Source organism: Levilactobacillus angrenensis, assembly GCF_003946085.1.
In the GTDB taxonomy this organism is placed as follows: Bacteria; Bacillota; Bacilli; order Lactobacillales; family Lactobacillaceae; genus Levilactobacillus; species Levilactobacillus angrenensis.
This window is the reverse complement of record NZ_RHOB01000018.1, coordinates 1-52,052: the sequence shown is the minus strand read 5'-3', so window position 1 is coordinate 52,052 and position 52,052 is coordinate 1. Positions and strand designations below refer to the sequence as shown.

At 51.4% G+C, this 52,052-nt stretch carries 40 protein-coding genes and 6 pseudogenes; 21 read left to right on the top strand and 25 right to left on the bottom strand.

What is annotated here, in order from left to right:
- Nucleotides 1–232 precede the first annotated feature (232 nt).
- Nucleotides 233–1,408 (top strand): PucR family transcriptional regulator, encoded by a 1,176-nt coding sequence (locus EKM83_RS10390; RefSeq protein ID WP_225418659.1) that lies wholly within the window; start codon nucleotides 233–235, stop codon nucleotides 1,406–1,408.
- Between the two features lie 92 nt (nucleotides 1,409–1,500).
- Here EKM83_RS10390 and EKM83_RS10385 read toward each other — a convergent pair whose 3' ends face one another.
- Nucleotides 1,501–3,771, bottom strand: a complete 2,271-nt coding sequence (locus tag EKM83_RS10385; protein WP_125577166.1) for an ATP-binding cassette domain-containing protein — start codon at nucleotides 3,769–3,771, stop codon at nucleotides 1,501–1,503.
- A gap of 226 nt (nucleotides 3,772–3,997) precedes the next feature.
- Here EKM83_RS10385 and EKM83_RS10380 point away from each other — a divergent pair, with 226 nt between their 5' ends.
- The gene (locus EKM83_RS10380; protein ID WP_125577163.1) at nucleotides 3,998–4,519 is read left to right on the top strand and encodes a DUF1440 domain-containing protein; all 522 of its coding nucleotides are present in this window, start codon (nucleotides 3,998–4,000) and stop codon (nucleotides 4,517–4,519) included.
- Nucleotides 4,520–5,117: 598 nt separating this feature from the next.
- Nucleotides 5,118–6,437, top strand: coding sequence for an MFS transporter (locus tag EKM83_RS10375; RefSeq protein ID WP_125577161.1), 1,320 nt, complete (start codon nucleotides 5,118–5,120; stop codon nucleotides 6,435–6,437).
- A 102-nt stretch (nucleotides 6,438–6,539) separates the two neighbouring features.
- On the opposite strand, the gene EKM83_RS10370 is transcribed toward EKM83_RS10375, so the two are convergent.
- Nucleotides 6,540–7,340, bottom strand: a complete 801-nt coding sequence (locus EKM83_RS10370; RefSeq protein WP_125577159.1) for a hypothetical protein — start codon at nucleotides 7,338–7,340, stop codon at nucleotides 6,540–6,542.
- Nucleotides 7,341–7,530: 190 nt separating this feature from the next.
- Nucleotides 7,531–8,073: a MarR family winged helix-turn-helix transcriptional regulator gene (locus tag EKM83_RS10365; RefSeq protein WP_125577157.1), complete on the bottom strand. Its 543-nt coding sequence runs from the start codon at nucleotides 8,071–8,073 to the stop codon at nucleotides 7,531–7,533.
- A 232-nt stretch (nucleotides 8,074–8,305) separates the two neighbouring features.
- Between EKM83_RS10365 and EKM83_RS10360 the strand changes: the two genes are divergently transcribed.
- The gene (locus EKM83_RS10360) at nucleotides 8,306–8,551 is read left to right on the top strand and encodes a hypothetical protein (protein WP_125577155.1); all 246 of its coding nucleotides are present in this window, start codon (nucleotides 8,306–8,308) and stop codon (nucleotides 8,549–8,551) included.
- A 330-nt stretch (nucleotides 8,552–8,881) separates the two neighbouring features.
- Here EKM83_RS10360 and EKM83_RS10355 read toward each other — a convergent pair whose 3' ends face one another.
- The 3 genes from EKM83_RS10355 to EKM83_RS10345 form a co-directional block, all read right to left on the bottom strand.
- Nucleotides 8,882–10,297, bottom strand: a complete 1,416-nt coding sequence (locus EKM83_RS10355; protein ID WP_125577153.1) for a DUF4097 family beta strand repeat-containing protein — start codon at nucleotides 10,295–10,297, stop codon at nucleotides 8,882–8,884.
- A gap of 2 nt (nucleotides 10,298–10,299) precedes the next feature.
- Nucleotides 10,300–10,650 (bottom strand): PadR family transcriptional regulator, encoded by a 351-nt coding sequence (locus EKM83_RS10350; RefSeq protein ID WP_125577151.1) that lies wholly within the window; start codon nucleotides 10,648–10,650, stop codon nucleotides 10,300–10,302.
- Between the two features lie 267 nt (nucleotides 10,651–10,917).
- Complete coding sequence (locus EKM83_RS10345) at nucleotides 10,918–11,310, bottom strand: cytidine deaminase (protein ID WP_125577149.1); 393 nt, start codon at nucleotides 11,308–11,310, stop codon at nucleotides 10,918–10,920.
- Nucleotides 11,311–11,495: 185 nt separating this feature from the next.
- Between EKM83_RS10345 and lepB the strand changes: the two genes are divergently transcribed.
- The 5 genes and pseudogenes from lepB to EKM83_RS13620 all read left to right on the top strand — a co-directional run.
- Nucleotides 11,496–12,080 carry a signal peptidase I gene (gene lepB, locus EKM83_RS10340; protein ID WP_125577147.1) on the top strand — a complete coding sequence of 195 codons (585 nt, stop codon included), beginning with the start codon at nucleotides 11,496–11,498 and terminating at the stop codon, nucleotides 12,078–12,080.
- Nucleotides 12,081–12,281: 201 nt separating this feature from the next.
- Nucleotides 12,282–12,410 (top strand): annotated as a pseudogene (locus tag EKM83_RS13625) (IS982 family transposase); the annotation flags it as partial.
- A gap of 405 nt (nucleotides 12,411–12,815) precedes the next feature.
- Nucleotides 12,816–13,091, top strand: coding sequence for a hypothetical protein (locus EKM83_RS10335; RefSeq protein WP_125577145.1), 276 nt, complete (start codon nucleotides 12,816–12,818; stop codon nucleotides 13,089–13,091).
- A 49-nt stretch (nucleotides 13,092–13,140) separates the two neighbouring features.
- Nucleotides 13,141–13,608 carry a hypothetical protein gene (locus EKM83_RS10330; RefSeq protein WP_125577143.1) on the top strand — a complete coding sequence of 156 codons (468 nt, stop codon included), beginning with the start codon at nucleotides 13,141–13,143 and terminating at the stop codon, nucleotides 13,606–13,608.
- 135 nt (nucleotides 13,609–13,743) lie between these two features.
- Nucleotides 13,744–13,854, top strand: a pseudogene (locus tag EKM83_RS13620) (IS982 family transposase); the annotation flags it as partial.
- Nucleotides 13,855–13,867: 13 nt separating this feature from the next.
- Here the strand turns inward: EKM83_RS13620 and EKM83_RS10325 are convergent.
- From EKM83_RS10325 to EKM83_RS10315, 3 genes are all read right to left on the bottom strand, one after another.
- Nucleotides 13,868–15,715 (bottom strand): DUF5776 domain-containing protein, encoded by a 1,848-nt coding sequence (locus tag EKM83_RS10325; RefSeq protein WP_164505650.1) that lies wholly within the window; start codon nucleotides 15,713–15,715, stop codon nucleotides 13,868–13,870.
- 505 nt (nucleotides 15,716–16,220) lie between these two features.
- Entirely contained in the window at nucleotides 16,221–17,915 is a 1,695-nt protein-coding gene (locus tag EKM83_RS10320; protein WP_125577139.1) for an oleate hydratase, read from the bottom strand.
- A gap of 366 nt (nucleotides 17,916–18,281) precedes the next feature.
- Nucleotides 18,282–19,031 carry a hypothetical protein gene (locus tag EKM83_RS10315; protein ID WP_125577137.1) on the bottom strand — a complete coding sequence of 250 codons (750 nt, stop codon included), beginning with the start codon at nucleotides 19,029–19,031 and terminating at the stop codon, nucleotides 18,282–18,284.
- 366 nt (nucleotides 19,032–19,397) lie between these two features.
- Between EKM83_RS10315 and EKM83_RS10310 the strand changes: the two are divergent.
- Nucleotides 19,398–20,421: pseudogene (locus EKM83_RS10310) on the top strand (IS30 family transposase).
- 154 nt (nucleotides 20,422–20,575) lie between these two features.
- Here the strand turns inward: EKM83_RS10310 and EKM83_RS13600 are convergent.
- Nucleotides 20,576–20,815: pseudogene (locus EKM83_RS13600) on the bottom strand (ABC transporter ATP-binding protein); the annotation flags it as partial.
- Between the two features lie 110 nt (nucleotides 20,816–20,925).
- The gene (locus EKM83_RS10305) at nucleotides 20,926–22,869 is read right to left on the bottom strand and encodes an acyltransferase family protein (protein WP_125577135.1); all 1,944 of its coding nucleotides are present in this window, start codon (nucleotides 22,867–22,869) and stop codon (nucleotides 20,926–20,928) included.
- 621 nt (nucleotides 22,870–23,490) lie between these two features.
- Here EKM83_RS10305 and add point away from each other — a divergent pair.
- From add to EKM83_RS10285, 4 genes are all read left to right on the top strand, one after another.
- Entirely contained in the window at nucleotides 23,491–24,528 is a 1,038-nt protein-coding gene (gene add, locus EKM83_RS10300) for an adenosine deaminase (protein WP_125577133.1), read from the top strand.
- Nucleotides 24,529–24,846: 318 nt separating this feature from the next.
- Complete coding sequence (locus EKM83_RS10295; RefSeq protein ID WP_125577131.1) at nucleotides 24,847–25,671, top strand: site-specific integrase; 825 nt, start codon at nucleotides 24,847–24,849, stop codon at nucleotides 25,669–25,671.
- Between the two features lie 63 nt (nucleotides 25,672–25,734).
- Nucleotides 25,735–26,583 carry a polysaccharide deacetylase family protein gene (locus tag EKM83_RS10290; protein WP_125577129.1) on the top strand — a complete coding sequence of 283 codons (849 nt, stop codon included), beginning with the start codon at nucleotides 25,735–25,737 and terminating at the stop codon, nucleotides 26,581–26,583.
- A gap of 408 nt (nucleotides 26,584–26,991) precedes the next feature.
- On the top strand, nucleotides 26,992–28,722 hold the full coding sequence (locus EKM83_RS10285) for a hypothetical protein (protein WP_125577127.1): 1,731 nt from the start codon (nucleotides 26,992–26,994) through the stop codon (nucleotides 28,720–28,722).
- A gap of 150 nt (nucleotides 28,723–28,872) precedes the next feature.
- On the opposite strand, the gene EKM83_RS10280 is transcribed toward EKM83_RS10285, so the two are convergent.
- From EKM83_RS10280 to EKM83_RS10255, 6 genes and pseudogenes are all read right to left on the bottom strand, one after another.
- Complete coding sequence (locus EKM83_RS10280) at nucleotides 28,873–29,808, bottom strand: aldo/keto reductase (protein ID WP_125577125.1); 936 nt, start codon at nucleotides 29,806–29,808, stop codon at nucleotides 28,873–28,875.
- 794 nt (nucleotides 29,809–30,602) lie between these two features.
- A complete protein-coding gene (locus tag EKM83_RS10275; RefSeq protein ID WP_125577123.1) occupies nucleotides 30,603–31,610 on the bottom strand; it encodes an aldo/keto reductase in 1,008 nt (335 codons plus the stop codon).
- A 2-nt stretch (nucleotides 31,611–31,612) separates the two neighbouring features.
- Complete coding sequence (locus EKM83_RS10270; RefSeq protein WP_125577121.1) at nucleotides 31,613–32,533, bottom strand: amidohydrolase family protein; 921 nt, start codon at nucleotides 32,531–32,533, stop codon at nucleotides 31,613–31,615.
- 11 nt (nucleotides 32,534–32,544) lie between these two features.
- A pseudogene (locus tag EKM83_RS10265) lies at nucleotides 32,545–33,198 on the bottom strand (SDR family oxidoreductase); the annotation flags it as partial.
- Nucleotides 33,199–33,258: 60 nt separating this feature from the next.
- On the bottom strand, nucleotides 33,259–33,624 hold the full coding sequence (locus EKM83_RS10260; RefSeq protein ID WP_164505649.1) for a MerR family transcriptional regulator: 366 nt from the start codon (nucleotides 33,622–33,624) through the stop codon (nucleotides 33,259–33,261).
- 31 nt (nucleotides 33,625–33,655) lie between these two features.
- On the bottom strand, nucleotides 33,656–34,024 hold the full coding sequence (locus EKM83_RS10255; RefSeq protein ID WP_125577115.1) for a DUF2255 family protein: 369 nt from the start codon (nucleotides 34,022–34,024) through the stop codon (nucleotides 33,656–33,658).
- A gap of 112 nt (nucleotides 34,025–34,136) precedes the next feature.
- Between EKM83_RS10255 and EKM83_RS10250 the strand changes: the two genes are divergently transcribed.
- On the top strand, nucleotides 34,137–35,018 hold the full coding sequence (locus EKM83_RS10250; RefSeq protein ID WP_125577113.1) for a LysR family transcriptional regulator: 882 nt from the start codon (nucleotides 34,137–34,139) through the stop codon (nucleotides 35,016–35,018).
- 124 nt (nucleotides 35,019–35,142) lie between these two features.
- On the opposite strand, the gene EKM83_RS10245 is transcribed toward EKM83_RS10250, so the two are convergent.
- Together EKM83_RS10245 and EKM83_RS10240 are read right to left on the bottom strand one after the other, a co-directional pair.
- Entirely contained in the window at nucleotides 35,143–35,727 is a 585-nt protein-coding gene (locus tag EKM83_RS10245) for a sugar O-acetyltransferase (RefSeq protein WP_125577111.1), read from the bottom strand.
- 650 nt (nucleotides 35,728–36,377) lie between these two features.
- Complete coding sequence (locus tag EKM83_RS10240) at nucleotides 36,378–37,223, bottom strand: aldo/keto reductase (RefSeq protein ID WP_125577109.1); 846 nt, start codon at nucleotides 37,221–37,223, stop codon at nucleotides 36,378–36,380.
- A gap of 382 nt (nucleotides 37,224–37,605) precedes the next feature.
- On the opposite strand from EKM83_RS10240, the gene EKM83_RS10235 reads away from it, so the two are divergent.
- From EKM83_RS10235 to EKM83_RS10225, 3 genes are all read left to right on the top strand, one after another.
- Nucleotides 37,606–37,995 carry a DUF2255 family protein gene (locus tag EKM83_RS10235; protein WP_125577107.1) on the top strand — a complete coding sequence of 130 codons (390 nt, stop codon included), beginning with the start codon at nucleotides 37,606–37,608 and terminating at the stop codon, nucleotides 37,993–37,995.
- A 567-nt stretch (nucleotides 37,996–38,562) separates the two neighbouring features.
- Complete coding sequence (locus EKM83_RS10230) at nucleotides 38,563–39,264, top strand: ABC transporter ATP-binding protein (RefSeq protein ID WP_125577105.1); 702 nt, start codon at nucleotides 38,563–38,565, stop codon at nucleotides 39,262–39,264.
- 9 nt (nucleotides 39,265–39,273) lie between these two features.
- A complete protein-coding gene (locus EKM83_RS10225; protein ID WP_125577103.1) occupies nucleotides 39,274–41,847 on the top strand; it encodes an ABC transporter permease in 2,574 nt (857 codons plus the stop codon).
- A gap of 79 nt (nucleotides 41,848–41,926) precedes the next feature.
- Here EKM83_RS10225 and EKM83_RS10220 read toward each other — a convergent pair whose 3' ends face one another.
- From EKM83_RS10220 to EKM83_RS10210, 3 genes are all read right to left on the bottom strand, one after another.
- Nucleotides 41,927–43,192 (bottom strand): D-alanyl-D-alanine carboxypeptidase family protein, encoded by a 1,266-nt coding sequence (locus EKM83_RS10220; protein WP_125577101.1) that lies wholly within the window; start codon nucleotides 43,190–43,192, stop codon nucleotides 41,927–41,929.
- Nucleotides 43,193–43,352: 160 nt separating this feature from the next.
- Nucleotides 43,353–44,267 (bottom strand): LysR family transcriptional regulator, encoded by a 915-nt coding sequence (locus EKM83_RS10215; protein WP_125577099.1) that lies wholly within the window; start codon nucleotides 44,265–44,267, stop codon nucleotides 43,353–43,355.
- A 102-nt stretch (nucleotides 44,268–44,369) separates the two neighbouring features.
- Nucleotides 44,370–45,599, bottom strand: coding sequence for an oxidoreductase (locus tag EKM83_RS10210; RefSeq protein WP_125577097.1), 1,230 nt, complete (start codon nucleotides 45,597–45,599; stop codon nucleotides 44,370–44,372).
- Between the two features lie 434 nt (nucleotides 45,600–46,033).
- On the opposite strand from EKM83_RS10210, the gene EKM83_RS10205 reads away from it, so the two are divergent.
- Together EKM83_RS10205 and EKM83_RS10200 are read left to right on the top strand one after the other, a co-directional pair.
- Nucleotides 46,034–46,477: a CopY/TcrY family copper transport repressor gene (locus tag EKM83_RS10205; protein ID WP_125577095.1), complete on the top strand. Its 444-nt coding sequence runs from the start codon at nucleotides 46,034–46,036 to the stop codon at nucleotides 46,475–46,477.
- A 107-nt stretch (nucleotides 46,478–46,584) separates the two neighbouring features.
- Complete coding sequence (locus EKM83_RS10200; protein ID WP_382337633.1) at nucleotides 46,585–48,606, top strand: heavy metal translocating P-type ATPase; 2,022 nt, start codon at nucleotides 46,585–46,587, stop codon at nucleotides 48,604–48,606.
- 219 nt (nucleotides 48,607–48,825) lie between these two features.
- Here EKM83_RS10200 and EKM83_RS10195 read toward each other — a convergent pair whose 3' ends face one another.
- Entirely contained in the window at nucleotides 48,826–49,761 is a 936-nt protein-coding gene (locus EKM83_RS10195) for a DMT family transporter (protein WP_125577093.1), read from the bottom strand.
- A 215-nt stretch (nucleotides 49,762–49,976) separates the two neighbouring features.
- The gene (locus tag EKM83_RS10190) at nucleotides 49,977–50,624 is read right to left on the bottom strand and encodes a FusB/FusC family EF-G-binding protein (RefSeq protein WP_125577091.1); all 648 of its coding nucleotides are present in this window, start codon (nucleotides 50,622–50,624) and stop codon (nucleotides 49,977–49,979) included.
- A gap of 558 nt (nucleotides 50,625–51,182) precedes the next feature.
- On the opposite strand from EKM83_RS10190, the gene EKM83_RS10185 reads away from it, so the two are divergent.
- Nucleotides 51,183–51,752, top strand: a complete 570-nt coding sequence (locus EKM83_RS10185; RefSeq protein ID WP_125577089.1) for a sugar O-acetyltransferase — start codon at nucleotides 51,183–51,185, stop codon at nucleotides 51,750–51,752.
- Between the two features lie 184 nt (nucleotides 51,753–51,936).
- Here the strand turns inward: EKM83_RS10185 and EKM83_RS10180 are convergent.
- Nucleotides 51,937–52,052: pseudogene (locus tag EKM83_RS10180) on the bottom strand (IS30 family transposase); the annotation flags it as partial.

Sequence of the window (52,052 nt, the reverse complement as noted above, 5' to 3'; positions counted from 1 at the left end):
CAGCGATAATTTCTGTGGTAAGTTCATTCATGGGGAATGCCTCCTGTGATGTTTTCTGTGGTTACTAAATATCATAAGGGAAGGCATTCCCTATTTCTATACAATTTAGAAATCTTTTGTGCGTTTACACAAGATATTTTACGCTCTCCATAAACAACAATAATTAGTACTTTCTTACAATGATTTTCGCAATTTTATTGTAACTACACACAAGGAGATGATTTTCTTGATTATGCTTTCTCAAGTTTTACACAAGAATTCAAGTTTGATTTTCCCAATATACAACATTGAAAATACTGATCGTCCAATATCAGCTATCACAATTATGGAAGATATTCGTGTCGAAAAATGGGTACGAGGTGGGGAAGTATTATTAACTAACTCCGAGACCTTACCTCAGTCACATGAGCAGTTAATTGCCTTAATTGACCGGTTATCCCGTCTCAATGCCTGCTGCTTAATCATCAAGCCTAAATCTGGCAAATATCATGCACCAAGTTACCTTATTACTCATGCAAAGTCTATTAAATTTCCGATTTTCAGTATCGCGGTTGAAACCAACTACCTACAAGTAATGAATGATGTTAATGAACTTTTATTTTATGACCGTCAAACCGACCATATGATTGATTTGGACTTAAATTACATACTAAAGTCTCACCATATCTCGGATACGGATTTCGACTTCATTTCAAGTACTAAAGATATTGATCTCTATAAACAAACAGCTTGCGTTATTCAATTACGTTTCTCTCATCCTACCCAACTTCCCAGTAGATTCAAATCACTCTTCCGATTATTTGGCCAACTTCGCACTACTTTAATTAGTTGGGAACAACATGAACGTATCTTAACTTACTTCTTACTGGAAACAGCCAAAGGAGCAACGATTGTTATCTTTCTAGCGACTAGTTCTAAAAAGACAGCTAAGCATCACAAGATAGATTTTCACTCTTTAAAGTCTTCAATACCAACATTGAGTAAAGCTTTTCATATCGGCATTTCTGACTTACACAGTGCTAAGGAACTAAACCAAGCTTATGATGAGGCGCAATTTAGTCTTAAAATGTCTCAAATTCTCAATCGCGAAGATAGTCTAACTTACTACCATGAAATCTCTTTATGGAAAGTAATTAACGAACTGCATCAACATCAGGAAAAAGATTTTTATCCAAAAGAACTTGATGGCCTTCTACAGAAGAAAGAATTACGCCAAACACTACTCACATACTTTAGTGAAAATGAATCCCTAGTAAACACAGCAGATAAGCTGTACACCCACCCCAATACAATTCGTTATCGCCTTCAAACTATCCAAAAACAAACAGGGTTAGATTATAAAAAAACGAATGATAAATTTTTACTGTACATTGCAACTGCTTTAAATTTACTGGATGTTCAAGAATGAAAGCCATTCTATGATTTAAGAAAATAATGGGTATCACTTGGTCAAAATGGCTAAGTAATACCCATTATATTTTATTCTCAATACCTATCAGTTTAATTCTCCGCAATCCACTGCCGCAACGCCACGCCAGTCCGGGACTGGTCCACCTTCACGGCTTCACGCGGCGTGCCACTATACTGAATCTGACCCCCGTAACGGCCGGCGTCGGGGCCGATGTCGATCAACCAGTCCGCTTGGCCGATGACGGCCAGGTTGTGTTCGATGATGATCAGGGAATTGCCGGCGGCCACCAGGTCGTTGAACAATTTCAATAGCCGGTCGGTATCCTGCAAATGCAAGCCGGCCGTGGGTTCGTCCAACAGGTAAACGGTCCCACGCTTGCCCAGTTCCACGGCTAATTTCAAGCGCTGAAGTTCGCCACCCGACAGCGTCGTCAGGGGTTGGGCCAAGGTCAAATAGCCCAGGCCGACGCGGTCCAAGTTACCCAGTTGGCTGGCTAATTTCGGCGTGTCGGCAAAGAAGTCCTTGGCCACCTTGACTGACAGTTGGAGGACTTCGGCGATATTTTTACCCTGATAAGTGTACTGCAGGGCTTCGTCACTGTAACGTTTACCGTGACACAACTCGCAGGTCTGCACGACCGGGTCCATGAACGCCATGTTGGTGATGGTAACGCCTTTCCCCTTGCACCGCGGGCAGGCGCCCTTGCCGTTGTAGCTGAATAAACTGGTGCCCACGCGGTCGTTGGCATTGCTGAACAATTTACGAATCTCGTCCAAGATGCCCAAATACGTGGCCGGCGTGGAGCGAATGTTGATGCCGACCGGCGCTTGGGCCAAGTCGATGTAGTCGTCCTTGAGCTGACCCTTGAGTGCCGTGACCAACGAGGACTTCCCGGAACCGGCGACCCCGGAAATGACCGTCATGACGCCTAAGGGCACGTCAACGTTGACATCTTTTAAGTTGTTTTGGGTGACGTGGCGCAGTGGTAAGGTGCCGGTCGGCTGCCGTTCCGCGCCCCAATGGTGCGGTTGCCGCAGCCATTTGCCCGTCAATGAATCCGACGCCAGCAGTTCGGGGTAGGTCCCGGTAAACGTGACCGTCCCGCCGCCTTGCCCGGCCAGCGGTCCCATCTCGACCACGTAATCGGCAAAGTCGATCATCGCCGGATTGTGCTCGACCACCAGAATCGTGTTGCCCTTGTCCTTCAGCCGCGTCAACGCCTGCTTGACCAGCTGGATGTCGTGGGGATGCAGACCGACGCTGGGTTCATCCAAAATGTAGACCATGTCGACCAACGCGCTGGTCAGGTATTTGGCAATCTTGATACGCTGGGCTTCCCCACCGGATAGCGAGCTGGTGCCGCGGTCCAACGTCAAATAGCCCAGGCCGATATCGACCAACGACTGAATCTTGGTGGTCAGTTCCCGCACCACGTCGGTCGCCAACGGTTCGGTGATGCCCCGTAAAAATGCCAGCACGTGGCGCAAGTCCATAGCTGTGACCTCGGCGATGTTCTTGCCATTGATGTGATTGGTCAAAACGGCGGCCCGCAACCGCGTACCGTGACAAGTGGGACACGGTTTGCGCGTCACGATTTCCGCAATGGCTTCGCGGTGATGTTCGGCTTCCTTCTTGCCAATCACCGACCGGCGAATCCGGGGCACCACGCCTTCATACAGCGCGGTTCGCGGAAAGCCTTCACCGGGATGAGCCAGCTTTTGTTGCGGCGCGTGCATCAACATTTCGTATTCTTCCGGCGTGTAGTCCTTGATGGGCTTGTCGTCGTCAAATAACCCGCTGGTCGCATACCGCCGCCACCGCCACGTGTCCGGGCCGAAGCTGACAAACGTAATGGCGCCTTGATTCAACGACTTCTCCGGGTCGATCAGCTTGGATTCATCAATGTCGTCAACGTAGCCGAGGCCCTGACAGTCCGGGCACATCCCTTGCGGCAGGTTAAACGAAAACGTGTCGGAGTACCCGATGAACGGCTTACCGATGCGGGAAAATAGCAGGCGCATCAACGAATAAATTCCCGTGTAGGTGGCGAGCGTCGAACGGGCATTTTTGCCCAAGCGCTGTTGTTCAATCACGATGGCGACTGGCAAGTGTTCAATGTCGCCGACGTGTGGCTGGCCGTATTTGGGCAAATACTGTTGCGTAAAACTGGGAAACGTCTCGTTCAATTCCCGTCGTGAGGCCGCCGCAATCGTGTCAAAGACCAGCGACGATTTCCCCGACCCCGATAAGCCCACGAACACCGTCGTTTCGTACTTGGGCACCCGTAAATTAACGTGTTGCAGGTTGTTTTGCGTGGCATCCTTGATGTCGATAAACCCTTTTTCAAATGTTGGTTGCATCCCGTTACTCCTCTCGTTTTTCGCTGCGAAACACTACCATTTCACCTTAACATACTCTAATTTTTTGTGGGAAATGGCGTCCCGATTCCGGTCAGCTCTTAAGCAAGATTAACCGGCCACTTGCGGCGCACAATTTGTACAAAATCACACAATCAAAACGTTCCCCAAACCGCTGGCAAAAGTCTATAATTTGACGTGTAGAATTAATTGAAGGAGGAAATCTTTTATGTCTTTATTTAAACGTCATCCCCTCAATCTGCCCGCCGCTATCATCGCCGGTGGGGCAGCCGGTATCGTCTCTGGTTTGGTCAAACTTGGCTGGGAAAACGTCCTGCCACCCCGCACGGCGGCTCGCGACGCCACCAACCCACCGCAGACGCTGCTGGAACAATTTGGCATCCCCAAGCAAGTGACCCACGCCACCTATACTTATTCTGGTCACCAATTGCCTTGGGTCAGCTACGTCATTCACTTTGGCTTCTCGACCACGTTCGCCGTCCTTTATCAAATCGTCGGGGAAAAGATTCCGGCCGTGAAAAAAGACGCCGGGACCTGGTTCGGCCTGGCCATCTGGATTGCCTTTCACCTGGGCATCATGCCAGCCATGGGCACCGTACCATCAGCGGCGGACCAGCCTAAGGAAGAACACGTCTCCGAAGCACTCGGCCACATCGCGTGGATGGTCACCAACGATCTGGTTGGCGCCGAAGTCTACCGGCGTTTGACCCAGGAAAGTCGCCGACACTAGTCTGCAAATTGAAATTGCGCAAGCCCGTACCCGCAGGCGGTCCGCCTACCGTGGCGCGTCAGCTGCGTTGGAACGCTGTGGGCAGCCTGAAGGACGGTCTCGGCACTCGCTTCGAGCCGCAGTGCACGTCTCAAAGACGCCAGTTTCCTAACCGGCAAAGATCGCTGCTAAGGAAACTCCCACGGCTGAACGCAGCTGGCACGCCACTCTCGGCTACGGTAGTGGCTGACCCTCAACAGTGATGAAGCCGACTGGTTCAACAACAACCAGCCGGGTGCCAACACCAAACTTCATGACCACCACCAATCTGCCGGAGGAGGCCAGGGATGGCGCCAGCTGTGTCGACGGTGTTGGCTGGGGTCTTTTCTCAGCCTACAGCGTGGGACGACTTGAGAGACTGACGGTTTTGGTCAGGCTTTCAAGCGAACCGGAAGCCCGTTTCTCAGGCTGCAGGTGGTCCCCATAGCAGGCAGAATCCCTGGCAGCCGCAGGCATCGTAATGGCGACGCGCTACGATGGGCGGACAGTCAGACAGGCGCAGGCGCACCCATTTCATCTGCCATGCCCATCAGAACTAGAACTTAAGGGGGAATACCCATTGAACAAGCCTTGGCAAACCAAGTGGCCCGAGCGCATCAGCTACGGCCTCAGTGATGCCGCTGACAACCTGGTCTTCCAAATGATGACCACCTACCTGCTCTTTTTCTATACCGACGTTTACGGTCTATCTGCCAGTGCCGCCGCGATTCTGTTTATCGTGGCGCGTCTGGCTGACGTGGTAGAAAGCCTGATTATCGGCTTGATGATTGACCGCACGCATTCCAAATGGGGGAAGAGTCGCCCATTTTTCCTGTGGTACGCCTTACCGTACGTCGTCTTTGCCATTTTGACCTTCGTGACGCCGCCATTTAGCGGCACGGGCAAACTCGTCTGGGCCTACGTCACCTACCTGGGACTGGGCTTCTTTTACACGGCGGTCAACCTACCGATCACGTCGATTCTGCCCACGATGACGCAAAACGAGTCGGAGCTGACCCTGCTCGGGGTGATTCGCCAATTTGGCGGGAGCGCCGTTCAAATCATTGTGGCGGTCTTCACCCTGCCGTTGGTCGCTTTCTTCGGCCACGGTAATCAGCAGCAAGGTTTCCTGTTGACCATCGTGCTCTTCGGCTTGATTTCGCTGGTCCTGATCCTCAACACCTTCTTTCACGTGCGCGAACGGTTCACCAATCCCGAAAAGTCCCATCAATCCTGGTCTGCCGTTAGTAAAATGTTACGGAAAAATAAGCCATGGCTGGTGATTTCCACAGTTATTTTACTATATTGGTTGACCACGGCCATCAAGAACCAGACGACGATTTACTATTTCAAATACATCCAACACAGTGAAAAATTGGTCCCCTTGGCCAACAGTTTCACTTTTGCGGCCCTGATTGGCGTCGTCCTGATTATTAAGGGCGCTAACGTCTGGGGCAAAAAGGCCACCATGCAACGCGGCATCCTAACCGCTGGGGCTGGCCAACTCATCTTGACGCTGGGTGTCATGACTAATCAGCTCAGCATCCTGTTCATCGGTATCTTGCTAAACGCCATTGGGGGCGGCCTGATCATCGGGCTGGTCTCCATCATGATTGCCGATACGATTCGCTACGGCATGGCACTGGGCATTCAAGCCGAAGGCATTTTAGCCTCCACGGATGACTTCGGTGTCAACGTTGGTCTAGGTTTGGGCGGATTGGTCACGGCCGGCCTGTTGCATTTATCCGGCTACGTCGCCAACCATTCCCAGAACCTAGCGACCCAACACACCATCATCCTCAACTACGCCTGGATTCCCCTGGCCCTGTACGTCGTGATGTTCATCGTCCTGTGGTTCTATAACGAAAAGGAATTGCAAGCCACCATCAAGGGCGCTTAATAGCGTTCCTACTGGTACTAACGAAATTCAGGGTGAATTAATCACCCGTTTGATGGTATCTTTAGAAAACTTTAAATAGTCCGCTCCCCATGAGGGAACGGACTATTTTACTGATGTCGTATCCAATTTCACCTGATCCCCCGGGCGTTCCACTCGCGTCAACGCGTACTCCGAGGCGCCAGCGTGGGGCCCACGGTAGTAACCCAACTTCACTGAGCCAATCTGTATTGCCTGCTCTGATACCCGCGAATAGGGCACCGGCGCAATTGGCTGCGTCATTTGACGATAGGCGCCTACCTGCGGGTCACTGCTCGATTTCACCAAGCTGTCAACCGCCACGTGTAGCGTTTCCTGGCGTCCCCGCTGTTTCACCGTCACGGCAAACGGCTGGGAACTCGGCTGCTTAAATTGGGTCCGCTGTAGTCGGCCGAGTCGGCGCTGGATATTGGCAATTACCCGCCGGTCGGTCTTAATCGTCGCGAAGCTCACCACGGTGGCGTTCTGGTTACGTTTCAAATTCTGCCGTTCCGCGGTCAGCTCGGCTTGCGCTGTCTTGATCAGCGCGCGCCGTTGCTGGGTAAAGTCTTGCTTGGCCCAAGCCACCCCTGTTTGCTTTAACTGACTGGTCGACAGCTTGGCGGCCGCGCCCAACGTCACCGATTTCGGCACCCGATACGCGCGGGCCCGGCCCTTTTGCGTCACAACGATGGCTCGCAGCGGCGTCTGGGCGTTCGGCTGGCCGTGACTCCGGGCGAAATACCACACCCGCGGCCGTTCGGTTTGCCCGGTCTGACCGAACGCAATGTCCCGGGTCTGTTGCCGGCTTCGACCAGACTGCCGGCCACAGGCGCCTAAGCCCAAGGATGCCAGGACAACAGCCCCCACGATTGCACACTTTTTCATTAGCCCCTACTCTTTTCTGGCGGCGCATCACCACCATTGATTTCACTCATTATACCTGAATTTACTCTGTCTCGCCGAGTAAAAAATGCCGACTAACAGCCAGCACTTAGCGCCCGCATTCTCTTTTGGTCCGCGCTAAACAAAAAAACGCCAGCCCAACAGCCAGCGTTTCCCGAAATAATGATTCAGCTTAATCCGCGTGATTGTGACTGCCCCGGCTCCGGTTGGAGTTACGACGCTTGTCGTGCAAGCTGTCGAACCCAACGAAGCCAGCAGCCACGGCCCGTTCGTTGGCGCGGTGCAAGACTCTGATGAAGCGTTCGGCTTCGTCCTTGCCGCCAAAGAATTCTAACCAACGGTGGAACCGTTCATCAGTGGCTTGTGACAAGTTACGTTGAACCCGGCTACCAGCCGCGGTCAAAGTAATGTACTTCACCCGCCGGTCATTAGGGTCAACCTTTTGCATCACGTAATTTTCCTTCAACAATACGTTAACCTGGCGGGCGATGGCACTCTTGGAGACGCCTTCGAGCTTAGCCAATTCAACCAAGGTCTGGCCGTTCTTACTACGAGCCACGTTATCCATGACCATGAAGGCCTCAAAGGTTAAGTTATATTTTTGCGTAGGAATGGAGACAAAGTCACCAATATACTTGAAGATGTGCATGTAAAGATCGTCAAATTCTTTTTTCAGTTCTGCTTCAGTTACAGCCTCATTAGTCGATTCTGTCATTATCAGTCCATTACTCCTTTTAGTCCAGCGCCGGGCGCTGTCATTTTAATTCATCATTGTCTACCATCACAGGCCGAGGTGGCCGTTTTCACCGGACCGACAGACAAAATGAACAACCCTCCGTACATTTTACCATGAAATCAAGTTATCCAATAATGTTTTAAATTGTCTTCCAAAACTAGAACGTATGTTCTATAATGAAATTAATCTCAGTCATTAAGGATGTGATGCCATGATGCCACGTGTCAGTCAATCAATTAAACGCCTACTCCAGTTGGCCTACCAAAACAATCAGGTGACCACGCTAATATTCAATAACGTTACTTATACGGGAACCGTCGACTACCTATCAACCACGACCGTTTTTCTGGGACTATCAGCTGGTCGCACCCGGGAGTTACCCCTCACCGAAGTGCGTCAGGTCAAGTTACACCAATCACAGTCTTGGTGGTACCTTTATGAAAATCCGCAACAGTAGCTTCTTCTAGTATCGCCTCTCCTCAGCAAAAAATAAACCCTTTTTTGCTAAATTGTTGGCATTTTCTTTACAATTCATCGAAAATGCTGTGGTTAGTTCCGCCGTCTGGTTTTTCGGTCAATCCGCAATTGGCCAAAAAGCCCTTTTAAGTTAGTCCTAGTCTACCTTGATTATACCCCCTCCCAGGGCTTTTGACTGACCACAGTTTCAGTGAACTGGTAACAATTAGAAAGTTATATAGGATATTAAATTGAACTGTCTAAACCAATTGCTGCACAAAAGGCCTACCACCGTCAATAAAATTGACTGTGATAGGCTTTTTGTTTACCCCTAACTTAGGCGAATGCTTCCTGTATTGGCGCGCACGCGGACTTGATGGGTCGCGGTCTCCCCCACAGTTCCCACCTTGTGATGTTCATCATTGAGGCTCAGGGTCGCCTCTTGCGGTACCCGCAGATTGGCATTGCGATTCTTCAGGTCAAATTGATAATCCGTCAGTAATGGCATCTGCAGCGTGGTACTACCGCCTTGGCTATCGACTTGGACGTCTTGGGCCAGCTGGCTGAATTGCAGATTGACACTGCCATTGTCGGTGTGATACCGGCCACCACCGCTCAGACGCTTGCCGCGCAGCGAACCGTTGGCCGTGGCCGCCTGAACGTCTCCCGTCAAGCCGTCCAATTTGATGGCCCCATTGTGGCTCCGCACATCGGCGTTCCCCGTGTGATCGACCAAGCGGATGGTCCCGTTGTGTGACTCGACCCGCACAGTCCCGGTGCTTTCCTTAACGGTCACGCTCCCGTTCTTGCTGTCTAAGGCCAACTGTTCGCCGGTGACTTGATCCAACCGAATCGACCCGTTAGCTGAGCGCATGGTCAACCGTGTCAAATGGTCGTCAAATGCCCGCATGCTGCCATTGCTGGCATGCGCATCCACGGCTACTGGAGCCCGCAGATCACTGATCTCTAGGCTCCCATTCCCCACGTGAACACTGACTTGACCAGCCAATTTTGCAGGGAGGAAAATTTCTGCGCGGGCGTGTAAGGGCCATAACCGCGGCCGGTCGCCCTGCTTGATGCTCAATAGACTGCCGTGGTGGCTGGCTCGCAGATAATACCGCGCGTTATCCCGACTCATATACTCGTTGACCACGATTTCATCGGCATTGGCCGGGCCTAATTTCACCGCCGCATCCCGGTAGTTGATTTCCAAACGACTCAGGTCCGTGACCGCAAATGACTGGGTGTTTACCAGTCGCAGGGACTCAACGAAGGTCCGCCGAGGATGTTCACCATTGATTTTCACATCGTCACCGTCCACGTCGACCAGGCCATCAGCCACCCGCACGTGGTCGCCATCGACTTGGACCAATTTGCCCAAATCCACCTTGTCATTTTCACCATCGACCAACACGTGGTCACCCCAGCTGACCTTGTCGCCGTGGATTTGGAGTTTACCAATTTGAACCCGGGAATCGCTGTCTGGGTCTGCTTGGTCCTCGTCATCCGCCGCGCCTGCTTGGTCATCGGCTGCCACTTCCTTGAGTAGTGTGTCCAAATCACCCAGGTCCGCCATCGCCGCATCAATGGCCGCCGTGGCGTCTTGGCCCTGATTGATCTTATCCGTGACGGCCTCCGTGAGGTCCCCCACCAATTCTTCTTTTAACTCCGTCAGTGCCCGTGAAGGCTGGTATTGACTGAACAGCTGATCCAGCCGCGTCCGAATTTCCATCGTGATATCGTCCATGATTAGTCCCCCTCAGAGATCTTGCCTGTGATTAAATCATCAATGATTGGCTTAGCCACCTGCCAGGCCGCCGTATTGGCTGCCAACAGGTCCTGGCCTGTCGCCGTGATGTGGTAGTACTTACGCCGTGAACCCTGGGATTCATCCCCCCAGTAGTCCGTCAGCGCGCCATTCTTCTTCAGCCGGCGAAAGACCGTATACAACGTGGCCTCGTTCAGTTCATAATGCCCGTGACTCAACGCCTTGACCTGCTTGGCCACCTGATAACCATAGCTGTCGCCTTGCTGGAGAATGTTCAAAATAATCGTATCCGTATGGCCCCGGATTAAATCTTTGGAAATAACCTCAGCCATGGTGCCACTCCCTTTGCTTTTCGATGACATTACTGTACCACGTACTACTGTGTGTGTCAAAGTAATTTGTTTGAAATAGTATTTTTCTTGATACATGGTGTGAACTGGCCGCCTTGCCGTTCGGCAACTATGAGACTGGACCGCGGTGGGCGAACGGTAAGGCGGCCAGCTCCACCAGTCTCCTCCTGACCACGCCAAAAAGCGGTTAGCCCGTGACTCACTAACCGCTACAAATGCTAAGTATTTAATTTTCCAAGTATGTGCCCGCTATTTCAGCTCCGTAAAGGCGCCGGGGAGAATGCCTTCGACCGTGGTCTCCGTGAAGGCGCCCTTTTGGTTCGTCAGGTAGACGGGCGCATCCGCGTCAAAGAACTCGGCGATGACTTGCCGGCAAATACCGCAAGGGGCGATGGGGCCATCCGTATTTCCGGTAACCAATAAGGCTGTGAAATGTTTTTCACCCGTTGCGATACCGGAGAAAATTGCCGTTCGTTCCGCACAGTTGGTGGCACCATACGAAGCATTTTCAATATTACAGCCGCCATAGACCTTGCCACTGGCACCGACTGCCGCTGCCCCAACGTGAAAGTGTGAATATGGGGTGTAAGCCTTGTCCAGCATTGCCGTGGCGACGCGCAAAAGTTCTTGTTGATCTGCCATGATGAATCCTCCTCTTTTGTAGTTAAAGGTTTTACGTCTCCTATTGTTACATAATTTCAATGAAAACGCTACCATTTGCACAAACTTTCTAGTTATTTTCTTAACTTTTTAACCAAACTGGCAAAGAGGTCGATAGACTGTGCTACACTAACCTCACGTCAACAATCAATTGGGAGCGTACATACATGAAAATTTTTCGGAGTATTATGAGCTGGGTCATCCCCATACTGGTGGCCGTGATTTTAGTCCTGCTGGTGCGGACCTACTTATTTGAAGTGGTCAAAGTTTCCGGCGACTCAATGGAACCCAACCTGGTCAACAATGAGCGGATGTTTACCATTAAGCCGCTGAAGCTCAAACGGCTAAGCGTCATCGTCTTCGATGCGTATGGTGAAGACCCCACGGCGGCCAAGAATACCAACTACGTCAAACGGGTGATTGGCCTGCCAGGCGACAAGGTCGTTAGTAAAAATGGCGTGCTCTACGTCAATCAGCACAAGATTGATCAGTCCTTCATCAGTGAAGCGGAACGGACCAGCGGTACTGGCAACTGGTCGCTAAAGAGCCTGTCCAAAGCTGGTAACTGGCATTATCAAGGAAGCCGCGTTCCCAAGGGCCACTACTTCGTCTTGGGCGACCACCGCAGCATTTCCGAAGACGGCCGGGCCTGGGGCTACGTCAATGCCAAAAAGGTCATGGGCGTGGTCAAGGTACCGTTCTGGCAAGGTACCAAGCAACATCGACTTAACGTGAATGATTTGGCAAAATAAAAGCACCCGGATTCAACCAGCAATGGTGGTCCGGATGCTTTATTCATCTTATTGCATAATCAATTTGAACACTTTAAAAATTCATACTCGAGTCCCGTTCCCGATAAAGGCGCTTTCATAACTATTAGTTAAGCTACCCACACTAAAGGCTAATTTACGCTTGGTGCTAGTTCATTGTAATTCTAAACAAAATAGCCTAACATTGAGACCATATTTTCACAATGGAATGACATCTTTAATCTTGAAAAGAACCGGGCACATTCGTTGAGTGGATTTCAAACTATAATTGAGCAATGCCTACTAGTTTATACCTTGAAGAAAATCAACTAGCACCAGGCGTCTTCAAGTTATTTATTACACCCCCTCCTGCCTTCAAGTTAATTCAATTTAGTTCCGGCCACTGCTGTATATCTTTGGAATAATTACTATTTACATAAATATTAGCTTATGAAGCGTGGAATTCCGATACTAAGATGATAAGACGAAAGTTCCTTGAAAGGGCATGAGCAGCCACCGTCTGACTTTTTAATGGAAAAAATGACGATGCCGTGAACATCAGCTTGTTGATCCCTTCCCAGGGTTATCACAGCCACGGGATTCAAGGGAAACATACCGGTTAGTACCGGGTAGTACCTTAATCAGGAGCTTTAAACAGAAGATTCATTAAAAAGGAATATAATTCGACACACCTTATAAGGCAGGCGTATGTGAGTTTAAATTAGCGGAGAAATTTGTATGAAAAAGTCAAAGATTTTCGTTCTAATTGCGGCCACGTTATTTCTCTCTGGTGCACCAGCTTCAGCTTTTGCTGCAAAAACAGTGCCAGCAGCTCGTCAATCTCGTGTTGAGCGAACCAAAGCAGCGCGGCACAAGGCAAAGAAACCAAAATTAAAGATTAAGTTAGCGAATTACCAGCTGGAATCTTCCGGCCCCGAAAGTGTTTTGTATGCTCAAGGCGGTAGCGGCGTAGGAGCGGATGTTTTCGGATGGGCTATGTCGTTATTTGGATAGCCGCTAGCGTTTGATGAAGTAAGGTACTCCTGGTTTGGAGGTACCAAATATGAAAATTAGTAAATTGACAATTGATTCAAGCTTAAAACACAAGGCAAACTATGTTGCTGCCTACATTTTAGGGATTACAACGTACCTAATCTTGATTCTTTTAAATTGCCGCTGGATGTATGGAAGGTTTATTTTTGTTTGGGATATTGTATCGTGGTATTTGACTTTTAGTTTTGTTTTAATCTTCCCCCTTGAATGTATTGTGGGTGAGAAATTGATTGAAGGTCATTATCGAAAATACCGAGGTACACCCATAGCCTTGCGTGAAAGAGCTGATAATAAAGTCTATTATGCGTTTGCTGGTGGTGCAGCCATTAATACCAAACGAGTTTATCGACTTTTTGAAATCGCAGCTTATAGCGAGGGCCTTCATACAGTCATTGATATTTTCGGCATCATTCTTGGACCTGTACTGCTAATTTTATTCTTGAGTATATTAATGGCACAATATTACTTCATAAGATAGCGTGCAGTTGGAATTGTGTCTACATTACTTGATGCCAAAATCGCCACCATTGCAGCTCACAATAACTAATCACGTGTCTCAAGTAAACACAAAATGGAGTGTCCACCTAGTTAATTTCCTTTTCGGTGGACACTCCAATGGAATAACAGCTTTAGTCTTGAAAAGAACCGGGCACATTCGTTGAGTGGATTTCAAACTATAATTGAGCAATGCCTACTAGTTTATACCTTGAAGAAAATCAACTAGCACCAGACGTATCTTATTGCATAATCAATTTCACTTTATTCCCAGTAACAAACGTCCCGTCACGTAGGACCAGCCGCGTCGTTAGGCGGTAGTGGACTAGCTTTTTAACGTGAAGGATCTTGCCTGGCTGGTAAGTCTTAACTTGATGCTTCAACGCTTTATTACGGTAACCGTTGACCCTAGCAAGTACTTTGACTGTCTTCGGATTGCTTTGATAGTAGGTATGGTTGCTAAACGCCTGCTTAGCCGTGATGTAACCCGCCTTACCGTCTCGTTTAGTACCGTGGTTGACGTCGCGGACCAGGTAACGCTTAACCCCATTCTTGGATTGGGCCACGCCGAGAATCACAAATTGTGGCCGCTTGGTCCGCGATTGCTTCGGGTAGTAGGCAATCCGCGTGCGCTTACTGAAGTTCGGTGTCCGGTACAAGCCCAGCTTCTTGACGGCCGTGATGGCCCGATTCTTCTTGGCAACCGGATTGGTCGGGTTAGTCTGTGGTTGGTCAGCTTCTGGTGTTTCGCTGGTCGCCTCACTGGTTGAATCCGTAGCCGGCTCAGTGGCCGTACCACCAGTAGTCGGCGTAGCTTTCTTGTACGTCAAAGTTACTTCTTTGGCATCTGAATCATAAGTCCCGGTTAATGAACCATCCTTGAACCCAACATAGTCATAACCGGCAATCTTATCCGGAGCAATGTTGTACGTCGCACCGTAGTCACCAGGAACTTGCTTGTCGGCTTGAATAGTCTTTCCATTCTGGTCAACGTAGTGGACGGTCACTGGGTTGCCTGGCGTTGTTACTGGCTCCCAAATGTAGGTTTCATTATCCGTCGGTGTCGTCGAACTATCAGGACTGTACATGGCAACTAGCCCTTCTGTGTCGTAAGTAGGCTTTTCCCCTTTAATGTACTGATCCTTAATATTCTCCCATTTTCCCGTGTAACCAGTTTGAGTTTCGTCAGGTCCTTTTAGCCCAGACCCATTCATATTATCTTTAGGATTCAAGGTAATCTCACTAACAGTACTGTCAGCAAAGATACCTTCTAAGGCACTTGTCGGGCTAAAACTTTCAGCATTACCCAAATCAACCCGCTTAATTTCACTGCTGGCAAACATATTTTGGAAGCCGCCTGCCATGGGTCTATCATTTAAAGTTGGCCCATCTCCAGGAACCACCTTACTTAGGTCCCACTGTGATAAGTCTACTGTAGCCGAGCCATTACCAGCTTCATAACTATTGAATAAATCGCCCACATCTTTGACGTTACCAGTATCAAAGTGCTCATACCCACTAATACCCTTGGCAGCCATAAACATGCCATGTAGGTCCGTCGCTTTACTGGTATTCAAACTAGATACATCTAAATTTTGACTTTGATCTTTATAAAACATATAAGCAAAATCAGTAGACTGACTGGTATCTAAGCGATTTAAATTTTCAATTTTTGGTGCCTTGGTAAGAAAGTTACCGAAAAGAAACGCTGCATTAACAGGTGCATTAACACTACCATCGAATGAGATAGTCGTCACTACATAACCCTTATTCGCCTCTATATTCATCAGATTGAAAAAGGGTGGATACGTGTTGTTCTGGTCATTCGTATAAGCTATAGGCAATGTCCCACTTTTAAGATGTAGCACACCGTCCGCCGTCATTTTCCATGAACATCCCTGCAACAGGTTATCAGAACTATCGACGTCTACAGGACTCTCGTCAACAACAGCATCCGTAGCCGTAGCTGCCTTAGCCGTAACCATAGACCCAATTCCGGGCAGTGATATTGCCGAAAATCCCCCTAACTCCTGAACACTTCCTAAAGTAAGTCCCGCGACCACAGCCAGGCCAACTGTACTAATCTTCATGATTTTGCCCCTCCTCGTCAGGCTAAAAAGAAAAATTATACTCCAAAACGAAACTATTAAATTAGTAAAATGTACCATTCATCAAGGACAGTCTAACACAGTTCATCCGGGTAAAATCGTTTTCGCGCACCACCCAGTTCGTCAGTTCTGGCTAAAAATGCATTCGAATTGCCGCCCAATCATCCAAAGCATTCTTAGCCAGATGGCCAATTAAGTCTAGCTATAATTAGCGCTGATTTAATCGTCTTTTGAAGATATTTTTTGCTAAAGCTTCCTCAACAGCACTTCTCAAGCACCTCCTATTCGACAAGTCCATTAACACTTAAAAATTGCATTGATTGTGAAAGTTGCTCACTATAAATTAGCTTAGTTCCTGTCCCCAAACCAAAAGGAACCCACCAACCGGCAGATTCCTTTCATGTAGGGTAGCAGCAGTGCCCACAGTATGCTAAGTGATTGGCAGTCGCAAGGAAGACGCCCACTTAACTGCTGATACCCCGGATATTTAACTGAACATCTTCTTGGTAGCCTTCAGTAAGGTCTTTGGGTCCTTGTCGTACCGCGGCGTATCGACTAAGTTATCCATCGAAATGCCCGTGAAGTGGTAAGCGGCAATTTCACCCGAACGAACCGCACTTTGTTCCGTGAAGATCATTTGGTAAGGTTGTTCTGCGAATTCACCCGTGAAGGCTAAGTTCGTGGAGTGCGCAGGGATGACCTCTGGCCGGTCCGTCTTGGCCCGGTTGTTGAAGAGGGCTGAGGCGTAAGGCATGTAGACTGGAATATTATTGACGATGCTGTCCATAATTTCCGTTTCCTTACTCTTGATGTTCACTGGCCCTGGGTCGACCTTGGACAATTGGCCGATCAGTTCTTGGGCCATTTCTTTCCCCGTCATCTTGATGTACTGCTTGTGGACGAATTCACCCGTCCGCCGTGGGTACAGGAAGTAACCCCAAATAACCGATTCGTTTGGCTTTTGGGTCGTGAAATGAGGTTGGTGGTGAACCACGATGGACATGTTGACGTCCTTTTGGCCCAGCGGCGTGATTGGCGTCGTGGACAGGAAGGAGTTCAACGCGTTCCCAGGTACTTGCGTCGTGATCCGCGTGATTTCATTTAACAACAGGTGGTTCTTCGTGGTCAGAGTGAAGCTGACCCATTCGGAATTCTTCCGGTCGTTAAAGAACTTGTCAGGCGTCCCCAGGTTGTAGAAGCGCTCCGTGGCCTTCTTCCACAGTGCGGCACTGATGCCGTATTCCATGTTTTCTGGCGCTGGCGTATCGTAATCACCCATCGTTGCGGAATCCGTGATAGACCCGTTGGTGAAGATGACCGCCGTATCGTCATCAATGTCGACCAGCTCTTCGGTATCCGTTTCCAGATTCTTGACGTGTAAGCCAGTGACCGTAATTTCGTCTTGGAGCGGGCTGTCTGCGAATTCCCAATCCGTAACGATGCGGTTGTCAATAAAGGTGACCCCTTGATCCTTCAGGTAGTTGATCAATGGCAACATGATACTTTCGAATTGATTGTAGCGGGTCCGGTTGACCCCCACCAAATGCTCGATTTGCGTGAATTCGTAAATCATTTGGTGCATGTAGCGCCGTAATTCTTGGACGGAACTTTCAATTCTAAAGGCGAAAGTCGTTTCCCACATGTACCAGAAATTGGTTTGGAACATGTGCGGGTCGTCCTTGAAGTATTCTGCAATCGTGATGTTATCAAGCTTGGTTTCCTCGTCGTCAGGCATGAGGACTAACTTGGACAGCAGTACCCGGTCTTTGTTGTTCAGTCCCAGCTTGCCGCCGTCGATGATGCCCTTGCCGCCTTGTAGCAACCGTGCCTTGTCGTAGGTCCGGTGGTGCGCGTCAAAGTCATGCGTGTCTTCGGCCGCCGTCATGCCTTCTTCAGTGGCTGAAGGAATGCGGTCCAGCAAGTCCATTAAATCAACGTAAGTCCGGTAATTCAGCATCCGGCCACCCCGAGCAACGTAGCCAGTCCGGTTGTCCAGGGGATGGTTCTTGTTCCAGTATTCATCACTGAATTCGCTGGTCGTGCCACCATCATTGGCCCCATGCATATCGACTCCATAGAACGTAATCTGCTTACCGTTCCAATGTGCCTCTTGAATCAGGTAAACCGCTGCGGCCATATTGGCTAAACCCGCACCGATCATTACTGCTTTTGTCTTGACCATCAAAAACACCTCCGTAGATTCATGTGCCTTTTACGCTTCCATTATGCTTGCTTTGTCATGCATTGTAAAGCGTTTACTTTTAAAATTAGCTATTTCTAAGAAACGCTAGGAAACCTTAATCTGACGGCAATTGCAACAGGTCGTGTTACATTGAGTTTGGGAAAATTGGGTAGTCCAATCTGGAGTGGACGGCGGTTCATTTGGTGTGACTGTTTGGTGTGCAATTGAGTTTTTCTTAGGATATCATAGTGCGAGATTGTGAGCACGCCATATGCTTTCTAGGTATCGTTAGATGGAAAAGTTTTCGCTTCAAAATAAAAAAGCGCAAGACCAAAGTCTCACGCCTTCAATAAAACCATCGTCTACTTAGTCAGCAGCCATGAACTTGCCGGCAGTTAAAGCAGATGCCTTAACCCAGCCTTGCTTGCTGATGTAGAGGTACTTCACGTTCTTCTTGTTTTGCTTGATCGTCATTTTCTTGGTTGCCGTAAAGGTCTTGCTGTCTGGCAGAACACCCTTCTTGGTCAGCGTAACCTTTGCCTTGTCAGCGGCGAATTTGCCGGTGAAGACAGCTGGGTTGTTGCTCTTGAAGTGGTATGAAGCCTTCTTGATGCTCTTAGCGCTTACCAACGTGTAGGTCTTGCTGGTGACCTTGTCAGCGGCTTTCTTCACAACTTTTTTGCCATCCGCTGCCATGAATTTACCAGCCGTTAATTTGGACAGTGCCACCCAGCCTTTGACCTTGTTGTTGGCCGTCTTAACGTAAGCGTAAGTGACTTTCTTTGCCTTAGCCTTCTTGGTTGCCTTCGTTTTGACAACAATCTTCTTGGTTGCGTAATAAGTCTTTTCCCCAGCTAACGTCCCCTTCTTAGCCATGGTGACTTTAGCCTTGTCAGCGGCAAATGCTGCGCTATACAGTACTGGTTTGCCACTCTTGACGTGGTAAGCAGCTTTCTTCATCTTTTGGCTGCTGATTAACGTTAACGTCGTCTTTTTAGCGGCAACTTTAGCGGCCGCAAATGCCGTCGTTTCTACTTGGGCTGGCGCAATTGCCCCTAAGCCTAATGGTAATACCATTGCTGCAGCTGCTGCAATCATTGCTACTTTCTTCATCATGATAATTCCCCCCATAGATTATAGATGAATCCATCCCTGAATTCACTCTGTATAATAGCACGCTCACGCCCAATCTAGCCGAAATAATTGCCGGAAATAACGCAAAAATCTGTAAAAATCTGCGTCCGGTTGTAAATTAACCCAACTAACATCAACGGCCAAAATAAGTGCGTAAGTGAATTATCTGTGGTTGCCGGCAGGACGGCATTTCTGGTGATTCATCAGTAGCGCTGTCCCCCCACGCTTGGTAACGCATGTCCGGGATAAGTAATTTGAATTGCCAAATGCAAACAGCTAGTCTTCCCAGGCTGGCGGCGTCCTTCATAGCAGGCGGAATCTCTGACCGCGAAAGAGGTCTTCGTCTTGATGCAAGAACAGCTTACCATGAATCGCCCCAAGGGTCACCATCTAACTTTGAAAGAACGTGGAAACATTGGTCTACTTCAACCATGACGGCTATTCTCGCCGTAAAATAGCTGATTTGATTGGGGTCAGTCACCAAGACTATCAGTAACGAAATCAAGCGAGGCTTGGTGTCCAATAAACAGCGGGTTAACGGCCAGGAAAAGTACCATGAAGTCTACCTGAACGACGCTATCACGAGAAACGGGTGGCCTGCCACCGGCCATACAAGTTCACACAAGTGGTGGACTTCCTGGCCTTCTTTGTGGAGTGCTTTAAGACCGATGGCTGGGCACCAGACGCTGTGGTCGGTCGAGCTAAAGCACTTAGACTCTTTCGACCGGCAGAGATGGTTTGCACTCAGACGTTGTACAAGTACATCGATAAACGGTTCCTAGAGATCTGTAACCTAGATCTTGCCGAGAAGTTAAGCCGTCGCCCACCAAAGCACGTGAGCACCGCCCACAAGTATCGGCGCCTATTGGGTCAAAGTATTGAGAAACGTCCTGCGGAAGTGGATTCTCGTGAGACGTTCGGGCATTTTGAAATCGACACAATCGTCGGGAAGCGCGATGGTCAAGAGAGTGTCATCTTGACGTTGATTGAACGCCAGACGCGCTTCCAAATTATCCGCTTAATTGACGGTCGCAACGCCGATCCAGCGGCCTACGCGATGAAGTCAATCATCGCTGTGTACGGGCCCATTATCGAATCAATTACTGCGGACAATGGTCCCGAGTTTGCGACCCTTCCGCAAGTCATGGTATCAGTTGCCCCAGTCTACTTTACACATCCTTACACGTCCAGCGAGCGCGGCTCAAACGAAGTCCATAACCGCATGATTCGCCGGGACTTTCCTAAGGGCACATCCCTCGACACCATCAGTCCAGCTGACGTTGCCAAGGCGGCCGACAAGCTAAACAACTTGCCTCGTCGCCAACTGGGCTTCCAAACGCCAGCTGAGCGCTTCGCCGGCGCCTTCGGCTAGGCGTATCGCTCCTCTCCAAGCCCCTGAGAACCCCTTGGTATCAGTATTTGGCCTCAGTGGCTAACTTGTTCTTGCAATTTGCGGCGATCAAAAAATTTCCAGAATTGCGTTTATTCTTTATCTCTCAATTTCCAAGCATGAGTTTTTATTTCAGGTAGTATTTAGCTTGCTCTGAATACATTTTATAATACAGTCCCCTTTCTTTCATTAACATTTGGTGATCCCCACTTTCAACAATTTTTCCATTGTTAATAACTAGTATACGCGAGCTAAAATGTGTGGAACTCATTCTGTGAGAAATATATATAGCTGTCTTCCCTTTTACAAGGCTATCGAAGTGCTCATATATTTCTGCTTCTGAAATTGGATCTAACGCTGAAGTTGGCTCATCTAACGCAACTGATCCTAATCAGATGACTATGATGAGGCGAGTGGCGGTAACCATTTTGCTAGAAAAAAAACGGATTGCCCTTCCCATCCTAGGAAGCGACAATCCGTTTTCGTTTAATGTTTGTGAGTCTGCTGATAAATGCTCTTGGCAATCAGCGACGTATAGTAGCGGTTCCCGTGGTCGTTCGGGTGCACGTGGTCGCTGACGAACCAGCTCGTGTGATTCTTGGCCTTAGCGTACCAGTCAATCACGTGGACGTTTTTGTACTTGTCCGCAGTCTTGGCAATCCGACTGTTGACGGAATTTTGCCATTCACGCGTTGGCACGTGGGCCGTGACCCAGAAAATCTGGTGATCCGGACCGATGGCGTGGACGATTTGGTCCGCCTGATCCGGTGTCACGTAGCCGTTGGTCCCAATGTTAATCAAGACATTCTTGGCCAACTGACCACGTTGGCTCAAACTATTCAAGATGCCCGGTACCGCATCGGCTTGACGGCCAACCGCACCATCGACGACGGCACCTGGGAAGATCTTCTGCAGGTCGCCCGAGTCATCCAGTAAGACGGAATCACCGACAGCCGTCAGCGGCGTTTGTTGACTGGTCAACAGCTCATCAGCCGTCAAGAAGTAATACTTAGCCGTCTTCTGGTTGGCGGCGGACATTTTCGAAAAGGCCACTGCCTTGTCATGCTTAAGCTTAGAAGCTTGCTTAGCCAAAGCCTTTTGTTTCTTGGCTGCCGCTTCGTTTTTCTTCTTCGCTGCTGCTTGCCGCGCCGTAATCGTCTGCTGCAATGCGGTAGGCTTGGCCGCAGCGGGTTGTTGGACGAAGCCGACTGCCGTCAAACCGAACAACAGGGCGGCTACGACTCCCAGACTATTGGCCAGCCGGTGGGCCCCCGGTTGTTGCAGGTAGGTCCGCACGTCGTTGGTCAGCTGGCCGTAGTGGTAATGCCGCAGCGGATTTTCGATCCAGCGGTAGCTGACTTCCGTGACCAGCATAATCAAGGCCACTTCCACCAACGAGTTGAACAGCGGATGATTGCCGATGTTGATGCGTGATTCATAGAAAATCATGACCGGAAATTGGTACAGGTAAATGCCGTAACTGCGTTGGCCTACGTAACTGAAGATGGGGTTACTCAAGACCCGGTTCAGGTCACTCCCCGGATGGGCCACGGTACCGACTAAAATCCCGGAAAGTACCGTGAACCAGAACATCCCGCCACGATACGTGCTGGCCGCTTGGCCGTTCATGGTAAAGAACATGTAAACCAGCGTCAGGAGCGAAAGGCCCCCGGCGATGTCTAGGATCAAGCGGTGCGCCGGCGTCACGTTGGCGTTGAGCTTATGCGCCGGCCACAGGAAGGCCATCGCCGTACCAATCAGAATCGCAAACATCCGCGTATCGGTTCCATAGTAGACCCGGTTGGTATTGGCGGGGTCATACAAGATGGCCATCAGAATTGCCGAGAAAATCGCGATGCCCAACAGGATGGCGGCTGCTCGCGCCCGTTTACGCAAGAACAGCAGTAAAGCCAAGACCACGAACGGCCAGACCAGATAGAACTGCCCTTCAATTGACAGCGACCAGAGGTGGGTAAACGGCGACTCGCCGCTGAACCGGTCGAAGTATGACTGCCCGTGTTTGATTTCAAACCAATTATAGCCGTAAATCATATTGGTCAAGACGGTCCCCCGAATATTGGCCAACAGGTTGCGCTGAAACAAGGTAATGTAAGCCGTGGTCCCGAGTAGCATCGTGACCAGCGCCGGATACAGGCGTTTCAATCGGCGGCCATAGAAGCCCAGGATGTTGATGCTGTGGGTCGAATCCCACTCTTGAATCAACAAATAAGTGATCAGGTAGCCCGACACCACAAAGAAAATCGGGACACCCAAATACCCACCCTGTAGCGTCGATGGTGCCAGATGGTAAATAATGACCCCCAAAACGGCTAAGGTCCGAATACCATCGAATCCGGTTATGTACCGCCGTTTGCCCGCGCGCTGGGCGCGAATAAATTCTCGCGAGACCCGCGTGTAAGATTGATCCATGTTCATTGCTCCTTCTCTTCAAAAAACCAGTAACTGTCAGACTGGTCATACTCCCCCAAATGGTGGTACGCCAAGTGATTAAGTTGCTCTAATTGTCTAGACTATTGATATGTGAAACGGTAATTTACTTGTAAACCGTCAATTCATGACGGCGGTTCAGTCCAGAACTACCCAGGAATGCCTCGTTTTAATTAAACTAATCATATAATGTTTGCCCGACCGAAACAATGATTTTACGCGAATTTCACAAAATGTAAAATTTGACATCTTTGTCATCTTTTCCCCGGATTAAGTTGCCCGCGTAAAGTCAGATAACTAACCACTAAATGGGGCAACCCGGGGAAGTCGCTCGTGCCAGCTAAGCCTACATATTAGCACGATTAGGCCTAAATATCACCCCCTAATTATTCTACGGGGGACCATAAATCGCGTGCCGGAGCTTCTGCTAATCTGCCGAATTTATTTTTGGCCGGACACCTGTCATCTGCTAGCTTGGTAAGGTGACCGACCCAACCGCTAGTTTTTGGACTGGACCATCCGGCTGAGGAAAATTTTCACTGAGAATTAAGCGCTTACATGGTATACTAAGAGGAAGCTAATCATTGAAGGAGGAGTTCCGTGATGTCCCACGTTAAACCTTTTACTAAAGAAAATGTCCAACGCTATCCCAAGGTCGAGTTGCACTGCCATCTGGACGGTTCACTGTCCCTGGCAGCTCTGCGGCAAATGGCTGCCGTCACGGGGGCCGAGCTACCCGCTAGCGACGCGGACTTACATAACCTGACCAGTGCGCCGTTGGAGACTGATAGTCTGATTCAGTACCTCCAGCGTTTCCAAATCGTGACCGACCTGATGCAGACGCCCGAACAGTTGCGTATCGCCGGTCGCGACATGGTCGCCACTGCCGCCAAGGATGGCCTGATCTATTTGGAAGCCCGTTTTGCCCCGCAGATTTCGACTGCTCAGGGCTTGTCAGTCAAAGAGGTCATTGCCGCCTTGCTGGACGGCCTGCACGCCGGAACAAAGGAATTCGGGATTCCCGTCAACGCCATCGTTTGTGCCATGCGGGACCGGCCGTTAGACGAATGCATCAACGTCTTCCAAACGGCCGCTGAGTTCGCTGATCAAGGCGTAGTCGGCCTCGATTTCGCTGGTGACGAATACAATCACCCAGCCATCGACCTGGCGCCTGCCGTCAAAGCCGGCCTGGCCACGGGCTTGCCATTTACCCTGCACGCCGGTGAAGCTGGCCCCGTCGACAACGTGGCGGTCTCCTTGACCCTGGGAGCCAAGCGCATCGGCCACGGCGTCCACATGAGCGGCTTTCCGGCCACGATTGCTCAAGCCAAACGCGCTGGCGCAACGATTGAAATGTGCCCGACCAGCAACGTTCAGACTAAGGCCGTTGACGGCTACGCCAACTTCCCGCTGGCCGAATTTTTGAGTGCCGGCTTGAAGGTCACCTTAAACACCGACGACCGCACCGTGTCCGACGTGACGCTGACCAGTGAAATCATGAAGATGCACGACCAGTTCGGGTTGGATTGGTCCTTGTTGAAGAAGCTGACGTTGAACGCGATTGATGGGGCATTTATTCCGGAAGCACAAAAAGCCCAGCTCCGCGCCAAAGTCCAAGCAGCGGAAACTGTGACGGCTTAACTACCAGGCTGGCGGTATGGGCAACGGTGTGTGTGCTGGCCGCCTTACCGTTCGCTAGCGGTTGTCAACGACTATTGGTTTAGCCGTTGTCTCCCTCCTGATCTTGAGGCTCTCGCTACCGGCATATAGTCGATTCGTGAGCACTAGACAGCCGAAATAATTTTTAACCCTAACCGGATCTGGCAAATTTAGCCAGATTCGTTTTTTGTTTCCGCCCGCCGCGTTCCAGCCCCTAGTTGGCGAACGGCAGGCGGCCAGCTAGTGTGTTTCCCGTGCTATACTGTGGTTAAAGTAATTTTTAGAAAGTGAGGCGATTCGATGCCGTTAGCCTATCCCTACCAAGACGCCTTCAACCGGCAGCTGGCCCAGCGCTCCATGGCCGCGGCCACGCGTGACGAGTACACGGCAACGTTGAAGGACTTCTTTCAGTACTTAGAAAACTTCAATCCGACTTACCAGCGTGAGCACCGGGTCAATCAGCTACAAACGCAAGACGTTGAGCAGTACCTGGCCATGTTAGTCGACGCCCGACAGATTCAAAACCAGACCTACAACAAGGTGTTGTCGCACCTGAACGTCTATTTTAAATTTCTGTTCTCCCACAACTGGACACCCTACCTACCGACATTGGACCTGAAAAGCAAGCCCAAAGAGGCGGCCCAGCCGTTGAACTACCGCTGGGTGGACCACCTCGATGACCTTTTGGCCGACCGGCGCCTTCACGTTTACACACGCTTGACCCTGTTGCTGGTGGCGCACGGCTATCCGGTACAAAGCTTCCTGAAGCCTGGCGTGACCGCGCAATTGACCACCGCTAACTGGTCGGCCAGCGCACAAACCTTTTTGCAGGAATTCCGCGAATTTGTTCGGCCACTCCAGTTGCGTTTTCAGTGTGACGACTGGTTCTTAAAACAACGGGCCGCGGCCGATCCCCATTTGACATTGCCGGGATTGCACAAGTATTTGCGCCCCGATGAGGCCGTCACTGGCTTTGCTCTCAGCCCGACCGTCCTCTACCAAGGTTATTTAGTTAACTATCTCCGACGCCACCCGCAGGAAACCGACCGTGAAGTCATTTCGGCGCTTCATTTGCCACCGGATTCCATCGACTACTACCGGCGATTAAGCCAGCGGGCTGACTAATTTATGGTTTTTTCGTTTAACCCCCTTATACTATAGTTAAGACTATCTTTTGGGGGAATCACGATGAAACGAAAATGGGGACTGCTGGCGGGCTGTTTCGCGCTGGTCATCATGATCTTAGGTGCGGTCATGGTCACACAATCGCGGCACACCAACGTTCGAACGGCACCAGCCACTCACAACCGGCTGACTAAAAAAGACGTCTCGGCCACCGAGGTCAAGCCCACCCACCCGTGGGTCAAACTCAAGCACCCGCTCCAGCTGCCTATCTTGATGTATCACAGCATCTCGACCGGCAATCAACTGCGCGTGCCCCAGCACCAGGCCGTTGCCGAGCTGAACTATTTAAAACGCCATCACTACCAAACGTTGACCACGACTCAGGCCATCCGTGCGCTGACCACTAACACGGTCCCACAGAAGAAGGTCGTCTGGATCACGTTGGATGACGCCTACAAAGACAATCAGAAACTGTTGCCGACGCTTAAACGTAACCACCAACACGTCACCATCAACGCCATCACAGGCTTCACCCACAGATCCGACCACCTGTCGTTGGCCCAAATGCAAGTCCTCAAGGCCACGGGCCGCGTCGACTTTGCCAGCCACACGGTTCAACACCTGGATTTGAACGCCTTGACGGCCACGCAACAGAAACAAGAACTGGTCGATTCCAAACGCTGGCTTGACCAGCATCTCAACCAGAACACCCAAATGCTGTGCTACCCGGCCGGGCGGGCGAACCCAACAACTCGGCGTCTGGCCAAACAAGCCGGTTACCGCGTGGCGTTGACTACCCAAGAGGGCGTGGCTCAACTGTCCCAAGGACGCTACAACCTCTCACGGCTACGCATCATCCCTGGCATGCCGCTAGCCACTTTTGCTGATTTGATTCAGGTGACCAATTCGTAAAAAAGCGCCATTGATGTAAGCGCACCCATTGCGATAAGATTGGCTTCAGCGTACAATGAAGGTGAAGTTAAAGCATTCACAAGGAGGTCAGCATTATGGGGAGCGTGGCAACATTAATTACCTGGTCAGCGATGATTGTTTTGATTGGTGCGGAAATTGTACGGGGAATCTTTATGTTTAAAGGCTAATTTCAAATTGAAACCGTTGCGGCTAATTATTTAGATTTTACACAAAGGACTGCGGTGCCCCTGCAGTCCTTTTTAAGTCGACCAAGTGCCCCCGCTCCCCGCAAATAATCCCACCCTCATCACCGACCCAATTCCAATTGTCCCCTATCCGCCACCCGCTAACTACGGTAAACTAAGGATAGCGCTTCATTTCACAGTCAATCCAAGAAGGAGTTATTCTATGCTTTTAGTTGCACTATTCGGCACCCTGACCGCGCTGGGCATGACCATTTTGGCCTGCATTCAGCGGCCCGAGCGCTGGCGGTTACTGGTCGGCACCTACGTCATTTTTTATTTGGTGGCGTTAGGCATCGTTTTCATCTCACTCCCCAGCAAGACGCCCGCCAGTCTGATTGGGATGAACCTGATCTACGGCATTTTCTATCTGCCGCTACTGGCTTTCAACAGTCCTCAGGCCAAAGTCGAGGTCGAGCGGCGGGGCAATTCGCCGTTTAGTTTCCACTTACCCCGTATTAATTTTGGGACGAAACTTGCCGTGGGCGTCTTGGCCGTACTGGTAGTCTTAGGCCTGTTCGGGTCCCTGCAAACGCGTTTTGGCGTCAAAGCCGTCTACAATTCCTTGCACATCAAGACGGTCAAAACGGCGCCGTTGTTGGACAAGAACAGCACGCCCATCGCCATTTCACCCAAGACCGTCCGCAACAAGATGAACAAGGCCATGAGCACGGTGCCCAACACGTCGTACTACAAGCTGGGCGACTTACAGACGCAAGTGGTCAAGGGCAAGACCGTCTATATCGCCCCGGTCGAGTTCGACGGCTTTTGGCGCTGGCAACGCGCGCGAGTGACGCCGGGGTATTTCACCATCGACGCCACCAACGTCAACGCCGAACCGCATTTCGTCAAGCAAGCCATGAAATACACGCCGAGTGCCTACCTCTTTGACGACGCCCAACGAGTCATTTACAACCGCTTCCCCAGCTGGGTCCAAGAAGGCCAGCCACAACTGGAAGTCAACGACCAGGGGGAACCCTTCTTCATCCAAACTGTCTACAAGGCCCGCGGCGTGTCTAAACGTATCAACTACCGCAGCCTCCACGTGGTCGTGTTAAACGCCAAGACCGGCGCGACAAAGTTGTACACCGCCGCCGGAGCACCCGCGTTTATCAACGAATCCATCGCCTCGTCGACCGCCGCGGAAATGAATGAGATTTTCGGCCGTTACGGCAACGGCTTCTTCAACGCCTACTTCAACAAGACCGGCGTTAAGCTGCCCAACAGCAATGGGACCGAGGATGGCGTTACGCCAGTCGCGGACAAGCACGGCAATATTTCGTACTTCAACGACTTCACCTCACCCAAGACCAGCGCCGATTCGACCATGGGGTACTCCATGATCAACGCGCGGACCGGGACCTTGACGTATTACACCGGTAAAAATATCGGCGTCATGGACAGTGACGGCGCCAAGAAGATTGCCGAAAAGGAATATGTCGCGCAGAAATGGTCGGCGACGATGCCCATCATGTACAACATCGACGGCACGCCGACCTGGGTCGTCTCACTGCTCGACTCCACCGGGGCCTTCCGGAGCTACGCCTACATCAAGGCGGCTGACCAAAGTGTCAAGGCGTACGCCACCACGGCCGCTCAAGCACTCGATCAGTACCGCGTTCAGTTAGCGGCCGCTGGCTCCACGGCTAGTTCGACCGCCACCAAGTTGACCAAGGTCAACGGCATCGTCTCCCGAGTCGCCATCGTCCCGAATGGCAGTAGCCAAAGCGTACTATTTGCCATCAAGGGCAACGACTATCTCTGGTCGGTCGGCACCGGTGATTACCCCAAGGCCGCGTTACTCAAGGCCGGCGACCAAGTCAAATTGACCGCCAACGTCAACAAGCAAGCCAAGACCGGAACTGTCCAGTCGTTTACCAACGAGACGTTTAAGTAGCCCTTACTGTTACTAACGAAATTGGCCGGGCATTTGTCATCCCTGACCACCTACTTCGGTCAGTTTTCGTTGGATTGTGTTTGAATTTTGATTTTTGCCAAATTAAAAGACTCAGCGGCCTCAATTGGTTGCTGAGTCTTTTCATTTACACTAAATCATTGGTGCTTCCCAAAAGCCCTTGGTGTCCACCTGTGTTTGAGCGGCCAGGTCCTCCAGCTGGTTGATTTCGGCGGACGTCAAGCTAACCTTTTCCGCCCGCAATTCACTGGCGATGTACTTTTCCTTGGTGACACCGATGATGGGCGTCGTTCCCTTGGCCAAGGCGTAGGCGGTCGCGACTTCGGCAATCGAGGCGTGTTGTCGCTCGCCGATAGCCTTAATCGCCGCGGTCAGCTTGGTCAACTGGGGCAAGGCGGCGTTGTACACCTTGGCTCGCTCACTGCCGGCTGGCAACGGGTGATCTACGTCATAATGTCCCGTCAACGCACCCTGTTCCAGAACCATGTACGCGTAAAATGTGATGTGGTGTTCCCGGCAATAGTCGATGATGCCCGCCCGTTCCGAGGACCGGTACAACAGACTGAAATGGTTTTGTACGGCCGAGACTTGAATCCCAGCTTCACCCAGAATTTCGTTGGCCCGCTTGATTTGCGCCAAGTTATGGTTAGACACGCCGACGCGCTTGACCTTGCCGCTTTGGACTAGCGGGATCAGTTCCGGCGTCCATTTTTCCACGTCGTCCGGGTTGTGGATCCAGTACAGGTCCACATAATCCGTACGCAACCGCCGCAAACTCCCGGCTAGCATATCGGCCATTTCGTGGTCACCAGTGCCGGCCATCCGTGGCGTGAATTTCGTCGACAACTGATAACTTTCACGCGGATAAGGTGCCAACAGCTCACCGACCAAGTTCTCTGAGGTCCCCTGACCGTACGCGTAAGCCGTGTCCCACAGGGTAAAGCCATTGGCCATCCCCGCCGTCACCACGGGCTTCAGGCTTGCAGCGGACAATGTGTCACCAAAATATCTGTCAGACGCGGTGTCGCCCCACGCCCAGGTTCCTAAAGCAATCTTCGGTTCTGTCATTCTGTGAAAACCCCTTTCTAGCTTTCAGCCTAGCATACCGCTTCGTGGCGGCACAACTCTCACGATTAGGTTGCCTTGCTGAGCCATCATACTGAGCTAAACGGTTGGTGGGGCACTGAATCCCGGTGTCATTGGCTTTAATTAAACAGAACCATTCATAGCATAAAAATTAGTCGTTTACAGAATCCTAGTGAGACCTGGCCGCCTACCGTCCGCCAACTATGGGTTGGAACGCGGTGGGCGGACCGGACCGAGCCTAAAGACCGGTCTCGGCCTCGCTTTGAGCCGAAGGGCACGTCTCAAAGACGCCAGTTGTCTAAGCGGCATGAACCGCGCCGCTAAGGCAACTCCCACGGCTGAACCCATATTTGACGGACTCCCGGCTACTAGAGTACGTTCTAGTCACAGTTGATTTAGTTCCAAGTTGCAGCTAAATTGGCAACCGGTCTTCGACTAACACAATGTTGCTGATGGTTACTAACCCGCCGGAGGCAGCCAAGGTGGAGCCAGCTGTGACGACGGTGTTGGCTGAGGTTCTTTCTCAGCCTACAGCGTGGGACGACTTGAGAGACTGGTGACTTTTGCCAGGCTTTCAAGCGAACCGGAAGACCGCTTCTCAGGCTGGAGGTGTTCCCCAGAGCAGGCGGAACCTTGGCTGACGCAGGCCTCTGGTTTCACCAATTTTGGTGGACAAAACGCTGTCGCTCTAGGAGTCACTCCATTAATTCTTCTTTTCGTTTACCAAATTTGCCTAGCCGAAACGTGCACCAAAGACAGCTGGTCTACGTTTCAACTTAACGCTGGTAATTCATTTGATCACGCGTCAATGGCCCGACCAGTTCATGCGGCACGTACGGTTCTTCCAGGTACTGGACGTCTGCTGGGGTCAACTTGAGGTCTAACGCCTTGACCGCGCCTGTCAGGTGACTGGCCTTGGTGGCACCGATGATGGGCGCCGTGACGGTTGGCTTTTGTAGCAACCAAGCCAAGGCGACCTGCACGCGGTCCACGCCGTATTTATCGGCAATCTCACCGACGCGCTGGATGATTGGCAAATCCAATTGCTTACTGTCGTCATACTTGGAACGGGCGACATCATCCGTGACGTAACGCTTGGTCTCCCCCGCCCAATCACGAGTCAAACGGCCGGATGCCAACGGACTGTATGGCGTCACCGCAATGTCTTGGTCCGCGCACAGCGGCAACATTTCCCGTTCTTCTTCACGGTACAAGAGGTTCAAGTGATTTTGCATCGACACGAATTTGGTCCAACCGTGTTGTTCCGCGATTGCTTGGGCCTTTTCAAATTGCCAAGCAAACATCGCTGATGCCCCAATGTAGCGGGCCTTACCAGACTTCACCACGTCGTGTAATGCTTCCATGGTTTCCTCGATCGGCGTCTGATAGTCCCAGCGGTGGATGATATACAGATCCACGTAATCCGTCTGCAGGCGTTCCAGACTCTGATCAATCTGCGACATGATGGCCTTGCGCGACAACCCCGCCACGTTGGGCGCTTGTTCTGGCGTGAAGAAGACCTTGGTCGCCAGCACGATTTGGTCCCGGTGTGCCAAGCGTTTCAGCGCCTGTCCCACGAACCGTTCACTATCCCCGTGGGAATAAATATTGGCCGTGTCAAAGAAATTGATGCCTAGGTCTAAGGCTTGCTTGATGACCGCCGTGCTCTGCGTTTCGTCGACCGCCCAGGGAAACATCCCCGTCGACGCGTTGCCAAAGCCCATCGTGCCCAAGCACAACCGTGAAACGTCTAATCCTGTATGTCCTAACTTGGTATACTTCATCTTTACGCTTCCTTCTGGCCGCTAAGTCGCAGCCAATTACCACTGAAAATTTGTTGCTGGTCGGCCGGCGACAACGCCATGTGCTTGACCGCGTCTTCGATTACTGCGGTCGGACCGACTGGGGGAATGCCAAATGGTGAATCCGTACCAAACAACACGTGGTCATGACCAAAGAAATCGGCGGCCAGGTCCAGGGCTTGCGGATTGCCTAAAATGGCGGTGTCGACATAAAACTTCTGAAAGTCAGCATAGTTCGCTGCCGACTGGATGTACTTGATGCGCTGACTGAAGAACGGAATCATCGCGCCAGCATGGTGGACGATGACTTTGAGCTCTGGAAATTGACGGAAAATCCCCGCCGCCACGAGGCCATCCATGGCCTGCGTCAGCTCATATTCCCAACTGAAGCTCAGGTTGTTGTCAGGCTTGCGGTCATCAAAGACGGGATGGAGCCAAATGGGCGCCCCCACCTCAGCCAATTTGGCAAAAATCGGCTGGTAGACCGGTGCGGCAATCGACTCACCCATGGCCCGGGTGAACAGCTGTACGCCGACCAACGCATCACTGCCGGCCACTTGCTCATCGATAATCTGTAGCGCCGCGGGCACGTTGTTCATTGGCAACATTGCCACGCCTGCCGGAAAGACATCCCGGTTGGCCCGCACGATATCGGCCAATTCGGCGTTGGCTCGCCGACATAACTCGGCCGCCTGGTCTGGTTCAAAGAAGTCTTCCGGATTCAAGTTGACCATTGACAAGACCTGTTGATGGTCGGCCGGCAGACTGGCTTTGTGCCGGTCTAAGTCCGTTAATAAGGCATTTTTCATGTAAGGAAACTGGTCCAAAATTTGCGGCTTCAACGCCTGCATTTGCGCTAAAAACTTCGGCGGCAAAATGTGGGCAAATACGTCGATCACTGTCATGGTTGCACTCCTTAATACCAGCTAGGCTGGTCGCCGTCCGTGCCGGCCTTGTCCAGGCCCACGCTACTGTTTTGATAGGTGCTTGGGTCGTTGATGACCTTCAAGGCGAAGTCGGCCACGCTTTGCCGTGAGACTTCGGTGCCCTTAAAGCCATCCGCCAACGTGGTGACTTCGTAGTCGACCTCGTCGTTGTCCGTCAACCAGGCCGGCCGAATCTCAGTGTAGGTCAGTCCAGACTTTTCCACCAACTCGCTAGTCTTTCGAAAGGCTGGCAGGTACGCGCCAATCATGCGTTCGTTCCATTCGCCAAATTTTCCCGGAACCTCGTGGTGAGCACCCAAGGAACTGATGTAGATCAAGCGAGTTTGGTGTGCCTGTTTCATGGCGTCAACCACGCTTTGTGTCTGCACGTCGAGGTCTTCGCCACCCAGGTTAGAGTAAACCACATCAACACCAGCCATGGCCTCAGCCACTGTCGCCGTGTCATGGACATCCCCGTCGACCAGCGTCACCCGCGGATTATCCGCGTACTGGTTCAGCCGCGCTGCATTGCGCAAGAACAAGACCAGCGTGTCCGTCGTTTCATTTAACAACCGTTGCGTAAGTAATTGTGCCATGGCGCCGTGAGCACCAAGAATTAAAATTTTTGTCATGGGTATTTCCTCCTCATTATCCTTAGCTTAGCCCCTTCGTGTGGGGCGAAGGCAAGTGATTGACCAGCTTACTTAATTGCTCCCATTGACGACCAATTTGCGGTCCGGCAGCGTGTCGATTTTCGTTTCCAGTCTCCCCAGTGTTGCCTCTAACGCGGTGATCTGGGTGCGCAAATCATTGGCTTGACCGCGCAATAACTCACGTTGGGCCGCGGCGGAATCCGGCATCATTTCCAACCGGAGAAATCGCTTGATGTCTTCCAGAGAAACGCCACACGCTCGCAAGTCCAAGATTTCGCGAATCCGCGCCAGGTCGTCAGCGTGATAATCACGCATGCCACTGATGCGGGCGATTGGTGCCAGAACGCCAATCTCTTCATAATACCGTAGCGTCCAAGCGCTAGTGTGCAATCGGGTTGCTGCTTCATTGATTTTCACGGGACAACCTCCTGTCCATTCATGGGATCCGTTAGCGCGGAAAAATTTCAACTGTGGCGGCTTGAGGCCCCGCCTGAATCATCGGTAACAGGTAAGCGCTCTGGCCGTATTTTTGGCGGTAAGCCGCATCGACTGCGGTCGTCCGGTCCGTTACCGGGGTGAAACTGACCGGGTAATTCCGCCCTGCCAGGTAAATACGCCCGGCACGCTGCTGGATGGCGGATTGGTACCACGACGAGCGTTGGCCGTGCCAGGCCCGCACGTACAGATGGTTGGCCACGACCACCGACCAGATCCACGTCGGCGTCCCGTAAGTCTTGCCATCACTGTAAAATGGCGAAACCCGCAAGTCATCGGCGACCGCGAATCGTTGTAACTGTTCTGGCGTCCAATGCCTCATGTGTCGCCCTCCTCATTCGTTTACAGGATCCATCTTACGGCTTGACTTCTTATCTGTCTAATACTTATACTAAATCAAAAGGTATACAAATTAGTTATAGGAGATGGATACCATGGAATTGCGGGTCTTACGCTACTTCTTAATGGTCGTGCAGGAACAAAATATCAGCCAGGCGGCCGAGCGGCTCCACGTCTCACAGCCGACCGTGTCGCGCCAGTTGAAGGATTTGGAAGACGAGCTGGGCACGACCCTATTCGTCCGCGGCAATCGCACCATTCAGCTGACCACGGATGGCGAATACTTTGCCCACCAGGCCAAGCAGATTCTGTCGTTGACGGACAAAACACTGGCTAACATTCACCAAGAAGCCGACATCAGCGGGGCCGTCTACATCGGTAGTGCCGAGGCCCGTAGCATGTTGACGGTCGCCCAAGCCATCGGCCACCTCAACGCCCAGCACCCTCACGTCCGCGTCAACCTGATCAGTATGGACGCCGCCGAAATCCACCGCCAGTTAGTCGCTGGCGTCTTTGACTTCGGCGTGGTCATGGAGCCCATCGACAAGTCCGATTACGATTTCTGTCGACTCCCCGGGGAAAGTCGCTGGGGGTTACTGGTCCAAAATAGTTCGCCGCTGGCTCAACAAGCCACGGTCAGTCTGGCCGACGTGGCACAGTCACGCTTGATTTTGCCCCAACAGGGTGGCGACCAGCGGATTCACGATTTATTTGGCTTCACCAGCGATAGCCTGACCATCGCCGCGACTTATAATCTGCTCTACAACGCGTCGCTACTGGTGTCCGCCGGGGTTGGTAACGCGCTGGGACTGGACGGGATCATCAACACCAATCAGTCCGATTTGACCTTCTTGCCGCTGGCCCCCCGCATTTCTTCAGGAGCCAGTCTGGTGTGGTTGAAGGGGCAACGCTTGTCCGCGGCCGCCCAGGCGCTGCTGGACCAAGTCCGCCGCGAACTGGCACCGACTGCGGATTGATGGCTTGGTCGGTGCTGGTCGCCTGCCGTTACGCGTTTTTAAATTTTAGTTTGTCCATCCAAAACAGGCAGCGGAATCTCTACGCGAGACTCTACTGCCTGTTTTAGTCTGGGGGTTAATTGCTTTAATCTTCCATCGGGGCACCCTTGACTCGCCGCAACACACGGGCGGGTGAGCCAACAACTACTGTGTTAGCCGGAACGTCTTTGGTGACGACGGCCCCGGCACCCACGATGGCGTTTTGACCGACCGTCACCCCAGGTAAAATTATGGCGCCGGCACCGATCCAGGCATTGTCGTTGATGTGAATCGCTTTAGCCTGGACATCGCGTCGGTGAGCTGGGTCTTCCAGATGGTTGACCGTAATCAGCGTCGCTCGCGGGCCAATCAAAGCGCCACGCCCCAGGTAAATACCGCCCAAGTCGGTAAACATCACGTCTTGATTGACGTAGACGTCTTCACTGATAAAAATGTGCGGACCAAAATCACTGTGAACAGGCGCATTGATTTCCGCCGAAGCAGGTACCGGATAACCGACGACCTGACTGAGTGTGGTCCGGCGCTGGGCCGGCGTTTGGTCTTGAGTGTTAAATCGCTTCAATAATTCCTGGGTGCGTTGAACGGTGCGGTCGATTTCCTGAAAATCGGCTCCCCTAAAATCAAGCGGCTGACCGGCCAAAGCGCGCTGGAAGATTGCTGGTTCTGTCATGTGCATTACCTCCGTTAGTGAATAAGAGTCAGTATAGTGGTCGATTATTTCCATAGCAAATGCTTATGTTAAATGCTTATCTATACATTTTCAACATAGTTATTGAACAATAGTGCAAAAAAACAGATTCGCTACGGGGGAGTGGCGAATCTGTTTTTTACTGAATTAGTTAAGTTGTTTGTCTGTTTGTTAGTGGTTTGGGTGTTGCTAGTTAAGCTGGTTTGAGGCTTAGCGGCCGCCTTTGGCCTGCATATCCGGAAACCTGCGGCCTCTGAAACGTGTTCCGCAGGGCAGCTGGTTCCGCTTAACAACGCTAAGCAAATACTTTCTCGGTGCGTTACGGCCACTCTCGGCCTGCATATCCGGAAACCCGCGGCCTCTGAAACGTGTTCCGCAGGGCAGCTGGTTCCACTTAACAACGCTAAGCAAATAACCCAGAACCAGGGTCATTTCCTTAATGGTAATACTTTCTCGGTGCGTTACGGCCACTCTCGGCCTGCATATCCGGAAACTGGCGGCCTCTGAAACGTGTTCCGCGAGCCAGACTCCTGCGCTTAACCCAGCTAAGAAAATTCCCCCAACCCGGGGGAATTCCCTTAGCTACGTTAATGCTCAGAGTCTAACCGGCTCGCTCCACACTCTTTTTTTCCTTAATCTCCAACTGGGTGATAGCCGTCTTCATCCTTTAACCGGTTCAAGAAGGCCATGTCCTTGTCGCTGATTTCGAAGTCCAATTGCGCGTTGGCTTCCACGTGGCTCATAGCACGGGCTTTTGGTAGTGGGGCGACGCCATTTTGGATGACGAAGCGCAGTGCCAGTTGTGGAATCGAAACGCCGTAGTTGCCAGCGACCCGTTCCAGTTCTGGGCTGTCGACCAAGCCACCGGTTGCCAGTGGTGAGTAGGCTTGCACCACGATTTGATTATCTTCCGCCGTCTTGACGATGGAGTCTTGCGTATGACCCACGTAGTACTGAATCTGGTCGACGGCTGGCTTGACCGTTAAGCCATCCCAATTTAACAGATTTTCCAAATCGTGCGTATTGAAGTTCGACACCCCAATCGCCTTGGCCCGACCGCTGTTGTAAATGTCTTGCAGGGCGCGCCAAACGTCACGGTTCTCAGCATCATGGTTGGAACCCATTTGGGCCCATGGCCATGGCGCGTGAATAATATAAGAATCCACATAATCGAGGTTCAATGCGGCTAAACTACTATCAAAGTCAGCCATCGCAGCATCATAAGACTTCGATTCAGCGGGCAGCTTCGTTTGCACAAAAATGTCTTCGCGGGCCACGTCACTGGCGGCAATCGCCTCACCGACGCTCTGCTCGTTTTGGTAGGCCTTGGCCGTATCAATGAACCGGTAACCAGCCTTTAAGGCATTGCTGACGGCATCGACGGTTTCTTTACCGGGACGCGTTTGCCAGGTACCAAACCCGACTTTAGGCATCTTGAGACCGTTGTTTAAGGTAAACGTATCTGTAATTGTTGGCATATTCAAATTCCTCCTTCATGGCTTATGAATCTGAGTATAGACCCTTCGTGTAGGACTAAGGCAAGGGAATTTGCCAACTTTTTTCGTGATTTATCACCCAATCAGTTAATTTATTTCAAAAATTTTTATGCTTGTTCACTAATCACCTGTTAAATCATCATAACGCCTGGCATGACTGGTTTTAACACGAGGACAAAATATTCGCAAGCCCTTGAATTCAGATAGTATTTGGTAAAATAATCCAATTTAGCATTTGCAATTATATTTAATCGGCATATACTTACTAATCGTAAGTGAAAGATAAAAAAGTTTCCCGCGTTCTCGCAGGCGCGGATGACGACCGATGACCTGAATTCGCAGTACAACCTGGAGGAATTTAAAAATGGATACAACTAAAACACAATGGACTCAAGCACAATTAGCTACTTTCTTGAACAACAAGACGTTGACCATGAAGCCTTACAACCCTGACATGACGACCTTTGAAGAAGAATCGCCGGTCTGGGAAGTCGTCGTTGACGGTAACGTTTATTCCCGCGGCTGGAACGGCGACCAAACCAAGTGGTTTATGGCCGCTACCGCCCAAAATGCTGGTGAAATCAGCGTGGGCGACCAGGACTTCACCGCCCGTTTTGAAATGGTCAACCACTCCGCTGACCTTGATGCCAAGATCACCGCAGCCTACAAGGCCAAGTACGACGGCCAAAATTCTCTGCCTAAGATGATTTCCGCTGGCCCAACCTACGCCACGCTTCACGTGCTACCTCGCTAGGCAGCACAGCAGCCCGCAACGACTAAGCACGTCCCCACGCCGCTTAGTCGTTGCGGGTTTTTGTCTACAACGGATTCCTAGAATGTAACCGATTACCATTGTGCTGATCCTAGTTTCCGCCTACAATTAAAGTATCTTTAACTGAAGGTTGAAAGAGCCACTAATATCTCAGTTGACATCTGGGGCTAAGCCGATTGTTACTGGTACGCACACTTGTAGCCGAGAGTCTGCCAAATATGGGTTCAGCCGTGGGAGTTGTCTTAGCGGCGCGGTTCATGCTGCTTAGACAACTGGCGTCTTTGAGACGTGACCTGCGGCTCAAAGGCGAGGCGTCGAGACCGCTCTTTGGCTCGACCCGTCCGCCCCAGCGTTCCAACCCATATTTGGCTCGACCCGTCCGCCCCAGCGTTCCAACCCATATTTGGCGGACGGTAGGCGGCCAGTTCGCGCGACGTGGCTGTAAACAACTAATTTTATCGCTATGAGTCTTTCCGCAACAATGACTCTAGCCATTTTCTACCTTTCAACCGTTAGTATCTTTAATCTATCAGAACAGGAGACCTGCACATGGCCTACATCGAAGTCAAACACGAAACCCGCAAATTTATTCAAGGCGACCAGGAGACCATCGCCAACCACGACATTTCATTCAACGTGGATCGCGGTCAAATCATTACGATCCTCGGTCCCAGTGGTGCCGGTAAATCCACGCTGCTCAACATCCTCGGCGGCATGGACAATCCCACCAGCGGCCAGGTGCTGATCGACGGCACCGACATCGCCCAGTTCACCGCCAAGCAACTCACGACCTACCGGCGCCAAGACGTCGGCTTCATTTTTCAATTCTACAATCTAGTACCGAATCTGACCGCCCGCGAAAACGTCGAGCTGGCTTCGCAAATCACCCACGATGCCCGCGACGTGGACGAAACCCTGCGGCTGGTCGGGCTAGCGGACCGGGCCAAAAATTTTCCCGCCCAACTCTCTGGTGGGGAACAACAGCGGGTCGCCATTGCCCGCGCGATTGCCAAGAATCCCAAGCTACTGCTATGCGACGAACCGACCGGCGCGCTGGACTATCAAACCGGTAAGCAGGTCCTCCAAGTCATCCAGGACGGCGCTCGCCAGACTGATATGACCGTCATCATCGTGACCCACAACGGCGCGATTGCCAAGATGGGCGACCAGATTATTCACATCAACGACGCTCAGGTCCAATCCATCCAGCAGAACCCGCAGCCGACGCCTATCGCCGACATTGAATGGTAGGTGATGACCATGACAAAATCCTTTTGGAAAGTTCTCTGGCGGGAAATTGGTCATTCCAAAGCCCGCTTCATTTCTATCATTTTAATTATTTTTCTGGGCGTGGCCTTTTATACCGGTATTCGCGCTACGGGGCCAGACATGTTGCAGGCCGCCACGGACTATTACACCGACCAAAACTTGGCGACCAACAGCGTCCAATCCACGGCCGGCCTGACCAAACGTGACCTAGCCGTTCTGCGCCGCCATCGCGACCAGGTCAGCTACCAGGCCGTCAAATACTTAGACATCAATCAGTTAAACAATAATCAGACCGTTCGCGTGGCGGAACTGCCGAGCGGGTCGCTCAACCGTTTGACCGTGGTCAGCGGCCATCTCCCCCGTCACGCCAACGAAATCGTGTTGGACCAGCAGGCCCGGACGCTCCAGCCGAAATTAAAGCTCGGCGCCACCTACCGCATCGCCACCACGCATCAGTTGAACCGGCAATTTCACCGGCGGACGTTTAAAATCGTTGGGTTCGTCAACTCCCCGCGCTACATTGAAAAGACGACTCGGGGCGTCACCAACGTGGGTAAGGGCACGCTGGATTATTTTGCGCTGGTCAAGCCGCACACGCTCAAGACCAGCGTCATCAGCCGCCTGGATATCGGATTCAAAAATCTGCGGGGCGTCACCCCATACACGGCGCGCTACAATCGCCTGAACCGGGCGAACACCCGACGACTCAAGTCCTGGCTCAAGCCCCAAGCTAAACAACGGCAAGCTCAGCTACAGCGTCAAGCCCGCACCAAACTGGCACCGACCGTCGCCAAGGTCCAGGCCTTAGCCCAACAGGTCCCGGCCACCACGCCCATGCTCGTCAAAGCGCAAGCGCAGCTGAAACGGGCGCAGGCCCAAATCGCTGGCATCAAGCAGCCGACCTACCTCTTCAGCGGGCGCGCCGCCAATCCGGGTTATAGCGAATATCACAAGAACACACAGCGAGTCGTGGCCCTATCCACGGTCTTCCCGCTCTTCTTCATCGCGATTGCCGCGCTGATCTGCTTGACCACGATGACGCGGATGGTCGCCGAACTTCGAGTCCAAATGGGCACGCTCAAGGCGCTGGGCTACAGCAATGCCACCATCGGCAGTGAATTTATTCTCTACGGGGGCCTGGCTAGCCTGCTGGGGACTCTCCTCGGCGTGGGCTTCGGCGTAAACTTCTTCCCCCGCTTCATCGCACAGGCTTATGGTAGCATGTACAACCTGCCGGCCATCAACGTGCAGTACATTTGGCTCGACATCACGGTGGCCCTCGTGATTGCGCTCGCCTGCACGATTGGTAGTGCCGTGGCCGTTTCTCGCGTCGACCTGCACAGTTTGCCCGCTACCTTGATGCAGCCCAAGGCCCCGAAAGCCGGGAAAACGCTGTGGCTGGAGCACTGGCACTGGTTCTGGCGCCGACTGAACTTCAATCACAAGGTCACGTTGCGCAACCTCTTTCGTTACAAGCAACGCCTATTGATGACGGTGCTAGGGATTGCTGGATGCATGGCAATGATGATCACGGGATTCGGCCTCAAGGACTCCATCGGCGACATCAGTGTGAAACAGTTCAACCAGCTCTGGCACTACGACGCCATCGTGGTCCGCAACGGCACCCAAACGGCTAAGCAACGCCGGGCACTACACCGCCAACCACTCTACAAAGATGACTTAGTTGTGAAACAATCCCAGGCGACGGTCGAACGCGCCGGCGTGGCTAACCAAACAGTCACGCTGAGTGTGCCGCAACAGCCCCACCAGCTCAACCGCTTCGTGGTCTTACGCAACCGGCAAAGCCACGCGGCCTATCACCTCAACAATCGCGGCGCCATCATCGACGAAAAGCTGGCCAAACTCTACGACGTCAAGGTCGGTGACCAGTTGCCCGTTAAATTGGGCAACCGCTCCACCCACCAGGTCAAAGTGGCCGCCATCGCGGAGAACTACGTCAATCATTTCATCTACTTGTCGCCAAGTTACTACCAGCAGATTTTTAACGCTAAACCCGTTTACAACGGCAATCTGGTCCAGTTCACGCAACACGGCCAACGCCAGCAAAACGCCTTTGCCAATGACCTGTTGAAGACGCCGGGCATGTTGAACGTGACCCTGCTGAGTACGGAAAAGAAAAATAACTTCCAGATGCTAGATACTATGGACTTAGTCGTCGTCATCTTCGTGGTCGCGGCTGGGGCGTTGGCGCTCGTCGTCCTCTACAACCTGACCAACATCAACGTTTCCGAGCGGATTCGCGAGCTGTCGACCATCAAGGTGCTAGGCTTTTACGATGGCGAGGTCACCATGTACATCTTCCGCGAAAACCTGATTCTCACGGGATTGGGCATCTTCTTCGGTTGTTTTCTGGGCAATTGGCTACACGCCTACATCCTCAACACGGCCGAAACCGATAGCCTAATGTTCTCGCCGGGCATCCACTGGGTCAGCTACGTGTACGCCGCGCTGTTGACGCTGGCATTTAGCTTACTGGTCATGTGGATCATGCACCGCAAGCTCAAGCGCATCAACATGTTGGACGCGTTGTCTTCGGTGGACTAAATGTGATCAATGTCTAGAGCGCAAAAAAACAGGCTTCAACTCATGCAAAATTGAGTTGAAGCCTGTTTTATTGATTGATTCACTGAAATGCCGCCGTCATCGGTTGCACCAGCGTTTTCAACAATGGATCCGACTGTGCTTTCTCGTTAAAAATGACGCGATCCGCGAATAACGTCACGGATTGTTGCGACCGGTACGTGATAGCTTGTTGCTTGCCAGTCTTGGTATCGGTGACCGTTGCTTGGGCCACCGGGTCGCCCGCATTGACGGTACCCGAACTCATTTGAGCCGGAGACAATTTGGTCGCCACCGTGGTCGTCAACCCGGCCGCTTGGTCTTGATACCAGACGCCGGCCTGACTGCTAGTTGGCTGGGCTAAAACGGTCGTGGCTAGCCCGTTAGCCAGCGTGATACGCCGGTCATTGAGCGTGGTCGTGGCCAATTGATATTGCTTCTTTAATTGCTTGATCAGCTTATTCATGGCCGAGAACGTGGTGTCGCCACCCAAGATAGTCGCAATCATCCGCTGACCGTTGACCGTGTACGTCGCGGTGAAACACAGTTTGGCATTTTCCGTGAAGCCGGTCTTGAGCCCGTCGATGTTAGTGGCCTTGTCGTAGTGGGATTGGCCCTTCAGACACATGTTTTCGTTATAAATTGGGGTGCCGTTGATCTTATCTTCCTTTTTCCCAGAAATCTGGACGATACTGGGGTCGGCTTGAATCAGATGTTGCGCCACTGTCGTGATGGCCTTGGCGGAGACCAAGTTTTCTTCCTTCTTGCCAGTTCCTGGTAACACCAAGTTGTAGTCCTTCAAGTCGGTGTTGTCCAGGCCAGAGGAACTGATGAAATGAGCCTCCAGCCCCCAGTCTTCACTTTGCTGGTTCATGAGTGCGATAAATTTGGCGTTGTTGCCAGCCACGTATTCGCCTAACGCCGTTGCCGCACTGTTGGACGAAGCAATCATGGCCGCTGCGACCAATTGCTTCACGGTAAAAGTTTCACCTTTTTTCATCCGCAGTGAGGAGTAAGCATAGCTGTGACTGAGCTTCAGGAGGTCCCGACTCATGGTCACCTGATCATTCCAATTGATTTTGCCGTCATTGATGGCTTTGACCGTCAAATACACGGTCAATAGCTTCGACAATGACGCGATGGGATAGCGCTTATCGGCATTTTGCTGGTACAGCACCTGGCCACTTTGCGCATCCATGACATAAGCGGCCCGTGCAGGCACCTTGGTCACGGTCTTACTGGCCGCCTGGGCTACCGGCCCGCCACCTAAAATCACTGCGACCAGACCCAAAAGCACTCCGCGCCGCAACCAACGTTTCAATAGAACCACGAGCGTCAACGCCCCTTTCGATTTCGATAGATTTCTATTATACAAAACCCACAGCGGAATAGGAACTTGTCAGCCAAACTTGCTAAAATTTTAACTTCTTATAAATGTATTTGTCATAATATGACGATATTTTTAATCTGGCGTAATAATTGCGGGATAATTACCATTTATTGAGTGACTTGATGCCCTTAATAAATTCATCCTGGATTGTCGTCAGTCGTTTACCGGGTAACCGAATAACACCGTATTTAAAGGTACGCGCTAGATTACCACCAAGATTGCCTAGCGTGTGTTCAACCAAACTATTCTGCTCGAAATCATACAGTCGATTACGTACCTGCGTATCACGAATCACAGACACTGCCTGGAACCTTTTCATGGTCTCTAACACCACCCGAAAAGACGTCGACTGAAGCATCACGTTCAGTGGCCCGGTCTGGGTCGTCACAGCAGCCATAAATTCACTAATATAATCATCAATGAACAGGACAAATTCTTGTTCTTTCAGTAGGGCCAATGGAATTGGGTCTGGATAATCAGCCAGGTAATGGTTAGCTGTCATATACAGCTTAAATTCACCTTGACCAATCTCCCGAAAGTCCAGTGAATGTAGCGCTCGTTGCTCAGCAGCATTGACGGCGATAATACCAATATCATAGTCATCATTTTTGACACCAGCAATAATCTGCTCACTATCGTCTTCCTTCAGGTAAGCTTTAAATTGCGGCTGCTCATCTTGAAACGTCAATAACCAATCCAGCAGCGAACTGGGCACCTCGTTCATCACGCCCACACGCAACGGCGGCTCCGAAAGGTCGTTCTGTTGATTGGCCAGCTTTTGCATCATCTGAACTTGTGCCTCAATCTCCTGCGCATGCCCAATGATTTTCTCGCCTGCTTTAGTAGGCCGGGTCCCGCTCCGCGTTCGGGTAAAGAGCTTGATTCCCAGTTCTGCCTCCAAGCTATCCAAGGACTGACTCAATCCTGCCTGACTGATATTTAATTGGCGTGCAGCTTGTGACAGCGTCGTCGACTGCTTAAGTGCCACCAAATACGCCATTTGTTCGAGATTCATCCCCAGCCCACCTTTCCATGATTAAATTAATTATACCGCAAAGGACCGCGAACTCGTCAGCGTCCGTGGTCCTGGTTATGTTAATTGATTTTCTAACTGCAATTACTTTTTAAAAGCATCCAAGTTGTACGATGCACTAGTCCCATTCTTCAGAACTGATTTGTCTAGCGAACCCGCTTGATGCAAGGCGTAGATTGATTCTCGTCCTGGCAAATGCGGCTCCATTTTAGGATCAGAGAATAAGTTCACTAACCCGGGGGTCAATTTAGACCGTTTCACTTGTTCCGGTGAAATCTCACGAATGATCTCGTCACCACGGCCTTCACTAATTTTCAGGCCAAACTGCGGATCAATCAGCGTGGCCCGACCCACAGCAACTAAATCAGTTTCCTTCAAGGCGTCTTTCGCATCAGCTTCTGACATAACGTTGCCAACAATCATGAGCTTTGTTTCGGCCGGTAATTCCGGTTGGGCTAATGCCGCATAAGTCTGGGCAACACCCGCTGGATGAGCATTGTAGGCTGGTAAAGACAGATGAATATAATCAAAATCAAATGTTGTGGCCAATTTATGAATTAATTGATTAGCCTCGCGATAGTCATACCCGACCGTGTCGCCGTGAATTTCTTCTGGGCTAATGCGGTAACCAACGATAAAGTCCTTTGGTGCATAGGTTTTGACCACCCGGAAGACCTCAGCTGTGACCGCCAAGATGAAATTCATCCGGTTGTCCAAGCTTTGACCGCCCCATTCGTCCGTCCGCCGATTCGACCAAGCTGAGAAAAACTCCTGTAACAAGTAATGGTTCGCACCGTGAATTTCGACGCCATCAAACCCACAGTCAATGGCCCGTTTAGTGGCTGTCCCGAAATCCTGAATAATTTGACGAATCTGGGCATCAGTCAGTTCTGTCACATCATAGTCTAGGAAACCAAAATCAAAGGCTGATGGGGCATAAACCTTTTCACCTTGTTTGGCCCGGTAATTGGACTCCCGACCAGAATGGACCAGTTGTAGGATTGCCTTGTTACCGTCTTTCTTCAAGACTTGCGCCAATTTTGCAAAACCGGGCTTTTGGTCGTCCTTGTATAACCCCAACTGAAGACGGTCATCGGCCCAAGAACGGGAGGGACCCCCGGCATGACTGACATAAGTGTATTCAACAATGACCATCCCCGCTGATTGTGACCGTGCCGCGTAATAATTAATTGTGTCTTGTGTCACATAGCCATCATCTTTACCACTATTGGTCAGCATTGGTGATTGCACTAACCGACTCTTAATCGTTGCGCCGTGACGGAAAGTAACCTGATCTGTGAGTTGTTTTGCCATAAGTAATTCCTCCCATTGCTTGATGACTTGAGTATAGTCCACGAATTGTGAATTTAATAACAAGTAGTTGTTAAATAAACATAACTTCAGCTTATGACCGGACAATTTCAATACACCAACTAGTCAAATAGCCATCTGGATTCAGTCGTGCCGGCGCTGTGCTAATTTTCGACAGCTACCTTAAGCCATTCAAAAGCGAGACCCCACTTCGTCCGCCCTAGAACGTCTTGTAGGCTATCTTTTTATCCTAATTGTGTATCCTGATATGTTAATCCAAAGCCTATCACGCTGACAAACAGCAGACGAAAACTAATTCGACCCAACTCAACTAGGTTTCTCCCCCCAAGACCTTCCCCTTGACACCGACCGATTACAAATGTAAACTGTAACTAATCAATCGAACAGAAACCTGTTCATCAAAGGAGTTGTTTGCTATGGCAACAGCAGTAGCCGTGACCATTTCCGATGCGGAATGGCGCGTCATGCGGATCGTTTGGACCTTGAAACAAACTGACAGCCGCACCATTATTAATTTACTCGCGCAACAGCACGATTGGAAACCCGCCACGATCAAGACCTTGATTGGCCGTTTGGTCAAGAAGGGCGCGCTGGATACCACCAAAAAAGGCCGGCAGTTCATTTACACGCCGCTGATTCCGGAACAAAATGCCATGGACACGGCGCTGACCAACGAACTCGACCAAATGTGTGCCATGCACCGCGGTACCGCGATTGCTCACGTACTGGAACAAACCGAGATGAGCAAGGCAGACGTCCAAAATTTGATTGACGTTTTAGCTAAGAAATTACCAACCGCACCCGACGCAGTCCACTGTGACTGCTTGCCGGACGGTTGTGAAGGGAGTTGTGAATCATGAAAGATGACCGCCATTTAGGAATGAGTCATATGAATATGCAACACGATATGAAGGGCATGGACCACACCAAAATGGCGATGGACCAGCCCGCAGACGAACACCAAGACATGAGTAACATGGACATGACCCACATGGATATGGATATGGGCGATGGCCACATGATGCACATGGGCAATCTGAAACGCAAGTTCTGGGTCTCGTTAGTCTTGACGATTCCCGTCATCTTGATGTCGCCAATGATGGGCATGACCCTGCCCTTTCAACTGATTTTTCCGGGGAGCGACTGGATTGTCGCCATCTTAGGCTCTATCCTCTTCTTTTACGGCGGCGCACCCTTCTTTAGCGGGGCCAAAGCTGAGCTGCAGATGAAGCGACCCGCCATGATGACGTTGATTGCCATGGGGATTGGCGTCGCCTACGTTTACAGCATTTACGCCGTGATTGCCAATGACATTTTCCACGTCACCCCCGTCGTCAATAACTTCTTCTGGGAGCTGTCGACCCTGATCGTCATCATGCTATTGGGTCACTGGATTGAAATGAACACGGTCATGAACGCGGGATCCGCGGTCGATGCACTGGGCAAATTGTTACCACAGTCCGCTCACGTCGTCGATGACCAAGGCAACACCCACGATGTTAAATTAAGTGACTTACAAGTCGGTCAAACGGTGGTTATTCGGGCTGGGGAACAAATCCCTGCCGATGCTAACATCGTGACCGGGACTTCTGATGTCAACGAATCCCTGGTCACCGGGGAATCCAAGGCCGTCAAAAAAGCCAGCGGTGACGCCCTGATTGGTGGCGCCGTCAACGGTACGGGAACCTTGACCGCTACCGTCACGGGGACCGGGGATTCCGGCTACCTGGCGCAGGTCATGAAGTTGATCAGCGACGCCAAGAATGCGAAATCTAAGTCTGAAAATTTAGCCGACAAAGTCGCCGGCTGGCTGTTCTACGCCGCCTTATTTGCTGGGATTCTCGCCTTCATCGTTTGGCTGACCGTGGCCGATTTGACCGTGGCCTTGCCCGTCGCTGTTGCGGTCTTCGTCATTGCCTGCCCGCACGCCTTGGGGCTAGCTGTGCCGCTGGTCGTCTCGCGGAGCACCGCGTTAGCCGCCCAAAACGGCTTATTGATTCGGAACCGCAATGCCATGGAACAAGTTAACCATTTAAAATTCGCCTTAATGGACAAAACGGGCACGTTAACGATGGGTGAATTCAAAGTCAATCACCTGGTCAGTTTGACCCCTGATTTAGATGAGCCAGCGGTGCTCCAACATTTAGCCGCCCTGGAAAGTGGGTCTAGTCATCCATTGGCAACGGGTATCTTGACCGCCGCACAGGCGCGAAACCTGACCGTGACACCAGCTACTGAGACGCATCAGGAAACTGGTTTGGGCCAATTTGGCACGATTGCTGGCACCACGTACGGGGTCGTCTCCGTCAACTATTTGGACCAGAAGCACCTGACTTACGACCACGATCAATTCACCAAGTTCGCCGCTGAAGGCAACTCCATCAGCTACCTGGTTTCCGGCGACCAAGTCTTAGGTCTCGTCGCGCAAGGAGACCAAATCAAGCCCGCGGCTAAAACGCTGGTCACCGCACTGAAACGCCAAGGTATCACGCCCGTCATGTTGACCGGGGACAACCAAGAAACGGCCAACAAGGTCGCCGCTAGCGTGGGGATCACCGACGTTCGCGCGCGGTTACTGCCCGAAGATAAGGAACGGTTGGTCCAGGAATACCAGCAGACTGGCAAAGTCCTCTTCATTGGGGATGGCGTCAACGATGCGCCTAGCCTGGCCCGCGCCGACATTGGGATGGCCATTGGGTCCGGGACGGATGTTGCCATTGAATCGGCCGACATCATCCTGGTCTCCAGCGACCCCGCCGATGTCATTCAGTTCTTGGATTTGGCTCGCGCAACGCAACGCAAGATGACCGAAAACCTCTGGTGGGGTGCCGGGTACAACCTGATTGCGATTCCTCTGGCCGCCGGTGTGCTGGCCCCCATCGGCTTCATGCTCAACCCGATGGTCGGCGCGGTCATCATGTCGCTGAGTACCATCATCGTGGCCATCAACGCCATGACGCTGAAAATCAAGGACGTGGCGGTAAAGTAAAAAATTGGTCGTTGATTTCCGCCTACCGTTACGTGAAACTCTAGGCTGGAACGCTGGGGAAGGACGCCCCGAGCCAAAGCCCGCTCTTTGACTGAAGGCGTCCCCCATAGCAGGCGGAACCCTTGGCAGCCGCAAACACTGACATACTCATACGCTAAAAAGGCGTCGTCAATTAACCACTTGTCTGGTTAGTTGGCGACGCCTTTCATTTATCCTGAATTAATCGGTTTTAACCCGGAAACGCCGAATCAGCCGTAACATCTGGTGGCCATTTAACGACAACGCCATGACGGCTAAGATGACCAGCGCCCCACCGACCAGGTCGTACTTAGTCAGTTGCACGCTTAGAAACATCACGGAGAAAACCGTTGCCGACAGCGGTTCGAAGGCGTCTAGCAGACTGGCCGTCGTTGGGAGAATATAGCCCAGGGCGTGGGCGAACATCAGGAAGGGAATCACGGTCCCAAAGACGATGATGATGACAATCATGGACCAACCGGCCCAACTCAGCGTCACGTGGTCTTGCCAGACCGGGCCGAAGATGTTTAAGCAAATCCCGGCGACCAGCAGGCCCCAGCCGGTAACGGAGACCGCACCGAATTTCGGCAACAACGGCCGCGGAATCAGCGTGTTGGTTGCGACCCCGATGGCCGACAAACCACCCCAAAAGAGGACCACCGGCGAAATTGCCAAGCTGTTCAAATGGCCGTGGGTCACAATCAACAGCGTGCCGACAAACGCCAGCAGCATGCCGCCCATTTCCGGTCGCGTGGGAATCACGTGTTTAAATAACAAGAAGTAAATACTAATAATGAACGGCCCCAAGAACTGAATGATGGTCGCAATCGGGGCATTGCCGAACTTAACGGCCTCGAAATAGCAGAGTTGAACGGGCACCAATCCCAATAATCCGTAGCTGATGACCCGCAGGCCCGTAGCCTTTTGTCGCCAAATCTCAAACGGTTTGACCCCAATGAGTTGGCCCAGCACCAACAGAATGATGCCGGCCGTGATCATCCGCACCTGCGTGAGCCACAAGGCCGTCACGTGCGGGTTCAATTTGAATAAGGTGCTCGCGGCGACCCCCGAAATGCCCCACAAAATGCAGGCGATACTGGCCAATAAGACCCCGCGTAAATGATGTTGTGGCGTCATGACCGCGCCACCTTGATTTCTGCTAATGCACTCGACATAGTCATTTCCCTCTCACTCTTAAATTTCACAAAGCAAGATTCATTATAACAAATCTGCTGGCCAAACTCGGGGGATTCAGGGAAATTTCACCAAGTTTTTAGGGTGAAGCGCTTTCCCAACCGGAGGCAAAAAGGCCCCCACCACGACAGTTGTCGTCAGGGAGGTCTCATTAAAAGTTATTTTTTCGGCCGCACGACCGTGATAAAGTCGGCGAGGCCTTGCGGATCGGTCAGCTGACGGTTGCACTGGTCACTGTCGCGGCAAATGTAATTGCCGTTACGCGTGTAGCTGCCCAGCCCCGAGCGCTTGGTCGTTGAGACGAACAGCGAAACATTGCCAATCGTGTGACAAATGCTGCAGACGCCCTTGACCACTTGTGGGGCGAGGTCACCTTGAATCCCAATCAGGCGATCCTGATACGGCGCCACCAGATATTTCTTCTGGTTACCACCGTCGTTCCAGCCCAGATACGTGAGCTGGTGTAAGTTCAGCGTGGCCCATTCAGGCTGCTTGAGCTTCTTCACCTTACGAAATAGCTTGCTCAACTGCTTAGTCGATAACTCCGGAAAAGGAATCACTAGCGGTTCTAACAACGGCACGATTTCAGCGGCAGCCTTCCGGGTCAACCGGTCGGGCTGCAGGCGCGTCAAGAACTCTTGGACGGCGGGTTCATCCAGCGGTAACAAGGGTTTGACGCGTTCCAACGTCGTATCCCGAACGACGCGGCGCATGTGCTTATCATTAACTGATAGATAGGCGCTAACTAAGGCGTCGATCTGTTGTCTGATGTAACTATATTCGTAGGCGGTGATTGTCGGTTTCATGTTTATTTTTTCCTTTCAGATTCAAACCTGACACTTCTCTGAAAGGTCTTGCAGAAAAGTGTCGCTAACTAGCAGCACTTTTCCGTACAAATAACGATGCCATCATCGTCGATCATCTCCTTGCATTCAGCCGTTTTAGCTGAAGTGTTAGTAGTATACCGCAACCCCTTGGTCTTGTGCAACCTAAAAGAGACCTCGCTCACACGAAGTCCCCCCACTCCCAGCTTTCGAACCTCCTGTCGTCGCGATTTGATGGTAGTCGTCTGGCAAGGTCCGTTAATTTTTCCACAAAGCTGAGATTCTTCAAGCCACGTTATGCCCCGTGACTTTGGGTCTATTCTACGATAACTCCCGACAACCGCTGCGTTGGAGGCTCCGGTTAGCTTGGCGAGTAAATTAAGTCACGCGACTTGTTTTGGGGTGAATCGTCTGGCCGGGTCGCGATTACCACAAGTTGGCGGCCCGCTATTGAATGAATTTAATTTTATGATATTTATCCGGATAAATAATTCGGATCTGTGCTACACTGGGATCAACCTAATTGAGGAGCGCACACAGATGAAAACTGAAAAAGAAAAATTCTTAGCCGGTGAACCCTACAATATCATGGACCCCGAATTGGCCGCGGACGAAACGCACGCTCGGCGCCTATGCAAGCAGCTCAATGAACTCGATGACACGGCCACCACAGAAAAGGACCACGTGATTCGGCAGCTGTTCGGATCAGTGGGCCAGCGTCCTTGGGTCCAGCCCAATTTCCGCTGTGACTTTGGCTACAACATTCACGTGGGTGACGACTTCATGTGCAATTATGATAACGTTATCTTGGACATCGCGCCCGTCACGATTGGCGACCACTGCATGCTGGCCCCACACGTCCAAATTTACGCCGCCTACCATCCCCTGGATCCGGCTGGTCGCGACGCCTTCGTGGGTCTAGGTAAACCCGTGACGATTGGCGACCACGTCTGGGTCGGTGGTGGCTCGGTGATTCTTCCCGGCGTCACGCTAGGCAATAACGTGGTAGTCGGCGCCAACTCCACGGTCACCAAATCCTTCGGTGACAACGTGGTCATTGCCGGTAGCCCGGCGCGCGTGATTCGTGAGAACGTGCCGGTGGCAAAGTAAACTGAACGTGGCTCAACTGAAGTGGCGGTACTAAAGCTTGGGAATTTTCCCAAGCTCTTTTTAATGGTAAATAACTGGTACATGGTATTGATTTTATTTTGTTTGTGCCTATTTTTATAAATATATTGATATAACAGTGTTTATAAATGTTTTTGGCAGATTGCAAGAAATAACTTGAACGAATTTAATGACGTAAATTAAGCAAGAAGATCTCGATTGGTGTATGCCAATTAAGACATTTAAGTGGCCGTGAATTCAGATACCAATTGATTTGAACCAGTTGGTAATCACTTAGTTCTT

Coding starts and splice junctions, on each gene's coding strand:
- EKM83_RS10390 (WP_225418659.1), top strand. CDS start 233: ATGCTTTCTCAAGTTTTACACAAGAATTCAAGTTTGATTTTCCCAATA.
- EKM83_RS10385 (WP_125577166.1), bottom strand. CDS start 3,771: ATGCAACCAACATTTGAAAAAGGGTTTATCGACATCAAGGATGCCACG.
- EKM83_RS10380 (WP_125577163.1), top strand. CDS start 3,998: ATGTCTTTATTTAAACGTCATCCCCTCAATCTGCCCGCCGCTATCATC.
- EKM83_RS10370 (WP_125577159.1), bottom strand. CDS start 7,340: ATGAAAAAGTGTGCAATCGTGGGGGCTGTTGTCCTGGCATCCTTGGGC.
- EKM83_RS10365 (WP_125577157.1), bottom strand. CDS start 8,073: ATGACAGAATCGACTAATGAGGCTGTAACTGAAGCAGAACTGAAAAAA.
- EKM83_RS10360 (WP_125577155.1), top strand. CDS start 8,306: ATGATGCCACGTGTCAGTCAATCAATTAAACGCCTACTCCAGTTGGCC.
- EKM83_RS10355 (WP_125577153.1), bottom strand. CDS start 10,297: ATGGACGATATCACGATGGAAATTCGGACGCGGCTGGATCAGCTGTTC.
- EKM83_RS10350 (WP_125577151.1), bottom strand. CDS start 10,650: ATGGCTGAGGTTATTTCCAAAGATTTAATCCGGGGCCATACGGATACG.
- EKM83_RS10345 (WP_125577149.1), bottom strand. CDS start 11,310: ATGGCAGATCAACAAGAACTTTTGCGCGTCGCCACGGCAATGCTGGAC.
- lepB (WP_125577147.1), top strand. CDS start 11,496: ATGAAAATTTTTCGGAGTATTATGAGCTGGGTCATCCCCATACTGGTG.
- EKM83_RS10335 (WP_125577145.1), top strand. CDS start 12,816: ATGAAAAAGTCAAAGATTTTCGTTCTAATTGCGGCCACGTTATTTCTC.
- EKM83_RS10330 (WP_125577143.1), top strand. CDS start 13,141: ATGAAAATTAGTAAATTGACAATTGATTCAAGCTTAAAACACAAGGCA.
- EKM83_RS10325 (WP_164505650.1), bottom strand. CDS start 15,715: ATGAAGATTAGTACAGTTGGCCTGGCTGTGGTCGCGGGACTTACTTTA.
- EKM83_RS10320 (WP_125577139.1), bottom strand. CDS start 17,915: ATGGTCAAGACAAAAGCAGTAATGATCGGTGCGGGTTTAGCCAATATG.
- EKM83_RS10315 (WP_125577137.1), bottom strand. CDS start 19,031: ATGATGAAGAAAGTAGCAATGATTGCAGCAGCTGCAGCAATGGTATTA.
- EKM83_RS10305 (WP_125577135.1), bottom strand. CDS start 22,869: ATGGATCAATCTTACACGCGGGTCTCGCGAGAATTTATTCGCGCCCAG.
- add (WP_125577133.1), top strand. CDS start 23,491: ATGTCCCACGTTAAACCTTTTACTAAAGAAAATGTCCAACGCTATCCC.
- EKM83_RS10295 (WP_125577131.1), top strand. CDS start 24,847: ATGCCGTTAGCCTATCCCTACCAAGACGCCTTCAACCGGCAGCTGGCC.
- EKM83_RS10290 (WP_125577129.1), top strand. CDS start 25,735: ATGAAACGAAAATGGGGACTGCTGGCGGGCTGTTTCGCGCTGGTCATC.
- EKM83_RS10285 (WP_125577127.1), top strand. CDS start 26,992: ATGCTTTTAGTTGCACTATTCGGCACCCTGACCGCGCTGGGCATGACC.
- EKM83_RS10280 (WP_125577125.1), bottom strand. CDS start 29,808: ATGACAGAACCGAAGATTGCTTTAGGAACCTGGGCGTGGGGCGACACC.
- EKM83_RS10275 (WP_125577123.1), bottom strand. CDS start 31,610: ATGAAGTATACCAAGTTAGGACATACAGGATTAGACGTTTCACGGTTG.
- EKM83_RS10270 (WP_125577121.1), bottom strand. CDS start 32,533: ATGACAGTGATCGACGTATTTGCCCACATTTTGCCGCCGAAGTTTTTA.
- EKM83_RS10255 (WP_125577115.1), bottom strand. CDS start 34,024: ATGAGGCATTGGACGCCAGAACAGTTACAACGATTCGCGGTCGCCGAT.
- EKM83_RS10250 (WP_125577113.1), top strand. CDS start 34,137: ATGGAATTGCGGGTCTTACGCTACTTCTTAATGGTCGTGCAGGAACAA.
- EKM83_RS10245 (WP_125577111.1), bottom strand. CDS start 35,727: ATGACAGAACCAGCAATCTTCCAGCGCGCTTTGGCCGGTCAGCCGCTT.
- EKM83_RS10240 (WP_125577109.1), bottom strand. CDS start 37,223: ATGCCAACAATTACAGATACGTTTACCTTAAACAACGGTCTCAAGATG.
- EKM83_RS10235 (WP_125577107.1), top strand. CDS start 37,606: ATGGATACAACTAAAACACAATGGACTCAAGCACAATTAGCTACTTTC.
- EKM83_RS10230 (WP_125577105.1), top strand. CDS start 38,563: ATGGCCTACATCGAAGTCAAACACGAAACCCGCAAATTTATTCAAGGC.
- EKM83_RS10225 (WP_125577103.1), top strand. CDS start 39,274: ATGACAAAATCCTTTTGGAAAGTTCTCTGGCGGGAAATTGGTCATTCC.
- EKM83_RS10215 (WP_125577099.1), bottom strand. CDS start 44,267: ATGAATCTCGAACAAATGGCGTATTTGGTGGCACTTAAGCAGTCGACG.
- EKM83_RS10210 (WP_125577097.1), bottom strand. CDS start 45,599: ATGGCAAAACAACTCACAGATCAGGTTACTTTCCGTCACGGCGCAACG.
- EKM83_RS10205 (WP_125577095.1), top strand. CDS start 46,034: ATGGCAACAGCAGTAGCCGTGACCATTTCCGATGCGGAATGGCGCGTC.
- EKM83_RS10200 (WP_382337633.1), top strand. CDS start 46,585: ATGAGTAACATGGACATGACCCACATGGATATGGATATGGGCGATGGC.
- EKM83_RS10195 (WP_125577093.1), bottom strand. CDS start 49,761: ATGACGCCACAACATCATTTACGCGGGGTCTTATTGGCCAGTATCGCC.
- EKM83_RS10190 (WP_125577091.1), bottom strand. CDS start 50,624: ATGAAACCGACAATCACCGCCTACGAATATAGTTACATCAGACAACAG.
- EKM83_RS10185 (WP_125577089.1), top strand. CDS start 51,183: ATGAAAACTGAAAAAGAAAAATTCTTAGCCGGTGAACCCTACAATATC.